The 57,671-nt window shown below is 34.0% G+C and carries 61 protein-coding genes (1 of these 61 running past the window's edge); 27 read left to right on the top strand and 34 right to left on the bottom strand.

From position 1 onward, the window contains the following. The 4 genes in view from ABZC13_RS08645 to ABZC13_RS08630 are tightly spaced (at most 14 nt apart) and all read left to right on the top strand, a layout consistent with a single transcriptional unit that may run on beyond the window. Positions 1–744, top strand: the 3' portion of a protein-coding gene (locus tag ABZC13_RS08645) for a thiamine-phosphate kinase (protein WP_373002469.1). The gene continues 75 nt to the left of window position 1, outside the view; the window shows 744 of its 819 coding nt (coding positions 76–819); its start codon lies off the left edge, out of view; the stop codon is at positions 742–744. Between the two features lie 14 nt (positions 745–758). Next, positions 759–1,835, top strand: coding sequence for a tRNA pseudouridine(13) synthase TruD (gene truD, locus ABZC13_RS08640; protein ID WP_373002467.1), 1,077 nt, complete (start codon positions 759–761; stop codon positions 1,833–1,835). Between the two features lie 13 nt (positions 1,836–1,848). Beyond that, the gene (locus ABZC13_RS08635; RefSeq protein ID WP_373002465.1) at positions 1,849–2,667 is read left to right on the top strand and encodes a phosphatidylserine decarboxylase; all 819 of its coding nucleotides are present in this window, start codon (positions 1,849–1,851) and stop codon (positions 2,665–2,667) included. Further along, positions 2,660–3,442, top strand: coding sequence for a hypothetical protein (locus ABZC13_RS08630; RefSeq protein WP_373002463.1), 783 nt, complete (start codon positions 2,660–2,662; stop codon positions 3,440–3,442). The genes ABZC13_RS08635 and ABZC13_RS08630 overlap by 8 nt, the downstream gene beginning before the upstream one ends. Here ABZC13_RS08630 and ABZC13_RS08625 read toward each other — a convergent pair. From ABZC13_RS08625 to ABZC13_RS08595, 7 genes are all read right to left on the bottom strand, one after another. Beyond that, complete coding sequence (locus ABZC13_RS08625) at positions 3,414–4,037, bottom strand: hypothetical protein (RefSeq protein WP_373002461.1); 624 nt, start codon at positions 4,035–4,037, stop codon at positions 3,414–3,416. The genes ABZC13_RS08630 and ABZC13_RS08625 overlap by 29 nt on opposite strands. A gap of 44 nt (positions 4,038–4,081) precedes the next feature. Next, a complete protein-coding gene (gene ychF, locus ABZC13_RS08620) occupies positions 4,082–5,182 on the bottom strand; it encodes a redox-regulated ATPase YchF (protein WP_373002459.1) in 1,101 nt (366 codons plus the stop codon). A gap of 80 nt (positions 5,183–5,262) precedes the next feature. Then, on the bottom strand, positions 5,263–7,197 hold the full coding sequence (locus ABZC13_RS08615) for an EAL domain-containing protein (protein ID WP_373002457.1): 1,935 nt from the start codon (positions 7,195–7,197) through the stop codon (positions 5,263–5,265). Between the two features lie 88 nt (positions 7,198–7,285). Beyond that, the gene (locus ABZC13_RS08610; protein ID WP_373002455.1) at positions 7,286–7,831 is read right to left on the bottom strand and encodes a hypothetical protein; all 546 of its coding nucleotides are present in this window, start codon (positions 7,829–7,831) and stop codon (positions 7,286–7,288) included. Then, positions 7,832–9,862, bottom strand: a complete 2,031-nt coding sequence (locus ABZC13_RS08605; protein WP_373002453.1) for a TonB-dependent receptor plug domain-containing protein — start codon at positions 9,860–9,862, stop codon at positions 7,832–7,834. A 41-nt stretch (positions 9,863–9,903) separates the two neighbouring features. After that, positions 9,904–10,491: a GNAT family N-acyltransferase gene (locus ABZC13_RS08600; protein WP_373002451.1), complete on the bottom strand. Its 588-nt coding sequence runs from the start codon at positions 10,489–10,491 to the stop codon at positions 9,904–9,906. 150 nt (positions 10,492–10,641) lie between these two features. Continuing rightward, the gene (locus ABZC13_RS08595) at positions 10,642–11,349 is read right to left on the bottom strand and encodes a tetratricopeptide repeat protein (protein WP_373002449.1); all 708 of its coding nucleotides are present in this window, start codon (positions 11,347–11,349) and stop codon (positions 10,642–10,644) included. A gap of 149 nt (positions 11,350–11,498) precedes the next feature. Between ABZC13_RS08595 and ABZC13_RS08590 the strand changes: the two genes are divergently transcribed. From ABZC13_RS08590 to ABZC13_RS08580, 3 genes are read left to right on the top strand one after another with little or no spacing between them, the layout of a single operon-like run. Then, a complete protein-coding gene (locus ABZC13_RS08590; RefSeq protein ID WP_373002447.1) occupies positions 11,499–13,013 on the top strand; it encodes an ABC transporter substrate-binding protein in 1,515 nt (504 codons plus the stop codon). Then, the gene (locus ABZC13_RS08585) at positions 13,003–13,593 is read left to right on the top strand and encodes an SCO family protein (protein WP_373002445.1); all 591 of its coding nucleotides are present in this window, start codon (positions 13,003–13,005) and stop codon (positions 13,591–13,593) included. Before ABZC13_RS08590 ends, ABZC13_RS08585 begins: the two co-directional genes overlap by 11 nt. After that, a complete protein-coding gene (locus ABZC13_RS08580; protein ID WP_373002443.1) occupies positions 13,593–15,521 on the top strand; it encodes a putative bifunctional diguanylate cyclase/phosphodiesterase in 1,929 nt (642 codons plus the stop codon). The genes ABZC13_RS08585 and ABZC13_RS08580 overlap by 1 nt, the downstream gene beginning before the upstream one ends. Here the strand turns inward: ABZC13_RS08580 and ABZC13_RS08575 are convergent. The 6 genes from ABZC13_RS08575 to ABZC13_RS08550 form a co-directional block, all read right to left on the bottom strand. Continuing rightward, entirely contained in the window at positions 15,490–15,978 is a 489-nt protein-coding gene (locus ABZC13_RS08575; protein WP_373002441.1) for a ribonuclease HI, read from the bottom strand. The genes ABZC13_RS08580 and ABZC13_RS08575 overlap by 32 nt on opposite strands. Further along, positions 15,979–16,860 carry a DMT family transporter gene (locus tag ABZC13_RS08570; protein ID WP_373002439.1) on the bottom strand — a complete coding sequence of 294 codons (882 nt, stop codon included), beginning with the start codon at positions 16,858–16,860 and terminating at the stop codon, positions 15,979–15,981. Beyond that, a complete protein-coding gene (locus tag ABZC13_RS08565; RefSeq protein ID WP_373002437.1) occupies positions 16,857–18,269 on the bottom strand; it encodes a leucyl aminopeptidase in 1,413 nt (470 codons plus the stop codon). Before ABZC13_RS08565 ends, ABZC13_RS08570 begins: the two co-directional genes overlap by 4 nt. Positions 18,270–18,334: 65 nt before the next feature. After that, on the bottom strand, positions 18,335–18,982 hold the full coding sequence (locus ABZC13_RS08560; protein WP_373002435.1) for a hemolysin III family protein: 648 nt from the start codon (positions 18,980–18,982) through the stop codon (positions 18,335–18,337). Then, complete coding sequence (locus tag ABZC13_RS08555; protein ID WP_373002433.1) at positions 18,957–19,553, bottom strand: STAS/SEC14 domain-containing protein; 597 nt, start codon at positions 19,551–19,553, stop codon at positions 18,957–18,959. Before ABZC13_RS08555 ends, ABZC13_RS08560 begins: the two co-directional genes overlap by 26 nt. 52 nt (positions 19,554–19,605) lie before the next feature. Continuing rightward, positions 19,606–19,968: a hypothetical protein gene (locus tag ABZC13_RS08550; RefSeq protein ID WP_373002431.1), complete on the bottom strand. Its 363-nt coding sequence runs from the start codon at positions 19,966–19,968 to the stop codon at positions 19,606–19,608. Positions 19,969–20,068: 100 nt separating this feature from the next. On the opposite strand from ABZC13_RS08550, the gene ABZC13_RS08545 reads away from it, so the two are divergent. After that, positions 20,069–20,638 carry a class I SAM-dependent methyltransferase gene (locus ABZC13_RS08545; RefSeq protein WP_373002429.1) on the top strand — a complete coding sequence of 190 codons (570 nt, stop codon included), beginning with the start codon at positions 20,069–20,071 and terminating at the stop codon, positions 20,636–20,638. Positions 20,639–20,663: 25 nt separating this feature from the next. Here ABZC13_RS08545 and trpB read toward each other — a convergent pair whose 3' ends face one another. The 11 genes from trpB to ABZC13_RS08490 all read right to left on the bottom strand — a co-directional run bounded on the left by trpB (position 20,664) and on the right by ABZC13_RS08490 (position 30,121). Then, positions 20,664–21,863, bottom strand: coding sequence for a tryptophan synthase subunit beta (trpB, locus tag ABZC13_RS08540; RefSeq protein WP_373002426.1), 1,200 nt, complete (start codon positions 21,861–21,863; stop codon positions 20,664–20,666). After that, complete coding sequence (locus tag ABZC13_RS08535; RefSeq protein WP_373002423.1) at positions 21,863–22,411, bottom strand: adenine phosphoribosyltransferase; 549 nt, start codon at positions 22,409–22,411, stop codon at positions 21,863–21,865. Before ABZC13_RS08535 ends, trpB begins: the two co-directional genes overlap by 1 nt. A gap of 17 nt (positions 22,412–22,428) precedes the next feature. Beyond that, positions 22,429–22,761 carry a hypothetical protein gene (locus ABZC13_RS08530; protein ID WP_373002420.1) on the bottom strand — a complete coding sequence of 111 codons (333 nt, stop codon included), beginning with the start codon at positions 22,759–22,761 and terminating at the stop codon, positions 22,429–22,431. A 139-nt stretch (positions 22,762–22,900) separates the two neighbouring features. Further along, positions 22,901–23,338, bottom strand: a complete 438-nt coding sequence (gene rpiB / locus ABZC13_RS08525) for a ribose 5-phosphate isomerase B (RefSeq protein ID WP_373002417.1) — start codon at positions 23,336–23,338, stop codon at positions 22,901–22,903. 10 nt (positions 23,339–23,348) lie between these two features. Further along, complete coding sequence (locus ABZC13_RS08520) at positions 23,349–24,023, bottom strand: site-2 protease family protein (RefSeq protein ID WP_373002414.1); 675 nt, start codon at positions 24,021–24,023, stop codon at positions 23,349–23,351. Beyond that, positions 24,010–24,819 (bottom strand): signal peptidase I, encoded by an 810-nt coding sequence (gene lepB, locus ABZC13_RS08515; RefSeq protein WP_373002411.1) that lies wholly within the window; start codon positions 24,817–24,819, stop codon positions 24,010–24,012. The genes ABZC13_RS08520 and lepB overlap by 14 nt, the downstream gene beginning before the upstream one ends. Further along, positions 24,819–25,691, bottom strand: a complete 873-nt coding sequence (folD, locus tag ABZC13_RS08510) for a bifunctional methylenetetrahydrofolate dehydrogenase/methenyltetrahydrofolate cyclohydrolase FolD (protein WP_373002408.1) — start codon at positions 25,689–25,691, stop codon at positions 24,819–24,821. The genes lepB and folD overlap by 1 nt, the downstream gene beginning before the upstream one ends. Before the next feature lie 68 nt (positions 25,692–25,759). Beyond that, positions 25,760–25,921 (bottom strand): hypothetical protein, encoded by a 162-nt coding sequence (locus ABZC13_RS08505; protein ID WP_373002405.1) that lies wholly within the window; start codon positions 25,919–25,921, stop codon positions 25,760–25,762. Between the two features lie 123 nt (positions 25,922–26,044). Continuing rightward, positions 26,045–26,200, bottom strand: a complete 156-nt coding sequence (locus tag ABZC13_RS08500) for a hypothetical protein (RefSeq protein ID WP_373002402.1) — start codon at positions 26,198–26,200, stop codon at positions 26,045–26,047. Between the two features lie 121 nt (positions 26,201–26,321). Beyond that, the gene (locus ABZC13_RS08495; RefSeq protein WP_373002400.1) at positions 26,322–26,669 is read right to left on the bottom strand and encodes a hypothetical protein; all 348 of its coding nucleotides are present in this window, start codon (positions 26,667–26,669) and stop codon (positions 26,322–26,324) included. An 80-nt stretch (positions 26,670–26,749) separates the two neighbouring features. Then, on the bottom strand, positions 26,750–30,121 hold the full coding sequence (locus ABZC13_RS08490; RefSeq protein WP_373002397.1) for a caspase family protein: 3,372 nt from the start codon (positions 30,119–30,121) through the stop codon (positions 26,750–26,752). 152 nt (positions 30,122–30,273) lie between these two features. Between ABZC13_RS08490 and ABZC13_RS08485 the strand changes: the two genes are divergently transcribed. From ABZC13_RS08485 to ABZC13_RS08475, 3 genes are read left to right on the top strand one after another with little or no spacing between them, the layout of a single operon-like run. Next, complete coding sequence (locus ABZC13_RS08485; RefSeq protein ID WP_373002394.1) at positions 30,274–30,618, top strand: cytochrome c; 345 nt, start codon at positions 30,274–30,276, stop codon at positions 30,616–30,618. After that, entirely contained in the window at positions 30,608–31,528 is a 921-nt protein-coding gene (locus tag ABZC13_RS08480; protein ID WP_373002390.1) for a CoA ester lyase, read from the top strand. The genes ABZC13_RS08485 and ABZC13_RS08480 overlap by 11 nt, the downstream gene beginning before the upstream one ends. A gap of 44 nt (positions 31,529–31,572) precedes the next feature. After that, a complete protein-coding gene (locus ABZC13_RS08475) occupies positions 31,573–32,190 on the top strand; it encodes a fumarylacetoacetate hydrolase family protein (RefSeq protein WP_373002387.1) in 618 nt (205 codons plus the stop codon). Here the strand turns inward: ABZC13_RS08475 and ABZC13_RS08470 are convergent. The 6 genes from ABZC13_RS08470 to ABZC13_RS08445 are packed head-to-tail and all read right to left on the bottom strand — an operon-like array spanning position 32,174 to position 41,361. Then, positions 32,174–33,367, bottom strand: coding sequence for an OprD family outer membrane porin (locus tag ABZC13_RS08470; protein WP_373002383.1), 1,194 nt, complete (start codon positions 33,365–33,367; stop codon positions 32,174–32,176). The genes ABZC13_RS08475 and ABZC13_RS08470 overlap by 17 nt on opposite strands. Positions 33,368–33,377: 10 nt before the next feature. Continuing rightward, a complete protein-coding gene (locus ABZC13_RS08465) occupies positions 33,378–34,793 on the bottom strand; it encodes a DASS family sodium-coupled anion symporter (RefSeq protein WP_373002380.1) in 1,416 nt (471 codons plus the stop codon). 44 nt (positions 34,794–34,837) lie between these two features. Then, positions 34,838–36,124 carry a TolC family protein gene (locus tag ABZC13_RS08460; protein WP_373002377.1) on the bottom strand — a complete coding sequence of 429 codons (1,287 nt, stop codon included), beginning with the start codon at positions 36,122–36,124 and terminating at the stop codon, positions 34,838–34,840. Beyond that, positions 36,124–39,270, bottom strand: a complete 3,147-nt coding sequence (locus ABZC13_RS08455; protein WP_373002374.1) for an efflux RND transporter permease subunit — start codon at positions 39,268–39,270, stop codon at positions 36,124–36,126. Before ABZC13_RS08455 ends, ABZC13_RS08460 begins: the two co-directional genes overlap by 1 nt. 2 nt (positions 39,271–39,272) lie before the next feature. Then, a complete protein-coding gene (locus ABZC13_RS08450) occupies positions 39,273–40,439 on the bottom strand; it encodes an efflux RND transporter periplasmic adaptor subunit (RefSeq protein ID WP_373002370.1) in 1,167 nt (388 codons plus the stop codon). Between the two features lie 28 nt (positions 40,440–40,467). Beyond that, positions 40,468–41,361 (bottom strand): hypothetical protein, encoded by an 894-nt coding sequence (locus ABZC13_RS08445; RefSeq protein ID WP_373002367.1) that lies wholly within the window; start codon positions 41,359–41,361, stop codon positions 40,468–40,470. 130 nt (positions 41,362–41,491) lie between these two features. Between ABZC13_RS08445 and hemL the strand changes: the two genes are divergently transcribed. The 3 genes from hemL to ABZC13_RS08430 are packed head-to-tail and all read left to right on the top strand — an operon-like array spanning position 41,492 to position 43,662. Then, a complete protein-coding gene (gene hemL, locus ABZC13_RS08440; RefSeq protein ID WP_373002364.1) occupies positions 41,492–42,784 on the top strand; it encodes a glutamate-1-semialdehyde 2,1-aminomutase in 1,293 nt (430 codons plus the stop codon). Next, the gene (locus ABZC13_RS08435; RefSeq protein WP_373002360.1) at positions 42,777–43,163 is read left to right on the top strand and encodes an AtpZ/AtpI family protein; all 387 of its coding nucleotides are present in this window, start codon (positions 42,777–42,779) and stop codon (positions 43,161–43,163) included. The genes hemL and ABZC13_RS08435 overlap by 8 nt, the downstream gene beginning before the upstream one ends. Further along, entirely contained in the window at positions 43,147–43,662 is a 516-nt protein-coding gene (locus tag ABZC13_RS08430; RefSeq protein WP_373002357.1) for a hypothetical protein, read from the top strand. Before ABZC13_RS08435 ends, ABZC13_RS08430 begins: the two co-directional genes overlap by 17 nt. Positions 43,663–43,665: 3 nt before the next feature. Here the strand turns inward: ABZC13_RS08430 and ABZC13_RS08425 are convergent, their stop codons facing one another. Next, a complete protein-coding gene (locus ABZC13_RS08425; RefSeq protein WP_373002354.1) occupies positions 43,666–44,349 on the bottom strand; it encodes a hypothetical protein in 684 nt (227 codons plus the stop codon). Between the two features lie 5 nt (positions 44,350–44,354). Next, complete coding sequence (gene rpoD / locus ABZC13_RS08420) at positions 44,355–46,214, bottom strand: RNA polymerase sigma factor RpoD (RefSeq protein WP_373002351.1); 1,860 nt, start codon at positions 46,212–46,214, stop codon at positions 44,355–44,357. A 142-nt stretch (positions 46,215–46,356) separates the two neighbouring features. On the opposite strand from rpoD, the gene ABZC13_RS08415 reads away from it, so the two are divergent. The 13 genes from ABZC13_RS08415 to ABZC13_RS08355 all read left to right on the top strand — a co-directional run bounded on the left by ABZC13_RS08415 (position 46,357) and on the right by ABZC13_RS08355 (position 56,812). After that, positions 46,357–47,178, top strand: coding sequence for a flagellar hook-basal body protein (locus ABZC13_RS08415; RefSeq protein ID WP_373002348.1), 822 nt, complete (start codon positions 46,357–46,359; stop codon positions 47,176–47,178). Between the two features lie 11 nt (positions 47,179–47,189). Further along, on the top strand, positions 47,190–47,978 hold the full coding sequence (gene flgG / locus ABZC13_RS08410; protein WP_373002345.1) for a flagellar basal-body rod protein FlgG: 789 nt from the start codon (positions 47,190–47,192) through the stop codon (positions 47,976–47,978). 136 nt (positions 47,979–48,114) lie between these two features. Beyond that, positions 48,115–50,235: a methyl-accepting chemotaxis protein gene (locus ABZC13_RS08405; protein WP_373002342.1), complete on the top strand. Its 2,121-nt coding sequence runs from the start codon at positions 48,115–48,117 to the stop codon at positions 50,233–50,235. Between the two features lie 16 nt (positions 50,236–50,251). After that, positions 50,252–50,836 (top strand): GGDEF domain-containing protein, encoded by a 585-nt coding sequence (locus ABZC13_RS08400; protein ID WP_373002339.1) that lies wholly within the window; start codon positions 50,252–50,254, stop codon positions 50,834–50,836. A 59-nt stretch (positions 50,837–50,895) separates the two neighbouring features. Continuing rightward, on the top strand, positions 50,896–51,399 hold the full coding sequence (locus tag ABZC13_RS08395; RefSeq protein ID WP_373002336.1) for a 3-isopropylmalate dehydratase small subunit: 504 nt from the start codon (positions 50,896–50,898) through the stop codon (positions 51,397–51,399). Further along, positions 51,399–52,466, top strand: a complete 1,068-nt coding sequence (leuB, locus tag ABZC13_RS08390; protein ID WP_373002333.1) for a 3-isopropylmalate dehydrogenase — start codon at positions 51,399–51,401, stop codon at positions 52,464–52,466. The genes ABZC13_RS08395 and leuB overlap by 1 nt, the downstream gene beginning before the upstream one ends. Before the next feature lie 15 nt (positions 52,467–52,481). Beyond that, positions 52,482–52,730 carry a tetratricopeptide repeat protein gene (locus ABZC13_RS08385; RefSeq protein ID WP_373002330.1) on the top strand — a complete coding sequence of 83 codons (249 nt, stop codon included), beginning with the start codon at positions 52,482–52,484 and terminating at the stop codon, positions 52,728–52,730. Next, positions 52,721–53,101, top strand: coding sequence for a hypothetical protein (locus ABZC13_RS08380; protein ID WP_373002327.1), 381 nt, complete (start codon positions 52,721–52,723; stop codon positions 53,099–53,101). Before ABZC13_RS08385 ends, ABZC13_RS08380 begins: the two co-directional genes overlap by 10 nt. Continuing rightward, the gene (purU, locus tag ABZC13_RS08375) at positions 53,098–53,934 is read left to right on the top strand and encodes a formyltetrahydrofolate deformylase (RefSeq protein WP_373002324.1); all 837 of its coding nucleotides are present in this window, start codon (positions 53,098–53,100) and stop codon (positions 53,932–53,934) included. Before ABZC13_RS08380 ends, purU begins: the two co-directional genes overlap by 4 nt. Then, positions 53,934–54,404, top strand: a complete 471-nt coding sequence (locus ABZC13_RS08370) for a tRNA (cytidine(34)-2'-O)-methyltransferase (protein ID WP_373002321.1) — start codon at positions 53,934–53,936, stop codon at positions 54,402–54,404. Before purU ends, ABZC13_RS08370 begins: the two co-directional genes overlap by 1 nt. Then, positions 54,401–54,559: a hypothetical protein gene (locus tag ABZC13_RS08365; protein ID WP_373002318.1), complete on the top strand. Its 159-nt coding sequence runs from the start codon at positions 54,401–54,403 to the stop codon at positions 54,557–54,559. The genes ABZC13_RS08370 and ABZC13_RS08365 overlap by 4 nt, the downstream gene beginning before the upstream one ends. A gap of 215 nt (positions 54,560–54,774) precedes the next feature. Beyond that, a complete protein-coding gene (locus tag ABZC13_RS08360) occupies positions 54,775–55,434 on the top strand; it encodes a S24 family peptidase (RefSeq protein WP_373002315.1) in 660 nt (219 codons plus the stop codon). A gap of 16 nt (positions 55,435–55,450) precedes the next feature. Next, positions 55,451–56,812, top strand: coding sequence for an SH3 domain-containing protein (locus ABZC13_RS08355; protein WP_373002312.1), 1,362 nt, complete (start codon positions 55,451–55,453; stop codon positions 56,810–56,812). 8 nt (positions 56,813–56,820) lie between these two features. Here the strand turns inward: ABZC13_RS08355 and ABZC13_RS08350 are convergent, their stop codons facing one another. Continuing rightward, positions 56,821–57,126 carry a flagellar basal body rod C-terminal domain-containing protein gene (locus ABZC13_RS08350; protein WP_373002309.1) on the bottom strand — a complete coding sequence of 102 codons (306 nt, stop codon included), beginning with the start codon at positions 57,124–57,126 and terminating at the stop codon, positions 56,821–56,823. Positions 57,127–57,305: 179 nt separating this feature from the next. Then, a partial coding sequence (locus ABZC13_RS08345) for a DapH/DapD/GlmU-related protein (protein WP_373002306.1) occupies positions 57,306–57,671 on the bottom strand: 366 nt, incomplete at its 5' end.

The raw sequence follows: 57,671 nt of genomic DNA, 5'->3' as shown, positions 1-57,671 counted from the left end.
CAAGTTTACTCTAAAGATGCATTCTTCGAGAATGTGCATTTTAAGACTAAATGGATGAGTCACTATCAAATAGCTGTAAAGTCTATGATGATTAATATATCAGATGCAGTCTCAATGAATGCAAAACCAATATATGCCCTTTTAAGTGTGGCTATGCCAAAAGATATTTCAAAGCAGCAGATGCGAGAGTTAGCATCTGGCTTCAAAGATACAGCGGCAAAGTATGGGATTGAGATTATTGGTGGAGACACTATTAGTAATATTAAATTAGACATAACCATAACTATAATTTCACATACAAAGAGACCATTACAGCGAAGTGGATTAAGGCATGGCTACATGGTGGCTTATACTGGTGAATTGGGCAGAAGTAAAAAAGATTTACAACGTCTTTTGAGTCTTGGTAAAATACATAGTAAGTCAAAATTTATTGATATAAAATTTAGAGATAAGTTTGTAGATAACTGTAGTAGATTTTTGAGTTCAGGTATGGATATTTCAGATGGTCTTTTTAGTGATTTAGATAAACTTGCATCTTTAAACAGAGTAGGCTTTAAATTTAGCAAGAAGATTTCAAAAACTATAGCCTGTAGTGGTGAAGAGTATGAGATGTTAGTAGCCTTTGACAAGAGAAATGCAAAAGCACTTATAAGAAGAGCTGCGCAAGCCAGAACACCGCTGAATATTTTTGCAACAAGTGCAAGAGTTAAATATACTTCCAGATGCAAAGCGCATCATTTTTAAAGGCATATAAACATATGGATAGATTCTATTCGCTAGATCATACTAGCATCGATTTTCATTTTAAACAGACTCCTAGAGACTTTGTTGTTGAAGAAATACCTCTTTATGAATTTTCAGGAGAAGGGGAACATCTAATTCTTTTTGTAAGAAAGAAGAATCTAACTACTTCTGAATTAGTGGGAATACTCGCTAGATATCTTGGCATTAAAAATAGAGATATAGGTTATGCTGGCTTAAAAGACAAGCATGCAATGACAAAGCAGTATATTTCTATTCATAAACAACATGAAGATATGTTGGAGAATTTTGAACATGAAAATGTAAAAATTATCTCAAAAACTTACCATAATAATAAGATACGAATAGGGCACTTGAAAGGTAATAGATTTTTTATTAAAGTTAAAAAAGTCAACCCTACAAGTGCTGTAAAAATAGATGAAGCTCTTAAAAATATCACTAAATTCGGTATGCCAAACTTTTTTGGATATCAAAGATTTGGAAATGACGGTGATAACCATATTTTAGGTGAAAAACTTGCTAAAGGTGAAGCTAGAGAGCGTAACCCAAGAGTAAAGAAATTACTTATAAATGCTTACCAGAGTCACCTTTTTAACTTATGGCTTAGTAGAAGATTAGAAATAAACAGATTGGTAAATAATTTTGAGCCCTCAGAGCTTGAATCAATTTTAAATATGCCAAATAATGAACTCACAAAACTAAAAGCTCAGAAGCATCCATTTAAGCTCATAGAAGGTGATGTAATGGAACATTACCCATACGGCAAGCTATTTGATTTTGAAGAAAGCCAGGAAGATTTAAATAGATTTAACGATAGAGGTATCTCTCCAACAGGTCTTTTGTGCGGTAAAAAAGTCAAAGTTGCTTCGGGAATAGCAAGAGATATAGAAAAAGATTTCGATGATGAGATAAATGCAGATGGTGCAAGAAGATACGCATGGGTTTTCCCAGAGGATATTGAGGGACGGTTTAAACCTGTTGAAGCACAGTATGAGATGAACTTTACACTTCCAAAAGGCTCATATGCAACGGTTCTTTTAGAAGAGATAGCAAAAAGAAAAATTAACGAATAGGATATAAGCATAAATGAGTAAACATATAACATCAGCGATTTCACAAAACTTTGGAAAATTTGCAAATAAAGAGTTCCCAAAATGGTTTCAAAAAATAGTTAATAGCTCTTATGTAGGTTTAATGGGTCTAGACATGAGTGAGTTTCACGCTCCTAGCACATACAGAAGTTTAAATGCTCTTTTTACAAGAAAGTTGAGAGAAGATAGAAAGTACTCTTTAGATGCTGAAGCATTTATTTCACCATGTGACTCTTTGATATCAGAGTGTGGTACATTGCAAGAAGACTACGCACTGCAAATCAAAGGTATGAGATACTCAAGTGATGAGCTTCTTGGTGAGTCATTTAGTTCTGATGAAAAGAAGATTATTCATGATGGAGAGTTTGTAAACTTTTACCTTTCTCCAAAAGATTATCACCGTTATCATATACCTACAAATCTAAAAGTTTTAAGAGCTGTACATATTCCTGGTAAACTCTACCCAGTAAATTTTCCATCATTAAGAAAGAGACTTAACCTTTTTATAGAAAATGAAAGAGTTGTTCTGCTGTGTGAAAATGCCTCTGGTAAGAAGTTTTATATGGTACTTGTCGGTGCTTTAAATGTTGGTGTGATGCAAGTTGCATTTGAACCAAAAATAAAAACAAATGCAGATGCACAAACATCAACTGTATATGAGTATAAAGATTTGTACTTAAATAAAGGTGATGATTTTGGATGTTTTGAGATGGGTTCTACAATAGTTATACTTGCTCAAAAAGGTATGTTGGAACTTGAAGACTTAGTTGGTAAAGATGTTAAGTATGGAGAAACTATAGCTAAAAATGTATAAAACACAAGAGGAAAAGCAAAAGTATATTGACAAGCTTTTTAAAGATAGAGCGCTGTTTGAGTGGGAAGTTCTTCATGTCTCTTCTCACTATGACAGGCTTGAGATTATGGAAATACTAGCGCAGACTCTTGTTCGGGGTAAACTAAAGTATGAAATCAACTTTTTATATTTAAAAAACTATAGTGATTTTAAATTTACACAGATAGTAAATATTATTTTTCATGAAATAGCAAATGAGTGGATTAGTTTTGCAACTGAAGTTTTGTACTATCCAAAAAAAGAAGCTGTAGCGGAGCTTCAGGATAAGGCAAGAGTAAAATTTATACATGCTATTGCTAAAGGTTACTATGAAAAATATAAACGACAGATCTTTGAGGAGATAGCTGATACATTTATCGAACTGGTCTCAAATGTTAAGCAAGATAAAGAAGTCGCTCATCTTATACAAGAAACCCTACAGAGTGATTTAATTAAAAATAGACAAATACTTGAGATGCATAATTTTTCTCAACTATATAGTCGCATTAAGGCTGCTCAAAATAATAAAAACTCTGATATAACTACTGCTAAGATGAAAGTTTTTGAGATAAGAGGAAAGTATACTAATCCTACAATAGATACAGATGAGAAGCAGAGGCTGCATAGTTTACTTGATAAAGCAGATAAAGAGCTGAGTAAGCTAAAGCATCTAGGACTAGATAAATTTGATCCTGGTGTTAAAAGATTAAAAGATACAATGGTTCAATCTATGATAGGAATGACCCACCTTTCTTAGTATTTACAACTTGTAACTTCACAAGTAGTTTTCCATCTTTTTCAAACACATCAAGAGCTGTATCAATTGGAGACTTCTGCTTTTTTAGGCTTCCTTGAACAGAATGAAGTACATGTGAAAATGTTTGAAACATAGGTGTTATGATATGGTCTATATGATCTTTTTTAAGTAGCTCGGCTAATGCATCTATAGCACAATAATATACACTTTTATTGATAGAACGTTGAACTAAATAGTCATGCATTATATTTATATTATTTTGTAGTATCTTTTTATTTTCTTCGTTTAAAATACTGTTTTCTTCTGCTCTTTGAAGGTTATGCTCAATCTCTTCTTCTATATTGTGATTTTCTTGTTCCATCAGTGCTTTGATATTTGGACACTGCTTTTTTAATTCATTATATAGTTCTTCTGAAGATAGACGCTGAGTGTGAGCCTGATAGTTATATGTTTTATCTTCAAAATAATCGTGATCTAGTGCTTTTAAGAGCTGAACAACAATATTTAGATATACATACTTATCTTCTTTGTTATTGTCAAACTCTATGCCTGTATGTGAGATTATCGGTTTTGGGCCAACATATTTCAACTCCATAATATTTCCCTCATTATTAGTTTATATTACATCGGCTTTTGTATCTAAACGTTAAATCTAAAGTGCATTACATCGCCGTCTTGTACGATGTACTCTTTACCTTCTAGTCTCATTTTACCTGCTTCTTTAGCTTTGCCTTCTCCACCACACTCTATGTAGTCGTTGTAAGATATAACTTCTGCGCGGATGAAACCCTTTTCAAAGTCGTTGTGAATAGCTGCTGCAGCTCTTGGAGCAGTTGAATTTTTTCTGATAGTCCAAGCACGAACCTCTTTAACACCAGCAGTAAAGTAGCTCATAAGTCCAAGTTTATCAAAACCTTTGTGTATGATCTGCTCCAGTCCTGATTCTTCAACACCAAGGTCTGTTAAAAATTCTTGTGCTTCATCATCCTCAAGACCAATCAGCTCTTCTTCAACTTTTGCACAAAGCTTGATAAGTTCACAGTTGTTTTTATCTGCATGTTCTTTTAGAGCTATTACGTATTCATTGTCCTCTAAAAGACCATCTTCATCAGTGTTGGCACCATACATAATCTCTTTTTGAGTTAAAAACCTAACTTCATTGTTTAGTTGTTGGTACGTATCGCTATCTACATCTTTGAAGTTTCTAGCTAAGTTGCCATCACCTAAAAACTCCATAAGCTCTTCTGCCATATCTAAAGCAGCTTTAGCGCTTTTATCTGCCTTAGCTTGTTTCTTAAGTCTATCAATACGATTAGAAAGTACTTCAATGTCAGCAAGGATAAGTTCACCTTCGATGATTTCAACATCACGAAGTGGGTCGATACTTCCTTCGTTGTGAACAATGTTTTCATCATCAAAACACCTAACGATTTGTAGAATAACTTCTGTCTCGCGTATATTAGATAAAAACTTATTTCCAAGACCTTCGCCTTTAGAAGCACCCTTAACCAGACCTGCAATATCAACAAAGTCTAATGTTGAGTATTGGATTCTTTCAGGGTTAACAATTTTAGCTAGCTCTGCCAGTCTTTTATCTGGAACTGGAACCACTGCTTTATTTGGTTCAATAGTACAAAACGGGTAGTTTGCAGCTTCTGCGTTTTGTGCTTTTGTTAATGCATTGAATGTTGTTGATTTACCTACGTTTGGAAGTCCTACTAGACCTATACTTAATCCCATTTGTACCCTTTATAATGCTTATAAAATAATTGTGTAATATTATCTAAATTATACTTGGTTTATTTGTAAAGAGTAAATTATTATATTTGATTTTGAGGCTGGGCTAAGTAAAATCCTTGAGTACGATCAATACTTAAATCTTTTATCTTTTTGTAAACTGCTTCATTGTGTACAAACTCTGCTACAGTTAATATATTTAGTCTCTGTGCAAAATCAACTATAGTCTCAACAACTATTTGAGCATTTATGTCATGGTCAATATTTTTTATGAGAGTACCATCTATTTTTATGTAGTCAATTTTTAATTGAAGAAGATGCTCAAAGTTAGAGTAGCCAGAGCCAAAATCGTCTATAGCTATTCTACAACCAAGCGCTTTCATCTCATTTGTGAAAATTGCCACATCTTCGTAGTTCTCAATACCTTCAGATTCTAGAATCTCAAATATGATTTTTTTAGAAACATTATGCTCTTTTATCTTTTGCTTAATATACTCAACAGTACTTTTATTTAAAATATCTTCAACTGATAGGTTCACAGAAAAATCACAATTAATATTTTCAAAATATTTACAACTTTTCTCAATCATAATTTTTGTCAATTCACCATATAGTCTACTTTTTTTAGCAATTGTTAAAAATTTATATGGACTAATTATATTTTCATTCTCATCAATCAGACGTATTAAGCACTCGTAACTTGCAATTTTATCTGACTTATTGTCATATATAGCCTGAAAGTGTGGAACTATCTTATCATTAGCTATAGCTATTTTAAGATTTTTTACCCACTCAATATTATCTTTATATTGCTCTTCTATATTTAACTTTTCATCATAAAGTAAAAAAGACTCCTGTCGTTTCTTTGCTGATTTTAGAGCTATATCTGCTTTTTCTAAGACATTTTCTATTTGATAAGAGCCACCTACGGTAACTCTAATGGACAGCTCATTGTTTTCATAGAAAAATATCATTTTTTCAACATCTGAAACCAATTTTTTAGCTATTTCAATAAACTCTTCTGCAGATGGTTTTTTTGTAAAAAAAAGAGCAAATTCATCACCTGAGAGTCTACTTATAGTCAAATCTTGTTGCTTATTAAACATGCTGTTAAGTTTATATGCAAAACTTTTCAATATATCATCGCCTGCCATTTGTCCAAAAAAGTCATTTATTTCTTTGAAATCATCTATGTTAATAATAAGAAGTGCTCCATCATTACTGCTGATGATATCATTAAGCAGACTATGTCTGTTTGGTAATTTTGTAAGTGTATCAGTATATAGTTGTTTACGTAGCTCTAATGTTTTTTCATTTACTTTTTCTTCAAGATATTGGTTTATATTTTTTTGCTTATCTGAGTATTGAGATATTTTTTTCTGCATATCATTTAGAGCTTTTGAAATAAGTCCAATCTCATTATTTTGAGATACATATGGAATTTCTATCTCTTGATCTGGAGAATATTTTTTTAATGATTTTACAATCTTTCTAAGCGGTAATAAAAGTTTTTTTACATATAAACTAAAAAGTGTAAAAATAATACTAAAAACAATGAACATTATTAGTAGTATTTTGGAATATTGAGCTATTAGTTCTTTGTAGTTTTTATTTGAATAAGTTATAATTAAGGAACCGAGTACATTTCTAGAGTTTGGTTGATGTATAACTTGCTCTATGATAAAGGATTCCTCCGTATTGCTAGCATACTCTGATGATATAATCTCATTAATAACTTTGTTATTTTTTAAAACTTTAACGGCTAGTATATTTGGATTTTCTAGAAGTTGACTTAATACTTGATCATTTCGATCCTTCATATCAAGGTAGATATTTATGGCGATTAAAGGTTCTATAGTCCTAGCAACAAGATTTGCTTTTTCCATCTCTATGCTATAAAAGGCTTTTTTATTTACTCTTTCAAACACAGTGAAGATAATTAAAACACTAAGAATGGAGATAATCATGATAAGTAGTACGATTTTGCTGGAGAGAGATTTCGTTTTTTTTATTTTCATAGCAAAAAAACCTCCATCAAATTTCAAGTTGCAGAACTATATTTTCTAGAAGCTATTTTAACATATAAATATCAAAGTTGAGAGACAATTATAAATTATTTTTGTCTATAAACCTCACCATTTGCAGTAAAGAATCAACAAAGTCTATTTTTGTTTTATTCAAGTCTTCTTTATTTAAATAAAGAACCGTTGTTTTTTCTAGCATTAGAGAAAAAAGTAATCCTTTTTTTAGATTTTGTATGTCGTATGAAAAAGATATTACACCATTTTCTTTCGCAATTCTGGCAACTTTATTTATGTGTGTATCTGAGTTTAGAGTGTAAATAGCAGATGATTTTGTATCATTTGATAAATCAGAAAATTCAACTAGGTTTATTTTATATGGATATTTATCAAAATATCCATCATAATTTTTGTCTATAAATTTACTTATTTCTTGCGCTGTATGAAGATCACTTTTATCATAAGTTATAGTATAAACTATTTTTCCATCAATGAGTTTATTCTTCAGTTTTTTGTCAAGGAGCATAATCTTTGGAAAAATAGAGGCTTGCGCTTTTAGCAGGATGTCATTATAACTATATCCATAAGCTATATTAACTAAGATTAGGAATAAGAAGATTGTTTTTTTCATTTAGAATTTCTTCGTTAGAGCGATAAGGAAGTTTCTACCCTCTTGCTCATAATCTTCCGAGTATGTTTTTGGAGGAGATGGATATTTAACTGTCGCATCAAATATATTTTTTAGACTAAGTGCTATTGTATAGTTATACTTTTTATTTTTGTAGTTAAGAGAAGTGTCTAGAGTAGAATATGCTTCTAATGTGTCTCTTGTATCACCAGATACTCTCTCTTTTGAACCAATATACTTTGCAAGACCGCTAAGTGATAATGAATTGCTTATATTGTATATATAGTAACCTTTAGCTAAATGGTTTGCAACATTAGGTAGAGACTCACTCTTATCTTCATCTTTTATATAAGAAGTTCCTCTAACATAGGCATAATTAAAGTAGAGTTGATCTGAAGATGTCAGATTGCCTTTATATTCAAATTCAAAACCATAGATATCTGTGTCTACAACATTCCTATATGTAGGATCTGCTGCAGTATTATATATTTGGTCTTTATTCATTAGGTAAAAAACATTTGTTTGCAGGTATGCATCGCTAGAGAATTTTTTAATATATGCGACTTCAAAAGCATCTACTTTCTCAGAATCTAATTCAGTATTGCCAACTCTGGCCAAGTTGTTCATTGTATACATCTCTTGCCACGAAGCATCCCTGTGAGAACGGCTATATATAGCTTTAAAAATGTTATCAGTGCTATGTTGATATACCATGGAGATTCTAGGTTCAATACCTGCTGTTTTATATGTGTTTTCCTCATAGTTAAAGCCATAAATAAAACTAAAACTATTACTGTATTGAAACTCATCTTGTAGAGATAAAACTATAGTATTGCGCTTAGCATTTTTATCAAAAAATGGCAATGTGTTTGTATAGTCTACAAGAACTGCATCTCCAGTTGCTCTGTTTGAGAGTTTAGAAGTCATATCAATTGTTTCTTCATTTGTGAAACGATATCCTGCAGTAATAAGATGCTTTTTAATACCCTTATACTTAATATATGAAGATTGATATAATTCTCTTTGCGCAGCGAAGTGCTCACTATATACACCGTTAGGAAAAAGGGTAGGACCGGATAGTATTGTGTTGTCAGGAGCCAGCTTAGATTTAGAGTCAAAAGCATTATATTTAATGCCTGCTTTTATATCAACAGTAAAGTTGTTAATATCTTTGTTATATCCAAGTTCAAGATAATAATTTGGAAGTTTTACTCTATCATCATCTTGTGGTAAAGCAAGGTTTACACCATATGCACTACCTTGAGTGCGATCATGCAGTCTCGCTTTAACAGATATATCTTTATATTTTATGTTTAAACCAAGAGAATATTCTTTGAGCCACACTGGAGCATCGCCTGTTTGAGAACGTGGTATATTTACAGCACCTAGTGCTCCTTGTGAAAGACCATCTGGACCGGCATACAGCTTTTTGTCATCCTGCTGGTAGTAAAAGTCTGTAAACACTTTTAAGTCTTCACTTTTGAAGTTTTTTATAAATCCACCCATCATATAGTCATATGAACCATATTTAAAAACTAGCTTATCATTGTTTTCAAAGTCTTTAAAGTCTTCGGCATACGTTACAACATGGATAGAACCTGCATAAGCATTTACACCATCAGTTTTACTTCCAGGTCCTCTTGTGACTTCGATACGCTTGATCATCTCTATAGGAAATGATAGATATTCAAAATAAGCATCAAAAAATACACTATTTACCAGTACATCATCAATAAAAAGTTTTGATTGACCATAGGCAAGAGGATTTGATCCTCTAAAAACAGGTGTCTGATTGTTGAAGTTATCTGTAGCCATATCAACACCTGGCACCAAGACTAGAGCTTCTTTTAGGTTGGAAACTCCTAATTTTTCTAACTCTTCACCTTGAAATACGGAGACTATATATGGCTGGTAATGCTCATTTTGTTTAGTAACGGTTGCAACCTTACTAAAATGTGCCATTTCACTAGAGATAGAATCGAGTAAAGCATCTGTTTGAGCATTTAAGCCAGTTAAGCTAATAAGTGGAAACAAAAGAAAGCTAATCTTAGGTAGCTTATTTAAAATACTATTTTTTATGACGGTTCTCCTATCGTTTTATCAAGTTCTGGATTATCAGCAGCAAGCTGTTTTGTATATAATATACATGGATGACGTAGGCCAAAATATTTATGTTTCTGTTCTTCGCCAATTGTGACGTAATTCAATTTATAAATTTTTAGTAATCTTAAAAAGTTTGATTCTAGTGAGCCATAGGTATACTCAATATCCAATTGGATCATTTTGATATAAATTAATTTGATTAGACTATGTATTATGCATTTTGTTGTTTTTAATTTTCTATGTTTAGAATCTATGAATATTCTAGACATCTCGCCAAGTTTTTCTCTTTGAAAGGAACTGTTGTCTGTTTTCATATAGTTTTCTGTAGGATATCCAAGTGGCGAGCTATGTATTAATCTAACGGTTGCACAAATATGACCATGTTTGTCTAAGGCAACAAAATGGACTGAATATTGGTCATATTTGTCTTGTTCTTTCTCTTCTTTTAAATTTAGATTTTGTAAATACTCAGGATATATGTCAAGAAGAATTTTGTATCTGAATTCAAATACTTTTTCCAATAAGTCATCGTCTTTCACTTCTAAAAATTTAAAATCCAAGCTGCCCCTTTACGATAATCTATAAATCAATTATGACAATATTACTATATATACTAACTAAAAGAGTTTAGAATGGCTCCTAAAAGTATCTAAGAAAATTAATTAGTATCAAAATAACCCAGTTATAATGTAAATAGAGTTATATTGAATTTATTTAAGTTCTTTATAGTGTTTACAAGCAGTGGATATACCACCATCGCAAGCTTTTTTAAACAGTATCTTAGCTGTGGCTTTATTTTCTTTAACGCCGTGACCTTCAAGATATAATACTCCTAGATTAAAACAGCCATAGTTTAGTCCACCATCACAAGCTTTGCTGAATAAGTTCTTAGCTTGTATGTATTCTTTTTTACCTCTTACATGTATATTCCCAAGTTCATAACACGCAGACAAATTATCAGCTTTACAGGATTTTGTAAAATATTCTTTAGATTTTTCAAAATGTTGAGTTACAATCTGTCCATCTTTATATATATTTCCCAAGTTGTAACAGGCTTTACTATTTCCGGCGCTACAAGCTTTATCATAGAAGTTGATTCCTTCTTTATAATCCCGTTTAACTCCATAGCCACGTAGATGCATTATTGCTATATTATAACAACTGCTATCCACTCCAGCATCACATGATTTTGAAAAGGATTTCATAGCTTTAGGATAGTCTTGTTTGACTTTTTTCCCACTATACAACATAAGTCCTAAGTTGTGACAAGATTTAATATCACCATCAATACATGCTTTATCCCATAGAACCATTGCATCTTCGAAGTTGCCTTCATTGTATTCATAGATTCCATCAGCAAAATCAGCCTGAAGATTTAAACTAAGTAAAAATATTAGCCCTAGCAGTAACTTTTTCATAACATTCTCCTCTTCATATTAAATATAACAACACATACGAAATATTATAACAAAAAAAAACTTCAAAGAAAAATGTGATATAAACGTGATTTTATTATAGATATAGTAAAATAAATGATTATAATAAAACTATACAAGGCAACTATATATTGAGATTATTTACCAAGTTATTATTAATTCTAAGTGTTACTTTCTCACTAAATGCGTCAGATAAGAGTTCTATACTTATTCTGCATTCATATTCACAAGAGTATGAATGGACCAAAAAACAGCATGATTCATTTGTGAAGACTTTAAAAGATTCTAATCAAGAGTTTGAATTCTTTACTGAATATTTAGATACAAAAAGATTAAAGTTCACGAAAACATATCAAGAATCTTTTCTTGAGTATTTAAAAATGAAATATTCTGAACTAAGCCCTGATTTAATATACGTTACAGACGATAATGCTCTTACTTTTATCTTTTCTAACTACAAAAAAATATTTAAAACTAATACAAAGATACCGGTGTTTTTTTCTGGAATTAATAACTTTGATATGCAAAAGGAATTGCCAAAAGATACTTTTGTCGGTATTTATGAATTGAAAGAAATAAAGCCTAATATAGAGCTAATAAAGCAGTTTTCTCCTCAAACAAGGGAGATATATTTGATTGGAGATGATTCAAATACTTATAATTCAATAAAAAAAGAATTTGAATCCCATCTTAGTGAATTTACAAATCTTAATTTTCACTATTTAAGTGATGAATATATTACTAATGTCAAAGATAAACTTCCAACGAAACCAAGAAGTTTTGTTATTTTAACTACTATTGGAAACTTTAAAGATGCTAAAGATAATACACTTTTACCAAAAGAGTCTATTGACGTTATAAGACAAAATCGAAACTTGATAATACTAAGCATGGAAGATGCATATATGCATAGAGGCGTTGTTGGCGGATATATGACAAGTGGGGCTTCTCAAGGTGGTGGAGCGGCTAATCTAGTCTTAGAATATTTACAAAAAAGGTCTTTAGAAAATATCAGCTCTATTGAAAAAGGTTCTAACGAATATTTTTTTAATGCAAAAGAGTTAATTGACTCAAGAATAATACTCTCTGAGTATATTGCAAGAGATTCTACTTTAGTTGACCATAACGGTGATTCAATAGATAGTAAAAAATCAATGTTTTTAAATATCTTTACAGTCGTATTTATAGTATTGTTTTTTGGTGTAGTAGCCTTGTTTGCAATAGAGAGAAAAAAGTATAAACGACAAGCTAAAAAGATGTCAAGACTGGAAAATCTAAAATCAAAACTATATGCAAAAGATCAATTTATAAATAATCTTCTATCTTTTGATGATATGGCTTACTGGAGGTTAGATACTATTAAAGATGAGCTCTATGTTTCAAAAGAGTTACTCTCATTTTTAGGTATTGATAACAACATATATAAAGATGACCCCAATGTACTTACCTACTTTATCCATTCAAATGATAAAAAACTTTTTGGTGAGAATATGTCTGAAGTAAAAAAATCAAAAAAATCAATAACATTTAGTCATCGTTTTGTTACTTCAAATAAGGCTGTTTTAAATGTCACGCATAAGATTTATACTGAGTATATTAATCATACAGCATCTCTTATATTGGGAATAGTTAAAATTGAAAAATAAAACATACAAAACACTGACTATTATTGCGCTCTTTGTATTTTTCTTGAGTGTTCCATTTTTGCAGTCTTTTATCTTTGTATCTAATACTAAGGGAAAGATAGATATCAGTAAGAAGATAGAAGCCAGTTATATAAAAAGTGATAAAAAATTTGTTCTTCTTTTCTTTGGCTATGTCGGGTGCACAGATGTCTGTACGCCACTGCTTGAGAGATTAAACTCTCTATATGAGTCTGAGGTATTTAAAACTGTGAGAGAAGATGTGGATGTTGTGTTTGTAAATCTTACATCAGAAGTGGAAGAGCATCAGCCTGACCTGTTTGCAAAGTTTTTCAATCCTGCGTTTAAAGGTGTCTATCTTTCAAGAAGAGAGACTCTTGATATAGATAGAACTTTTGGACTGTTTTTTTCAAGAAGTATAGCTGATAAAACAAAAGTAGATCATACTGATTTTTTATATCTTGTCCAAAATACATCGGATTTACAAATTTTAAAAAGCATGTATTCCATACATCCGTTAAATAAAGAAAAAATCATTGAAGATATAAAACAACTAGAAGCAAAAAAAGATGAGGATCTATGATGAATACTATACTTAATTATGTTTTTACGTACCCGAGGATACCTGTCTTTGCAAATGGGAGTTTTAAACTTCTCAATATTCAAGCAGATAAAGTAATGATAGGTCTTTTACTTCTTCAGTGGTTTATTGCTACTTTTATAACATCTATTCTTTATGACACATACTACTATGGCTTCTTTGGTGGAGGACTTATTGTTGTACCTATTATGATTCTTTACCCGTTTTTGAAGGGTGACAATTTTTATAGATATTTCATAGCTATCGCCATGATGCTATTTTCAGTCATATTTATTCAACAGTATTTAGGTCGAATAGAGATGCACTTTCATGTATTTATAACTATGGCTATATTAACTCTTTATAAAGACATATTTCCTCTTCTTGCTGCTGCATTGACAACGACTTTTCATCATATAGTATTTAACTACCTTCAACTTTATGAAGTCTCTCTCTTTGATATGCCTGTGATGGTTTTTAACTATGGTTGTGGCTTTGATATAGTTTTACTTCATGCTATCTTTGTTGTAAGTGAATTTCTTGTTTTAGGTTATCTTATAAGGCTTCAAAGAGAACATAATGTTGATCTTAATATTGCTAGAAACAAAGTATCTGAGTTGAACAAAGAGTTGAGACACACCTCCCTTCACGATTCTCTTACAGGTCTGCCAAATAGACTATACTTAAACCAGCAGATAGAAAAAGTTAAGCAGTATGCGGATGAACACTCTAAAAAATTTGCAATTATCTTTTTAGATCTAGATCACTTTAAAAATATCAATGATACGCTTGGTCATGATGTTGGAGATGCTCTACTGCAAACAGTGGCAAACATTTTAAGAAATAATGTCAACAAGAATGATTTGATTACTAGAATCGGTGGTGATGAGTTTATTATTGTAGTCTCTGATTTTGAGCATGATGATGAACTCTTACCGATTATCATTAACCTACTTACTGAGTTCAGGAAAGAGCTTCTGATAAAAGGTTATTCATTGAGACTATCATCAAGTATTGGTGTTTCTATCTTTCCTGATGATTCTTCTAGCATTAGAGAACTTATGAAGTACGCGGATATTGCAATGTACAATGCTAAAGCAGATGGACGAGATAACTTTAGCTTTTTTACTCAATCTCTAAACAAAAAAATTCATAACGAAGTCGACATCATCAATGATATGCAAAGAGCATTTTATGATAATGAGTTTAAACTGTACTATCAACCAAAAGTGGATGTAAAGAGTAAAAAGATTATCGGTGCAGAAGCATTGCTCAGATGGATTCATCATGAAAAAGGACTCATCGGACCAGATGTTTTTATTCCTATTGCTGAAAATACAGGTTTTATGTTGAGCCTTGGTAAGTTTGTTATACAAGAGAGCAGCATGGCTATAAGACGCTTTAGCGATTTAGGTCATAACGATTTAAAAGTATCTATAAACATATCGACTAGGCAGTTTCAAAATACTGATTTGTATCATGATTTAAAAGATGAACTCTCTAAAAACGGTGTAAACCCAAAACAACTTGGAATAGAGATAACAGAAAGTATAATGATCCAGCATATAAAAAAGACTTTATCAACACTTCAAGAGATAAAAAATCTAGGTGTTTCTATCTATATAGATGATTTTGGCACAGGTTACTCATCGCTTTCATATCTTAAAAAGTTTCCTATTGACACTCTAAAAATAGATAAGAGTTTTGTTGATGACATAAATGAAGATGGTAAAAATGATGAAATACTATTAAGCACAATCTTGGCTATGGGGAAAAGTCTGGGATTAGATGTTGTAGCGGAGGGCGTAGAGAATGAGTTCCAATACGACTATCTAAGAGAGCAGGGCTGTGATATTATTCAAGGGTACTACTTTGCAAAACCAATGCCTGAGGAAGAGTTTATAAAGCTGCTTCGCGAAGAGAATCTCTAGCCGCTTTGTCTACTAGAGTGAAGATATTATCTATCATATTTTTTTCTTCACTCTTTTTGTGTCCTTTGACTTTTATAAATTCACACTCTATAGCATCCGTAAGTATATAAAACTCCTTGTATAATGCATGGTTGCTTATTAGAGCTTTTTTCTTGCTTCTATAGTTATTTTTCTCAAATCTCTCTCGTCTATCTTTTAGTCCTATAATATTTTGACAATCTGTAAAAACAACAAGCTTACTGTTTTCAAGTCTTATTTCACCTAGTGCCCAAAGCATAGCTTCTAATTCAAGTTTAGAAGAGCTAGTATCCTCAAACCTTTTAGTTATGACATCGCCTTTATGTAATGTCGTAGAGAGTAATTCAGCTTCATCTAGAAGTAAGTAAGCGCCAAAGCCAAGCTTTTTCTGAGGATTGACACTACCATCTGTAAATAAGTAAAGAGTTGTTTTTTGCATCTACATAGAAACTTTTGTGTTTTTGATTGGTTTTGTTAGCAGATATCCACCAATAAGTACAGGAATTATTCCTAGCATTTGACGAAGCTCTGGTACTTCATCTAAATACATAAAAGCAAATAAGAGCGTCATAGGCGGTACTAAAGCAATCATTGCACTGATCTTTGTGATAGAGATGCGATGAAGTGCTTCCATCCATAAAATCTTTGAGATGCCAAATATAACTAATCCTATGAGTAGCACATAGGGTAGAGCTTTCTCTAAACCTTCTAGGCTTATTCCTGGTTCTATTATCCAAGCTAGAAGAGCTATAACTGGGAGTGCAGTAATTGTCCTGAAGCCTAGTATTGTCTCAGACGAACAATGCACTCTCGCACGTTTAGAGTAGAGATTTGCAATTGGCGCTAAGACCGCAGCTACAAGGATTATAAGATCACCTTTGTTAAAAGTTAAATCATCCGGAATAAGTATAATTATCGCCCCTATGCCCATAATAAAAGCTCCAATACTATGAATGAAGTCCATTTTTTCTTTTCCAAATACATTGAAGTAAAGGTATGAGAAGAAGAGTTGTGTAAATATGATAACTGACATGTTTCCGGCTGTTGTGAACTGCATACCTATAAAAACTAAGGCAAAGAGTGTTGTGATCCAAAAACTCGTAAGAAGCAGGTCTTTGTAAGCATTTCTATTCTTTAGTTCTGAAAAAAGATTTTTCTTGACCATCAAGACTAGAAAAAAGAACAATGATATAAACAGAGAAAAAGCGTAAGTATGTAGCGCACCTATATGTGAGATGGCTACTATGGAAAGTATGGGAAACCAACTCTCCAAAATGGAGAGTCCTATCATTAAAAGTTCGCCTTCGCGCTCTTTTGTCATATATTTTTTAAGTACTCACTCATAAAGCGCACACCAGCTCCAGTTCCTCCATAAACATTACAGTCCCATGCTGATTCAGTATAAGCTGAACCGGCTATATCAAAGTGCATCCATTTGTTTTTGTTCTCATCTTTAATGAACTTATCTAAAAACATACCGGCTGTAATAGCACCGCCAAAAGGTTTCGAAGCTACGTTAGATATATCTGCTATTTCACTCTTTAGAAGTTTTTTAAGATGTCTGTTAAATGGCAGTGAGCCGATTAATTCTCCAGAAGAACTGCCAACTTTAGAGAAGTCATGTTTAAGCTTATGAGAGTGTCCCATCATTCCTGTAGTGTACTGACCAAGAGCAATCATACAAGCACCCGTAAGAGTAGCAAAGTCAAAGATTCCATCAGCTTTTACAGTCTCTTGAGCATAAGTCAGAACATCTGCTAAAACTAAACGACCCTCAGCATCTGTGTTTCTAACTTCAATAGTAGTTCCACTTCTTGATATTAGTACATCATCAGGTTTATAAGCATTTCCACCGACCATATTCTCAACTGCACCGATAAATGCATGAATCTCAACATCTAGTTTTAATTCACTAGCTGCTTTTATTATCCCAAGAACTGCACAGGCACCAGCTTTATCCATTTTCATTGTTACCATATTTGCTGCAGGTTTAAGACTAAGACCACCACTATCATAAGTAAGTCCTTTTCCTACAAGAGAGATGACTTTTTTAGGGTTTTTAGGTTTGTACGCTAGGTGTATGAGTTGACTCTCGTGGATAGAAGCACGACCAACAGCAAGCATAGCTCCCATATTTTCTTTTTTAAGCTCTTCTTCTGCAAGTATATTACACTCTAGTGAGTTTGTATCAGCTAGTTTCTTTGCTAAGATAGCAAAAGTCTCAGGGTTTAATTCTTGAGGAGCTTTGTTAACTATGTCACGAGTGTAACATGTAGCATTAGCAATGATAATTGCTTCATTAAAAGTTGTTTTTAGTTCATCATAATCAAGCTCATTAGATGCAAGAGAGATATCTTTTAGCGTTATCTCTTTTGGCTTTGATTTATACTCGTTGAACTCATATCCGCCCAGAACTACACCCTCGACCATGGCAGTAAGAGAGTTGTTTTTAATAACGCTAAATGCCGCACTCTCATAGTTTGAAGATTTGAGTGCTTTAACCATACTTACGGTAGCACTTCTAATGTCGTCACTTTTTTTACTATCTGTTCCACAAAACAGTAGGCCTTTCTCATGTAAAAAACAAGTAGAGTCTTGCTCTGCTTTGAAGCCAGCTTGGTTTAGCATTCTAAGCTCTGTATGCTCTGCTAAAGCGTCTGGAGTTAAAAACTCTACTGTTATATCTGCTTTGATATCAGAAATATTTTTGTTTAATAGTTGAATGTTCATAAAGTATCCATGTTGTTAAGTTATTTTGAGAGATGGTATCTAAAAGAGTATAAAATAGAGTTTATTTATATGATGTAAAACAATGTCATAAAGAAATGAAAAATACTTCCTCCAAGCACAAATAGATGCCAGATGGCGTGATAAAAATTCTTGTGATCATTTATGTAGAAAAATACTCCCAATGTATAAGACAAACCGCCTGCAACGAGAAGATATATGCCTCCACTTTCCATAGACTCGCTAAGAGGACCTATTGCAACTATAATACTCCAACCCATGATTAGATATAAAAAAAGAGATAGCTTTTCAAAACGGTTTGGATAGATAAACTTCATATAGATGCCAAAAAAAGCAGTCGCCCAAATAGCAGATGCAATGGAATAGCCCCACGGTCCGGCAAGGGAAACAAGAGTGATAGGAGTGTAGCTTCCTGCTATCAGGATACATATAGATGCATGATCAAATTTTTGAAATAACTCTTTTGCTTCTTTATGCGTAATAGCATGGTATAGGGTAGATGAACCATACATCAAGATAAGTGTCGTTCCAAATATTGCACTGCTTGTTATAGCTACGGACGAACCTCCTATAGTCGCAAATGAGACCAATATGGCAAGTCCTGCTACGCTTAACGCTAAGCCAAATCCGTGAGAGATAGCGTGCCATATTTCCTCAATAAGTGAAAAGTTATTTATATTTTCCGTCCTTGACATCAGCTTTTATCTCTTGGAGTTTTTCTTCTAAAATACTTACTATGATCTCAGACGCATCTTGGTCATCAGGTTCCGGTACATTCCAGTCAACTATCTTCAGATTAGATTTGAAAAGTGATTCAAGCTCATCTCTTATATCTTCTTTTCTAGCGTGCAGATCTTTTTGCACAGCAGTTGTTGGTATAACTTCTTCTTTGTTTAACCATTCATAGGCATTGTCAAGAGATTCGAAAAACTTCATATCTCCATTCATAAACCAGCTTCCAATTTTTGCAGCGTATTTTTCTATACTGCTTGTTCCAACTATAGCTATTTTACTGAAAATCTGCCTAAATTCCATGCCAAATTTAAAGTCATCCCAAGCAGCTCTTAGCTCCCAACCATTAAACTCGGTTGCATCTATAAGAATTCTGACATCAGGCTCTCTTGCCCCTTCTATGGAGCTTTTAAGCATAGGAATCATTCTCTCGTAATCTTCATGTGTCAGAGTTCCATTTATCTTTATCTTCATGAAAAAAAAGTCATTTACTCTGTTTATACCTATTGAAATACCGTGCTCTACAATACCCATAATATACTCCTATGTAAATTATTTATGTTTATATTGTACCTAAACAGTGTATTTAAATTGTGAAGTCAAATATTTCCTCTAAAGCTCCACTTCCTCTTATTATTTTGTCTATGCTTAGTGTTTGACCTAAGTACTCTAAGTTGTGCAAGTCTTTTATCATATACTTAAACATTGGCCATATAGACCAAAACTGCCAAGATGCAGCCCCAATAACATAGGCTAAGACCTTTTTGTCCTTTATAGCGATAAACAGACCCTGATCTTTACTTATTAAGTCGGTAAGTTGCTCTTTTGTAAAAGGAGTCGTTACAAAACCGTCTTTTTTATCTTCCTCATCTATGGAATCTACTTGGTACTTGTAGTGTAGTTCTAGTACTTGGTCTATATCTGAGAGTTCTGCGATTTTTAGTTTCACAGATGCTAGATGTTTATATAGTGAATTATATAGTTGCTAAACTTTAAACTAACAAAATATATCTTGGTTATAATATTAACAATCTAAAGGAAAATATAGCATGATACCTTTTAACTATTTAGGATACTTTTTTAAACACTTTGGTTCTGTTATATATCCAAAAGAAGTACTTGATGAACTATGCATATTTTTGGAACCACTCCATAACGAGGCATCTGTACTTGATGTCGGTGCAGGGACAGGTGTGATGAGTGAGTTCGCTCATAGACGCAACTCTAAGCTTAAATATGTAGCGATTGACCCGGCAGAGGGAATGTTGAAGTATGCACCAAACTACGCAGAAGTACATGTAGGAACTGCAGAAGCACTTCCATTTGAAGATGATAGTTTTGAAGCCATACTCATGGGAGAATCACTGCATCACTTTTATGATCCAGATGCAGCTATGAAAGAAGTTGTACGAGTTTTAAAGAAAGATGGAAAACTTTTTATCTATGATTTTGATTTAGGTACATTTAGAGGAAAAGCAATATGCACTATGGAAAAACTACTTGGTGAACCGGGACATTTTTATGAAGTAGATGCACTGAAAAAGATGTTGGAAGGTTATGGTTTTAGAGTAGAGGTAAGCAAGCATAAGTGGCGTTATACTGTGAGTGCTAATTTATAAGTACCACCCTGAAAAAGGATGGATTTTAATCGAAGTGAAGTATATCTTTAGCTTGAATCATATCTTTGTCACCGCGACCTGATAGATTTACGATGATTATTTTATCTTTTATGTTTTTCATCTTTTTAAGATGTGCTACTGCGTGAGCACTTTCAAATGCCGGGATGATACCCTCTTTTTGTGATAGCCATACAAATGCATCTAGAGCTTCTTGGTCTGTTGCATTGTCGTATGTCACAGATTTATTGTCATTGTGAAAAGAGTGTTCAGGTCCTATTCCAGGGTAGTCTAGCCCGGCTGATATAGAGTGAGCTTCTATTATCTGTCCATCTTCATCTTGAAGTGTGTAGCTCATCTGACCATGTAAAACACCAGGACGACCCTTTTCTAAAGAACATCCATGTTTGTCTGTCTCTACGCCAAGTCCACCGGCTTCTATACCGATACACTCAACCTCTGCATCTTCCAAAAAGTGTTGAAACATTCCGATAGCATTAGAACCACCACCGATACATGCTATAACATGATCAGGAAGTCTTCCTTCTTTCTCTAGTATCTGCGCTCTTGCTTCCCAACCGATAATAGCTTGAAAGTCTCTAACCATCATTGGGTATGGATGCGGACCAGCAACAGTTCCGATGATGTAGAAAGTATCTCTAGCATTTGTTACCCAGTGACGGATAGCTTCATTCATAGCATCTTTTAAAGTTCTGGAACCACTCTCAACAGCATTTACTTTAGCACCAAGAAGTTTCATGCGAAAAACATTAAGCTCTTGACGTTCAGCATCTTTAGCACCCATAAACACTTCACACTCTAAACCTAGAAGAGCACATATTGTTGCAGTAGCAACGCCGTGTTGTCCCGCACCAGTCTCAGCTATGATTTTTGAGTAACCTAGTCTTTTGGCCATAAGACCTTGAGCAATAACATTGTTTACCTTGTGCGCACCTGTATGGTTAAGGTCTTCACGTTTCAGGTAGACTTTAGCACCAAGCTCTTTAGAAATATTTTCAGCATAGTAGAGTGGAGAAGGGCGACCAACATAGTCGGTCAGATAGTAGTGAACTTCTTTCCAGAAATCTTTGTCAAAACGAATTTCTTCATACTCTTCTTTTAGCTGTAGAAGTGCAGGCATAAGTGTTTCAGGAACATAACGCCCACCAAAAATGCCGAAGTGTCCATTTTCATCTGGATCGAATTTTGAAGCCGAAGGAATATACATTATTTAACCTCTATAAGAGAGTAAACATCAGTTTTCTCTTCTAGTACTTTTATACCGTCTAAGAAACTGAGACCGATAATAAAACAAGCTTCAATACATTGAGCACCAGTTTGGTTTACAAGTGTAGCAGCAGCGTTTGCAGTCCCGCCTGTAGCTATAAGATCATCAATAATTAGAACTCTTGCATTAGGGATTGCACTAAATGCATCTATATGAACTTCAACTTCATCTACACCATACTCTAGTGAGTATTTTTCACTTATAGTCGTATATGGAAGTTTCCCTTTTTTACGAATAGGAACAAAACCAAGACCTAGCATCTGAGCAAGAGCTGCACCGAAGATAAAACCTCTAGCATCTATACCAGCGATATAGTCTAAGTTATACTCTTTATACCTTTGGTATAGGTGGTTCATTAGTACGCCATAAGCTTCTTGGTCGTTTAAAAGCGTAGTAATATCTTTAAAAACTATTCCAGGTTTGGGGAAATCTTTGATGTCCCTAATTGATTCTTCGATTATTCTTCTTTCTGTTTTACTAAGTGTCATAATATATTTCCCCTTTTTTATAGTAGAGCGTCTATACGACCCTCAAGTGCTTTGATTTTACCATTTAGACGATCAGTCTCTTGTCTGTGTTTAGTGTTTCTCTGTTTTAAGACTTTTAACTCATTTCTAAGTTTAGTAAGCTCTTCACTTAGGATATCAACATTACCAAGTGCGCGTTGTAGTTGTATCTGATACTTTCTTATTAGTATCTCTGCCTCTTGAAGCGTTAGCTTCATCAGGTCATTACCTCTTTGCTCTTTGTTTGTAATACTTTTGAAGTAGTACATCTTGACAAAAAGATAAACAGATAAAATTGATAATATTGTTAAAAGTGACCATTCCCAAAACATGAGCTTTTCCTTTAATTTATTTCATAAATTTAAGGGAACCTTTTCATTCCCTTTTGTACGGCTTTGGAAGTAATTCCAAAGCCTACGCTAACGCTGAATTTCCTTCAGCAGGAAGCTCTCAGAACTAGTGATTCTAAATTTACGCATTAATCGCTTCGATCTTATCAACACGACCACAGTGTCTTCCACCATCAAAACTAGATGCAATCCAAGAATCAAGTATAGACTCAGCTACACCTTTTCCAACGATTCTCTCACCAAAACATAAAATGTTCGCATCGTTGTGACCTCTTGCTACCATCGCAGTGTAAGCATCGTGACAAAGAGCAGCTCTGATCCCTGTGTGACGGTTTGCTGCCATACTCATACCAATACCTGAACCACAAATAAGTATTCCCTGCGCAGATGCATCACCTAGCACAGCTTTTGAAACTTTTACTGCGTAATCAGGATAATCAACTCTATCCTTTGAAAAAGGACCTAGGTCGATGACTTCGTGACCTTTTTCTTTTAGTAATTCAACCGTATAGTCCTTTAAATCGATTCCCGCATGGTCTGTAGCAATATAAAACTTCAATATTTGTCCTTTATGTTAATAGTTGTAAAATAGCTTGTACCGGCATAAATAGCAGGTAGTCTTTAAGTGGTGTCATAAGAATGATTAAAACAACGATAATTCCGTATCTTTCATTTTTGTAAAAGAACTCTGCAACTGCATTTACTCTGTACTTTAGAGCTAGATGCATCAAAAAGTGTGCTCCATCAAACTGAGGAATAGGAAGTAAGTTGAATACTCCTAAAACAACATTTATGATTAAAAGCTGAAACACAAACATATATGCAAAGACATAAACTAAACTGTCAGCAGTTGTAGGCTGAGCCATTGCGACTACAGCTACAGATGCTAAAGTAGCCATGGTAAAGTTGTAAACGATTCCTGCAAGGTCAACTTGCATAGCCGCGTTGTACCCACCGCTTCTAATAACTGTAGCAGTATTTATAGGCACAGGCTTAGCCCAACCAAATAAAAATCCGCTGTCTCCACCTAAAAGAATAGGAAGAAAGTACATAGTTGCAGGAACTATAATAGTACCTACTAAGTCAACATGTATAAGTGGGTTTACAGATAATCTTCCAGCATTTTTAGCAGTTGTGTCACCATACATATATGCAACCCATCCATGCATGATCTCATGCCCTATGATAGCTACTGCAAGCGCAAGTACTGCTGCTAATATTTTTAGTAAATCAATAGATTCCATGGTCATCTTTGTCTATTTTAAGTCTCTCTTTTCTTGCTAAGTCAAGATGTGGAGCTGATTCTAGATCTGTAGGAGTTTTACCCATTCTATCCCATCTTATCTCCCAGTCATCAGTTACTGAGAAGTATACAAACCAAGGAGTTCCTTCGATATTGTCATAAGGGACAGCGCCCCAAAAACGACTGTCGTTTGAGTGGTCTCTGTTGTCCCCCATCATAAAGTAGTTGCCTTCGTCTACTTTTATAGGAGCAAAGTAGAACAGTGCCATTGGATATCTGCCATTGTTTGTTATCTTCTCATCGTGGTGGATGCCAGGATGAGCTTTCATATAAGGGTTTTTAACCCATAGTTTTCCAGCGAAGACTATGATCTCAAAACCTTTGAAGTTCTCTTTTATCCACTCGTCACCTTCATTATGATGAACAAATAAGTTCTTCTCTGATACAAATAACTCATCACCTGGAAGTGCAACACATCTTTTTACGAAGTGCTGTTTAGGGTTACCGGGGTATCTAAATATAACAATGTCTCCACGCTCTGGAGTGTCTCCATCAAGCAAACGAAGTTTGTCACTCCACGGCATGATAGACATCTCAATAAAAGGGATGTGAGGCATAGAGATACCGTAAGCAAACTTTTTAGCAAATAAATGGTCACCTATAAGAAGTGTGTCTTTCATCGAGCCTGACGGGATTCTAAATGCTTGAGCGATAAAAAATATAACAAAAAGAACTATGATGATAGTTCCCGTCCAAGAGTTTGAAAATCTATAAGCTTTGTGTATAACTTCTTTCATTAAGATTCACTTTGCTGAGAAAGTTTTGCTGCGTTTATTTTTGCAGCCTTAAGAGTGTTACTAAGAAGCATAGCAATTGTCATTGGACCAACACCACCTGGGCTTGGAGTGATGTATGAGCTTTTTTTACTTACGTTTTGGAAGTCTACATCACCTACAAGTTTACCTTCTTTGGTTCTGCTTACTCCAATGTCGATAACTACAACATCATCTTTAACCATATCTTCTGTTATTAGGTTGATAACACCAACACCTACTAGAACAACATCTGCATTTAAAGTGTGTTTTTTCAAATCATCTGTAAATATATGACATATCTCAACCGTAGCGTCTGCATTTAGAAGTAGGGCAGCCATAGGTTTTCCAACTATATTTGAAGCACCGACAACTACACAGTTTTTACCTTTTACATCTATGTCATACTCACGTAAAAGTTCCATAACTCCAAGTGGAGTACAAGGAACAAAACCATCAAGATTAGTAACTAAGCGACCAACATTATATGGATGAAAACCGTCAACATCTTTTTCTGGAGCTACAAGTTCTAAGAGTTTAGTCGTGTCAATATGTGCCGGCAGGGGAAGTTGAATTAATATACCGTCGATATTTGAGTCATTATTCATCATCACAATTGTTTTTTCAATAGCTTCTTGTGAGATACTTTCAGGCATATCGTGAGTAATAGAGTAAAAACCAACTCTATCACAAGCTTTTTTCTTCATATTTACATATGCAGAACTTGCTGGGTCTTGACCAACCAAAACAACAGCTAAACCAGGTGTGCACCCGCATGTTAACTTTAAATCTTTAACTTCTTGTGTGACTTTTTCTTCTATTTTTTTTGAGAGTGCCCTACCATCTAGTATTTGCATTTAAACCTCATAAATAATTTTTTTATTATTATACCCATCAAATTATAATAAGGTGCTTTAGGCGCTATCTATCTGTTATTATCGTACTCATCAAAGGAGATTTTTTCTTTCCGGTTGATATGATGTTTTCCAATCTGACAACCTATATTGTAGAGTTGTGTCATATTTTTTGAGTTAAATTCAGTAGGATCAATTACTACATTTTCCATCTTCTCATGGATGGTCGCCATTTTGAATTCAAAACCTTTTTTTTGCAACTACTGTAGAGTCTGTAAACGCTTCTGTCAAAGAGTAAGTCCATTTCTGTTAATACATAAGCTTCTATAATGCTAAAAGGAGCTTGTTCAGCAGGTTTATATATATCTTTGTCTGTACTTTCTGTTTGCTACTGTATGAAGAGTTACGTCAAAGTTCTTGTTATCTGTATTTTTAAAGTTTAATACATCTCCCCAGTTAACCAGTAGGTCAATCGTAAAAACTTGTGAGTAGATGCCACAGTCTATGTGCATCTGGTAGTAGTTTTTTTCATCAGCTTAAACTTTCATGTATTGGGGTGGGAGATAGATAGGCGTCTTTCTTTTTTTATGTTCCTGTGCTACTTTGTTTAAAAATGCTTTGTCAAAAGTCTTTTTAATTTGTGTAGAAATACTCTACTTTTTTTAGATCATCTTCACCTAAAAATATAAAGGGAGCCATTACTGCACAAGTAGAGATTCCAGTAACTATGTCAAAGTTTGGAATATCGCCTTTTTTTGTCCAGCCAACAAGAAGACCTGTTTTAAATGTACCACGTGAGCCACCACCTGAAGGAGTTAAAATATCAAAAGGAACTTTGCCGTTACTTTCGTTGTATCTATTAGCTTTTTGAATTAAAATAGTTCCAAGAGAGTTTTTTATGGAGCATTTATTTTTAGAATCTATGTCTAAATCTATAGCATCCCAAGGAAGTATTTGAGCGTGAGCTTCTGGAAGAGCCACTGGTCTTGTTGTACAGCCTAAAAATAGTAAAGGATGTAGTATGGATAAAAGTATTTTTTCATATTAAGATTATAATTAATTTATTTTATTTTTACTAATGGAAAGCCTTGACCAAGAGGTGATATGTACGGGTATTGAGCACGTTTAAACACTTTTTCTGCTATCTCAGGGACTCTGTCTTCTATGAAGTTTGCAATCTCTAATGTTTTTATATATCCATCGTTGTCGGCATCTGCCTTGCCGTTTAGTCCATCAGCGAGCACATACGTTAGTAAACCATGTCCATTGTAGCCCTCTAGTGCCTCTTGAGAAGACGATGAAGCGGAAATAATAGTAGAACCTACTGCACGACTTAAAACTTTCATGGCAGTTGTCTCTGTAAGTCCACGTGTAAGAAATGCCACCTCAAGAGTTTTCCCTAATTTTCCTGAGTTGCAAGTATCTAAAATGATAAACTTTTTAGTTGTCGGTATATTTGCTATTAGGTCACGAAGTGTCTCTTGATTGATAGCCTCTTTCTTTATTCCACGACTAGATAATGCCCCTACATTTGACGTTATCATATGATATCTTGCCTCTTCAATCATCCCATGACTAGCGACAAAAAAGATAAATAAATCATTTGGAGATATGTTTTGCATATCTTTAAGTGCTTTGGTTATATTTTCTTTTGAGGTTGCATCTCTTGAAGTGAGTAGCCTTATATCAACTTCACCATATAGATGCTTAGTCCTTTGTTTAATAGTTTTTGCGAAAAGTTTTGCGTCATCTACTGCGTATTTTAGAGCTATAGATGGATTCTTATATTCATTTATACCAACTACAACTGCATATATATTTGGCTTTATTATAGGGTCATAAGTAGATATTACAGCCAAGCTTTCTTCACTAGATGCCATAGTGTTTTGTTCATTATAGACTATGGCTTTTATACTATGTTTTCCCTTTGTTAGTTTTATAGTATAAGTTTTAAGCACGATGTTTTTGTCTTGTGTTTTTTTAAGTCCACGATCACCATCTGTTTTAATCAGTACATCGTCTAGATAAAGTCTTATCTGACCTATACCCCCGGAGTTTGGAGTTATTTTAAGAGTTACTTTTAGCTCTTCTTTGTCTATATTCTCTTTGGTATTTATGATTGCTACTTTTGGTGCTGGCTTAATTTCACTTATTTTTAATCTAGGCACTTGTTCTGATTTAGCTTTTACAGTTTTTATGATTGGTTTGGCTTTTAACTCTAAAGATGATTCTTTATATGCATAGTTAAAATTTTCATTTATGCCACTTATACTTTCGCTAACTATATCAGGTCTATAAAATATTTCGTAGTACTGGTCTATTGTGGAGATTTCCATCGTGTTTGTTAGTATATTTAAATGCTTAGTTCCACCAGCAGTTGTATCAAAGTAACCTTCAGGAGTTATGCTTACAGAACTACCATCTTCAAAAGAGATTATGGACAACAGCTCTTTAGCTTCTTTTATACTCCAGTATTTTATAACACCACCTTTGTCATATGAGACAAGGTACTCTCCATTACCACTTAAGTCAAAACCTTTAACTCCAGAAGGGTGACCTTTGAATGTTTTAATTAATTCACCTGATTGAATATCCCACTGCTTGATTGTTCTGTCATCGCTTGCTGAAAAAAGATACTTATGATCACTAGATATTTGTATATGATATAGATAGTTTGTATGACCTTTGAATGATTTGATAAATTTAAATGTTTTCAAATCTAGAATATCTATATTATTGTTCCAACCTGCAACTATTACATATTTGTTATCTGTTGTAATATCTATGGACCTTATGTTGTGCCCATAGATGCGAGTGTTTATTTCTTTAGCTGCTTTAATATCCCATAGCTTTATATTTTTGTCCGAACTTACAGATACTAAATATTTATCATCAGAAGAGATTTTAAGTGTATCTATGGAAGATGAATCTTTTTTAGTATCTACAATAAAACTATCAATAAGCTTACCAGACTTAATATCCCACAGTTTTATAGTCATATCATCACTCGCTGAAATAAGATATCTTCCATCTGAGTTAGTGGTGATTGAGGTAATACTATTTGTATGACCTATGAATTCTTTTATTTTTTTTCCTGATTTTATATCTGATAGAAGTATTTTGTACAGAGAAGTTGATAGAATATACTTCATGTCTTTTGTTATTAAGACTTCACCCTGTAAATCTTTATATTTTTTTATATTCCCAAAAAGACCAGGATTCATAGTGTAAACTAATCCAGCATATTTTTGTTTATGATCCCTGCCAAAAACAGATCTATTGCTGACAATAACAGATCTATTATCTGGGCTAAATGCCACTGAACGAACTATAACTGGGTTAACCATAGCTATATTGAGTTCTTTTCCATAGTTTGTATCATTATTTATATCTAGCTTATATAGTTTTTCATTTACTCCCAAAAGGGCATAGTTTTCATTTGGGTATAAAGCTAAACAATGTCCATATTCCCCACTATCTCGTTTAAACTCTTTTATTTGTTTACCACTTTCTAAATCCCATAATATAATACCATCAATAGATAGTGATAGAAGCTCTTCATTGTCTTTTAGTAAAACCATATCAGTAATTCTACTTTTATGACCTTCTAGTGTCTGCACTGCTTCAGCATTATCTATATCCCATATTTTTATACTACCGTCAGAGCTTCCTGTTAGGAGTTGTTTGTTGTCATTAAATATTTTAATATAGCCTATATGGTTTGTATGACCACTAAAAATTTTGCTTTCTTCACCTGTTTCAATATTAACCATCTTTATTTTATGACCTGGAGCATTTACAAAAAAGTATTTGTCATTTGCATCTATCTGAACGTTGTTTAAACCCTCTAGACTTATATTGTATTTCCTTAGTTCTTTACCTGTTTTTAGGTTCCAATATATAACTTCACCTTGAAGTTTTTTATTAATATATGAAGCACCTACTGAGAAAGCATATGTATCATCTTTCATAACTGATATTCCTGTTAAGACTCTACTGTGCCCATTAAATGTTTTGATAAGCTTTCCAGTTCTAATATCCCACAGTTTCATCGTACTATCGTAGCTACCTGAGAGTATATGTCTACCATTTGATATAATCTGGATAGATATAATAGACCTAGTATGGCCAACGAATGTGCGAATGTTTTTACCAGTTTTTATATCCCATAATTTTATATCATTATCACCGCCAGCTGATAAGGCATATTTGCCATCAGGAGTAATAATTACTTTTTCTATATTAAAACTATGATTGATTGATACGTAGGGCTTAGTTACTTTAAAGTCTGGATCACTATAGTCAATCACTTTTGTAGTATCTGTACTACCAAATATATTAGATATACTAAAAGCTACAGCTTCTGTTTGGATTTGATTAAAATAAGAAATAAAGATAATTGAAAAGGCTAAACTAACTAGTTTTTTAAACATACTGCTTCCTCTATTAGTGCAATCTATACATATTATCTAAATAGAATAAAAAAAATTCTTATTAGCGGTCTATACATATAGTAAATTAATGATTTAAAGCTCATAAATTATTTTTTTGTTATTATATCATCATATATCTAGAAGGTCATTTTATGAGATTTTTTTTGCTTTTTGCTTTTCCTTATTTCCTCTTTGGAGCTACATCGTTTATAACTCCGCTTGAATACGCATCTCAACTCTATAAAAACCCTAGAGGAATAGGTTGTCATCATTGTCACGGTGAAAAAGGTGAGGGTAAACTTGTTGCAAGCTATATTCATAAAAAAAAGAAAAAAACATTTGAAGGACCGGCTATAAATAGGCTGGACTTTAACACTTTTTATAAAGCACTTGATAAAAGAAAAAATGGGATGCCTAGATACTTCTTAACAAAAAAAGAGGTTCAGGCACTTTATCTTTATCTTCAAGAAAATAAAGGCTCTTTGGATGATGAATAAAATAGAAAAAGCATATGCCGATAGAGATCTTGTTACTCTGGATGCATTGGCTGAGCCGACTTTTAGAGTTCTTAACAAACGAAATGATTTTCGATCTGTTTTAATGCTCTCATGTAACAATATAAAGCACTTAACCAAGATAGAACAGCTAGATGCTGACTGTATTATGTTAAATCTTGAAGATGGTGTTAGTAAAGAAGATAAGCATTTCGCACTTGTTTTGTGTGCTATATTCTTAACTAAACACACAGAGTGCAGTAAAAAGCTTGTTGTTCGTGTAAATGCTCTCGATGATGGTGGATATGAAGAAATAACATATCTAAACCAGTTTATGCCGGACGCTATAAGAGTTCCAAAGATTAAAAACAAAAAAGAAGTTGATAATGTGCTAGCGTTATTAAATGAAGAGATAGAGCTGCATCTCTCTATTGAAACATCGGAAGCTTGGCATAACTTAGCAACGCTAAAAGGTAATCTTAGAGTTACTACTTTTTATCTTGGTATCTTGGATCTTTTTGCAGATATGAAACTATCCCAAAGCCTTATAAACCTAAACAATCCTACTATGCTTTATATGCTTTCTCATTTCTTGATTACATCAAAAGCAATGAGAGTAAAACCTGTATCTTTTGTTTACCAAGAGTTTAAAAACTTAGATGAGTTCTCTCTTTGGATAGATCTTGAAAAGAGTATGGGTTATGATGCAAAAGGGTGTATTTCTCCAGATCAAGTGCGACTTACAAATGAAAAGTTTGTTGATGAAGAAGATCAAATAAAAAGAGCACAAGTCATAGTGAAACTCTTTGAGATGCACAGAGAAACCGGAGTGACAGGTTTTGTGGATGAAGAGTATGGATTTATTGATGAACCCATATATAAGGGCGCTTTAGCACTTTTGAATATTAACTAATATCAAAATTATTTAACTAGAATTTTATAAAAAAAGGACTAGTCATGAAAACTGTAACGTACAACAATCAAAACGTTTTTACATCCAAAGTAGTCTGTGTAGGTCGAAACTATGTTGAGCATATAAAAGAGCTTGGAAATGAAACACCAGAGAGCATAGTCCTTTTTAATAAGCCAAATTCTGCCATAAGTGATGAGCTATATTATTTTAGTGAATACACAAGATTTGAAGCTGAAATATGCTTTTTAATCAAAGATAAAAAAATAGCAGGTGTCGGTTTTGGACTTGATCTTACAAAGGCAAATATCCAATCATACTTAAAGTCAAAAAGTCTTCCTTGGGAGAGAGCAAAAGCTTTTGACAGCTCTGCTGTTTTTAGTGAGTTTGTAGCTTTTAGGGGGGATATTAAAAAGCTCAGTCTATTGCTTTATATAAATGAGAGAGTTACTCAAGAAGCGACTTACGACCTTATGATACACAAACCTCTAGATATTTTAAATGAGATTGAATCTTTTATGTCGCTTGAAGACAATGACATCATAATGAGTGGTACTCCAAAGGGTGTTAGTAACTACAGAGTAGGTGATGTCTTTGTCGGAAAAGTGTTTTACGGTGATGAACTACTTGTTGAGCGGGAGTGGGTTGTTAAAACTTATAACTAGCGATGGCACGAAAATAAGCGACGTCACTCTTGGTGCTTGTGTAGGTAAGATTTTCATATCTTAGATATATAGAAGCTTCTTTAGTGAAGAAATGTTTAAAGTGAAAGTAATAAGCATTAAACCCATCACCTCTTGGATCGTTTACCTGAGTGTTTGTGAGCCTAAATCCAAGTTCACTTTCATGTGAACCTAGAGGAAGATTATAAGTGCTTTTTAGCATCCAAGTCTCAGGTTTATAATTTCCTCGACCATTGGCTATCATGGAAGTTGTATAGACCTTAGCAAGACCGCCATAACCTTTAACTATTCCACTAACACCGAAGTTCTGAGAGTAGTTGATAGATATCATCCAGTTCTCTGTATCGACTGAAGTCCTTATTGCTAAAAGATTTATATCGTCTCCACCGTTTTTATTCTGTGTAACTGCAAATTCTCCGCCATCACCACTATTGAAGTATTGAGTACCTATACAAAATAGGGCATTATTGTCAACAGATATCTCATAGTCGGCTTGTGCAACAAAGGTTGAGTAGAGTTCAGGTGCATAGTAGTAAAATACCTGAGTTTTAAGTCCATTAATACCTGTGTAATGAAGTGACAACATACTGATTCCGCTATCTCCAAACTCACCACTGGCACTTTCTTTTTTGTATGAGTCCGATGTAAATGAGCGAATAGCATTAATATGGTAGAGTTGAACTTTCATATCTTTTATACTCTCACCCGTATATGTAAAACCTTGGTAACTCCATGGAACTATCCTTGTTGTATCATCATTCATCATCGGGGTTTTAAGCATGAAATTACCCAGTTTCATAATTCTGCTCTTTGTTTTATATGCAAGAAATGACTCACTGATGGTTGTAAGAGATTCACCATTTTTATCGTTGTTAAAAAGAGCAGTGGTGACCTTGTTTAGACTATCTCCAACAGGATTTGACGTGTGAAACCTTACAGATGCAAAGAGTGGATTTTTAGTATCGGTAGTATATTTTAGATATCCGCCGAGAGCCGTAGCATAGGCATCAGGAGCTGTTTTACTGGTAATATCGTAGTAAAACAGTTTTATTTCGGCATCAATATTGCCTTTGGAGAAAGCTTCTTCTGCTTTTGAGTCCGCTCCGAGAGTAAGAGTTATAAATATTGAGAGTAAGAGACTGAGCTTATATTTTGGCATAATCAAATCCCTATAGAATCAACAATAACCAAGCCGTTCCAACGGTTAAAAAAACGAGAGTGTTAATAAGAGTGATGATACCGCCGACTTTATAGATCTCTCCAGGTTCCAAGTAACCGCTACCAGCATATATAACGTTTGCAGAAGATCCTTGAGGAGTTATTATAGCATTGAAATTTGTCGCAAAAAGCAGCATTAGAGCCATCAGCTCAGGTGGTACGCCCGCTGTTATGGCAACACTTAAAAATACAGAAAAGAGTGCCAGCATCTGAGCCGTCTGAGATACAAAGAAATAGTGAATCAGAACATAACTAATAGTAAGACCTACATACACAACAGGCCAGCTAAATCCAACAACTATGTCAGATATATGCATACCAACCCATCCCATAAATCCTAGCTTATCAAGGTATACACTCATTGAAAAAAGAATAGAGAACCAAACCAGGGTTGAGAGTGCATTGCCTTCGCTCCTCATATCATCAAGTGTAAATATATTTGTTACCATCAAAACACCGAGTCCTAAAAATGCAACAGCGGTTTTGTCAAGTCCCCAACTGCCTGACATTACCCATAAGAAGACCATTCCAAAAAAAGTAGCGGCCATAATAAACTCATTTTTATGAACAGGACCCATATGGTCTAACGCTTCTTGAGCTATCGCAGGAGCTTCCGGTGTCTCTTTTATCTCTGGTGGGTAGATTTTAAAAATAACCCATGGAACAAGAAAGAAAAGAATCAATACGGGTAGTGAAGCTCCAAGAGCCCAAGAGGCATAAGTGATTTCTACGCCAAAGTCTCCGGCCATCTTGGCACCTGCAGGATTTGCAGCCATAGCCGTTAGCCAAAGGGTCGAAGATAGTGTAAGTCCCGCCATCGAGGACATCATAAGGAATGAACCAAGCTTTTTGCGGGTTCCATCTGCTATCTTTGAACCGCTATCAACCGCAAGAGCATTTACTATAGGGTAGAGGACACCGGAGCGAGCTGTATTACTTGGAAAAGCAGGCGATATGAACATATCTGCCGCTATGATTGAGTAGGCAAGACCGAGACTTGATTTACCAAATCTCTTGATAATCAAAAAAGCGATTCTTTTACCGAGACCAGATTTAATAACTCCTCTGGCAATTAAGAAAGCAACAATGATAAGAAGTATAAACTCTTCTGAAAAACCGCTGTAAGCTTGGTCGGTTGTGAGTGTACCTGTTAAGACAGAGACAGATAAGGCTAAAATAGATGAAGTGAATATCGGCATTGCTTTTATTATTACGGCCAGTATAGAACTGATGAAGATTGCAAACAGATGCCATGCTTGTGGTTCAAGACCACTTGGAACAGGCGAGAACCATATTAGTGTCCCAAAAGCAAAAATAAACAGTTGAAGATAGTGTTGCTTTATCGTTTGTGAAGGATGATGTGACATAATTAACCTTTAGTTTTTTCAATTAGAGCTATAAGATTACTCATCTATTTACCAATAGCATTGTCTAATACAGCGATAGCGTTGTAATAGTTATAGTAGTCAATCACTAGAGCTGATTTTGCATCTATATATCCTTGTCTAGCTTGTTGCAGTTCTATGTAGTCTGATAAACCGTGTTCGTATCGTTTTTGAGCTTGGTCAAATTTCTCTTTGGAGACCTCTAAAAGACTTTGAGATAATTCTACAGAGTCTTTTATCTTATATACGTTTATAAAAGCTTGCGTAGTCTCTTTTTTAATTGAGAGTTTAGAGTTTTGAAGTTGTGTTTGAGATATCTCTATCTGGATTTTTTTCTCTTGTGTAGATGCAGAAGTAGCTCCACCCTGATAGATGTTCCAGTCAAGGTTTACAGCAGCCTTCCATTGATCTTTTGGAGTAGTGCTTTTAAACTTATCAGCTTTTTGCTTAGTATAGTTTGCGGCAAAATATAGCTGAGGGTAATAGTCAGCTAAAGCTGATTCACTTGAAGACTCTGCTGATTTAATATATGAAATAAATTGCTTTATTTCATATCTGTTTTCATATGCAAAATCTATAGATTGATTAAGATTTAAATCATAGTCGCTTAAAGATGAGTATATGTTTTCTAAAACCAACTCTTGTACATATACTTTATACTCTTTATTTGTTTGCATAAAGCCAATAACTTGATCTAGTGAAGCATATGAGAGTTTGAGATTGTATAGACTTTTTTTCAGGTCTAGTCTTGATTTTATCAACTCAACTTTAGCATCTGAGACATCTATTTTTGTTCTTATTCCAGCTTCAAAATACTTTTGTGAGCGGTATAGTTGAATCTCATTTAATTTTACATTTTCTCTATTAACATTTATTAGTGCTATAGACTGTAGCACTTCATAATATGCTTGTTTAACATCTCTTTTTTTGTTTGATATCTTTTGCTCATTAGAGTTTAAATAAGAGTTTGAATCGTATTTAAACTTATCAACACTACCGCCAGTTTTGCCAAAATCATATATGATCTGTTTGAGAGACAGTTGCCCAAGTAAAAGAGAATCACTAACCATATCATCAGGATTTGTAGGTATGTCACTCATACCTAATTGTCCAGCAGCAACGCTCAGATCAACTTTTGGAAGGTAACCTGAAAATGCTTCGTCATAACGACTTTGAGATGCTTTATACTCGGATGCACTTATCTTTAAATCAGGAGAGTTCTTAAGTGCTTCTAGGATTAAATCATCTACTGTGTATACATCCTCTGCATGTAGACTTAAAACTAGTAAAAGTGTAGTTAATATCTTTAACATTATATTGACTCCCTTCTTATTATTTCATCTTCAACACTAACGAATTTCTCTCTCATAGTCTCTAAAAGTACATAAAGTACAGGAACAAAAAGAGTAGATATAAAAGTCGCAGCAATCATACCAAACATCAATACAATACCTATAGACATCTGCGTAATAGCACCTGCACCTGTTGCAAAAGCAAGAGGGATAATACCAAACATAAAAGAAAGGATTGTCATCATAATCGCACGAAAACGCAGTGTGCCTGCATTTATAGCAGACTCAATTATACCGATACCACTCTCTCTTTGCTCTTTTGCAAACTCTACGATGAGGATAGCATTTTTGGCGGCAAGTGCTACGAGCAAGACCAGTCCGACTTGTGCAAATGTGTTAAGAGGAAGACCCACAGTGTGAAGTCCTGCAACCGCACCGGCTATAACCATAGGAACAGATAGCAAGATCATAAGTGGCAGTATCCAACTCTCATATTGGGCTGATAAAACTAAGAATACAACAAGAAGTACAAAAATAACTACATATATTTGAGCATTTCCCGCTAATGTTTCTTGGTAACTCATTCCAGACCACTCATAGCCGTAGCTTGGAGGAAGAACTTTTTTAGCAATATCATCCATTGCCTGCATTGCATCCCCTGAACTATATCCTGGAGCTGCAGCTCCATTTATCTGGATGCTTCTATACATGTTATAGTGAGTAAGGTTTTGAGGACCTATTATCTCTTTTACATTAAGGACTGCATTGAGTGGAATCATCTTATCAAATGCATTTTTAACAAAGAGTTTGTCAATATCTTCTTTAGAACTTCTATACTCTTTGTCTGCTTGAACAAATACTCTAAAAACCTTACCAAATTTTGTAAAATCATTGACATATATAGAACCTAGATAAGCTTGCATTGTAGTAAATAAATCAGACATATTTATACCAAGAGCATTCGCTTTTGCTCTATCTATCTCTATATCATACATAGGATAGTTTGTCGCAAATGTCGTAAAAGCATAAGCAATTCTTGGATCTGCAAATGCACCTTTTATCATCTCACCTGCAAAGTGCTCAAAAGTCTCTAAGTCACCTGACAGGTAGTCTTGAAGTCTAAAGTCAAATCCACCTACATTACCGACACCTGGAATACCCGGCATATTAAATGCAGCAATGTTTGCTTCACTTATACCTGCTGTTTTTTGTTTTATCTGTTGTATGATTCCAAAAACACTGGTTTCCTTAGTTGTTCTCTCACTCCAGTCTTTAAAAGATACGAACATAGCTAGAGCAGAACCGTCTAAAGATGATGTGATGATGTTGTAGCCCTCTATGGCTACAATATTTTCTACGCCTTCAATATCGTAGATAATAGCTTCAACTTCTTTTCTTACCTTTATCGTTTGAGATATTGACGTACCTGGTTTTAGATTTACAGAAACCATACAGACACCTTTGTCCTCTGATGGAACAAAGCCTGTAGGAGTTATGGCAAATAGATAGTATGTAAGATAAAAAATACCACCCATAACTAAAATCATAAAGTATCTCAATTTTACAAGAAGTGTAATAAGGGCTTTGTATTTTGAAGTTAAAAAATCAAAAAAGAGATCGAACTTTTGAAAAAGAATAAACTTCTCTTCGCCTTCTTTTCTTCTTTTTATGATAATTGCACTAATAGCAGGAGATAGTGTAAGAGCATTTAGAGATGATACTAAAACAGCAAATGCAATAGTAAGCGCAAATTGCTGATAGAGAGCTCCGGTTATACCTGGCAGAAGAGATACTGGGATAAATACAGCAACTAAAACAAGAGTAGTTGAGATAATCGGTCCTATAAGTTCTATCATTGATTTTTTAACAACCTGAGGCATCGTTAGTTCAGGTTCTCTATACATAATTACCTCAACATTCTCAACAACGAGTATGGCATCATCAACAACAATACCAATAGCGAGAATAAGTCCAAAGAGCGTTAAGAAGTTTATACTAAATCCACCTGCAAGCTCCATCGCTGCAAATGCACCTATAAGTGAAACTGGAATAGTTACAGATGCTATGACAGTTGGTCTCCATGATCCTAAAAATACGAATATAATAAGAATAACAAGTCCTATAGCCATAAACAGGTTTGTTACAACGTTATCTATTGCTACCTCAACATATTTAGTAGTGTCATAAGGGACTGTATATGTTACACCGTCTGGAAAACGACTCTCAAGTCTTTTAAGTGTTTCTTCTACTTTTTTACGAATATCAAGAGCGTTTGCTTCACCAAGTTGATACACACCGATAAGCCCAGTCGGTTTTTTAGCACTAATGGCATTCCAATCATAGCTTTCACTGCCAAGTTCTATTTTAGACACATCACTGAGATGTATCAGTGAGCCATCTTCTTTATATTTTAAAACGATGTTTTCAAATTCATGAACTTCACTTAGACGTCCTTTAGTTGTCAGCGTGAACTCCTGTTTTTGATCATCAAAGGTAGGGTTTCCACCTACTTTACCTATCGAAGCTTGTTTGTTTTGTGACTGAACAGCTTGTACAACTTCCATAGGAGTCATATTTAAAGATTTTAGCTTGTCAGGATTTAACCAGATACGGATCGAATATTTTTTCTCACCCATATTTTCAGCTTTACCAACACCCTTAATCCTTTTTACCTCATCTAAAACATTTATGTTTACAAAGTTAGATAAAAAACTACCGTCATATCTTTCATCACCGTTAATAGCAATAATACAGACTAAGGATGGACTTCTTTTATCAACTATTACGCCTTGTTGAGTAACTTCAGAAGGCAGAGAAGCACTCGCAGTAGAAACCTTGTTTTGAACATCGACGGCACCGATATCTATGTCGTAACCAGGTTCAAAATATACGTTTATGCTTGAACTTCCACTTGATGCAGAAGACGAATCCATGTATATAACACCCTTGATACCATTTAGTTTATCTTCTAGTACACGAGTAACAGTTTCTTCAACAACAAATGCATTTGCACCAGTATAAGTAGCAGATACATTTACTGTCGGTGGTGCTACATCTGGATACTCTGATATAGGAAGGACAGCCATTGATACCAGACCCGCAACAATAATTATTAACGATATAACTATCGATAAAATAGGTCTTTTAATGAATGTTACTGAAAACATTTTTATTTACTCTTTGGAATAAGCTTGTTTTTTTCTAAAACAGCTTTAATCCCCTGCGTAGACGATACATCTGTCGCTTTAATAGCACGACCTGGCTTTAATTTAACTAGAGCAGATACTATAACTCTATCCCCGTCCTGTAGACCAGTTTTAACGCTTACATAATACTTTGTAGAGTAGTCAGTCTCAATATCAGCTCTTTTAACTTTATTATCTTTATCTACAACATATACATAAGTTCCGAGTTGATCTGAAAATATCACTTCAGGTGGAATCATTAAAAAGCTGTACTTATCGTTTATAAATAGGTTCACATATACAAAAGTGCCGGGTAAGACTTTTCCATCTGGATTAGATATGGTAGCTCTCATACTAATTGTTGAAGTAAGAGAATCGACTACATTATTTGAAAAGTCTACATATCCATCAAGTCTTATAGTTTCTCTTTGACCATTTATTTCTATGAAGGCATCTGGTTTTTCTTTATTTCTATATTTTTCAAATAATCTTACATCATTTTGTGAAGGAGAAAAATAAGTGTAAATAGGATCAACGCTCATAATAGTTGTAAGAAGTGTAGACTCTCCTTGTCCTACAAGGTTTCCAATATCAACTCTTCTTGCACTTGTTTTACCACTAATTGGAGCACGAACCATTGTGTAGCTAAGGGAGAGTTGTGCTTTTTTAATTTCTGCTATATCACCAGCAATAGCAGCTTTTAATCTTGCTTGTTGTGCCTGGTATTGTTCAAGTGTCGCGCGAGGAGCTAAACCCTCTTTGACAAGTGGCTCATATCTTGAAACATCAGCATTCGCCAGTTTTAATGAAGCCTCATCTTGAGCTTTTTTAGCCTTTGCTGCATCACGAGCTGCTATATACTCATCTTGCTCTATCATAAAGAGTTTTTGACCCTTTATGACTGTATCACCATCTTTAAAGTATATTTTTTTAAGTATGCCTGGAACTCTTGCACGAACTTCTTGGTCAGAACTTGCTTTTGTAGTACCGGTGTACTGCTTCCATATAGGAATAGGTTCTTTTTTTACTGTAATTGTATTAACACTAAGTGGTGGCATCTCTTTTTGAACTTGCTTAGGTTTATCGTTTGAACATGAGCTAAAGAGAAAGAGGGAGGAGAGTACTATTGTACTTATAAGTTTCGTTTTCATTTGTTGCCTTTAATTATAAGTAATTGTATCAGTATCTAGCTAAATTGTAAAATACATTGTATCTGACTAGAGTTTTTTCTGTAGGTCTTGGGTATCTACTATAAGCATATTCTATTGTCTCCTTTGTAGTGTCATCAAGAACATAATAACCACTTTTTTCTAAAAACTTAAAATCGCTCATATCTCCATTAGGGTGCAGGTAAAATTCTATAACATTACTTCTATTTACGTTTAAATCTCTTGGAAGATTTACTCTTGCCACACGAGTAAGAACTTGCTGAGTTATTCTTCTCATTATCTCTTGATTGTCTAAGATGTATTTTTGTTGCCCTGGACTTAGTTTTCCGAACTCATCACCATAAAGCTCTTTGATGTTTTGATTTATACTACTTTCACTATGTGTCTTTTTTTCTTGCTTCTCTTCCTCTTTAGAAGACTTGTCTTGAGATAGCATAGCGTATAGTGGATCTACAGGTTTTTTAAGCTCTTTTTTTGGTTCTTCTTTAGTAATATTTATATCTTTTTCTGGAGCCAGTGCTATATATGGCTTTTGTGGTAATGGTTTTGTTTTTGGCTCTGGTTTAGATGCTGGCTCTGGCTCAGTTACTTTTGGCTTTGGATTTAGCTTTGGTTTTTTAACAGCTTTTTTTGGCTCATATTTAACTGGTGGCTTAACGATTTTTTTAAGCTGTGAGCCCTTTGGCATTGGTGGAGCTATAGTAGAAGGTTCTATTTTCTTTTTAATATCTCCAGATTTTTTCTCTTTTTTAGGCATCTCTTTCAGTGATACTTTAATCTTTTGTTCTTGTGGTTTAACCGGTTTTTTTATCTCCGAAACAATTGTGCCAAGTAGCCAAAAAATCAATATAAGCAAAAGGTGTATGAGAAGTGCCACAAATAAAGCAAAAGAGGATCTATTCAAATTGTTCCGTTCATTTTAATTTTAAATAATTTCAACGATTATAACTAATATATATTAATGAGCTATAGGTTAGTCAAACTAATACATTTCTTTAGATATAATAACAAAAAAATTATTTTAAGGTCTTTAAATGAGTACAGAAGCATCGTCAAAAGCATTTGAACAAGCACAAAGTTTAATCCCAGGTGGAGTTAACTCTCCAGTTAGAGCATTCTCAAGCGTTGGTGGAACACCACTGTTTATTACTGAGGGGAATGGCGCTTATTTAACTGATATTGATGGCAACAAATATGTTGATTATGTACAGAGTTGGGGACCACTTATTTTTGGTCATAGAGATGAAGCTATTGAAGCAGCAGTTATAGAAGCTGTTAAGCACGGGCTTAGTTTTGGTGCTCCTACGCAGGCTGAGACAGATTTAGCTCAGCTTGTTGTATCTATGTTTGACTCTGTTGATAAAATCAGGTTTGTAAGCAGTGGAACAGAAGCAGTTATGAGTGCTATTCGTCTAGCTCGTGGTTTTACTGGACGTGATGATATCGTTAAGTTTACTGGTTGTTATCATGGTCACAGTGATGCACTTTTAGTTGAAGCAGGAAGCGGTGCAGTGACTTTTGGAAACCCAAGTTCACCAGGTGTACCAGCTGATTTCACTAAGCATACTCTTTTAGCTACATACAATGACATAGAAAGTGTAAAAAAATGTTTTGCTGATTCTAGAGATATCGCTTGTGTTATCATCGAGCCAATCGCTGGAAATATGGGTCTTGTTCCTGCAGATAAAGAGTTCTTAGCAGAGCTTAGAAAGATCTGTGATGAAAATGGAACTCTACTTATCTTTGATGAAGTTATGAGTGGCTTTCGTGCATCTATAAACGGTGCTGAGTCTATCACTGGTACAACTCCGGATATTATCACTCTTGGTAAAGTTATCGGTGGCGGTATGCCTGTTGGTGCATTTGGTGGGCGAGCTGAAATAATGGCAATGCTTTCTCCAGAGGGACCAGTATATCAAGCAGGTACACTTAGTGGAAATCCAGTTGCAATGGCAGCAGGGCTTGCAGCACTTAGTAAACTAAAGAAAAATGCACCTGTAATGAATGTTTTAAATACTCGTGCTAAAAGACTTGTAGAAGGTATGAAAGAAGCCGCAACAGAGTGTGGAGTTACTATGCAGATAGATACAAGAGGAAGTATGTTCGGTTTCTTCTTTAATGAAGCACCTGTTAAGAACTTCGCAGATGCTTGTAACTCAGATGCTGAATTATTTGCTAAGTTCCATGCCGGAATGATTAAAGAAGGTTTCTACTTTGCTTGTTCACTTTATGAGACAGGTTTTATATCAACAGCCACTACTGATGAGATGATTGAAGATACGATTAAAGCTAGCGCGAAAGTGCTTAAGGCAATTACAAATGGCTAACAATGTGAATGGTGAAGTCGTCGTAGATGACTCTCTTGAAAAAATAAAAAATAGATTAGATGAAAAAGAAAATCATAAACCCAGAGTGAAGCCTATTATTGAAGCTGCTGACAGTCTCTCTCTTGGAATCTCTATGGTTGTTGCTGTTGCTATGGGTGTAGGTATTGGTTACCTTCTTCGTAGTATGACAGGGATAGGGTGGTTGTTTTGGGTTGGTATTGCTATAGGTATCGCAGCGGCAATTTTAAATGTTTATAAAGCATACTCAAAACAATACAAAGCATATGAAGAACTGGCTAAAGAACCAAGGTATGCTATTAAGAAGAAATTACAAGAAGATTCCGAAGATGATGAGGATTATGGTGAAACAAAGTATTAAACTTATTGCTATATCAGAGCTTCTGATTGTAGCAACTTCACTTTTTTCATTTAGCTTTTTCATCAATCTGCAGATTGCTTTTTTAAGCAGTCTGTTTATTATTTTAGGTTCTTCATACGCATATAGAAAAATGGTTGATACCCAAGTCGCATCTGATATGGTTGATGAGAAGAGAGATATTTTAGATGAGATAGAAGATCCGCATGAACTCTATGAGGAAGATTCTATAAACTACGCTCCCGTAGAAGAGCTAGACCTAAGAGCTATTGTAAAAGAAGAGAAGAAAAAAATAAAAACTTTTAGTCTTGAAAGTATGAAGCATGGGGCTAAAGGTAGTTCTTCACTATTTAGACTCGTACCATATCTATTTTTGGTTTTAGGTTTTATCGCACTTAAAAACAATCAACTTCTAGATATAGCTATATACTTGCCGTCTTTGCTTGTTGGAATAGTAATTGGTTCTATGAGCGGTAAAGAGCTTTTCTCTATTGAGAAATAGCTCTTAAGAAGTAATCATTGGTATATTAATAGTTATTTTCTTTTGTATATCTATGTAGAAGTTAGTACTTGATGCAAAAACTTCTAGTTCATCAGCTTTTTGCTGATTAAGATTTTCTGCCTTTATTTCAATAGAAAAGATACTATATTTTTTACTTTCAAACTTTATATGTTCCCCAACTCTATAAAATATCTTAGTATTTATTGTATCGTTGTTTTCAAAACAAGAATAGATCTTATTTAGAAGTTTTATGAACTTATTTGTGTTTATAATAATCTCTGGAATAGTTGGATCAAACTCTTTTGTATATTTTATACTAGAACTAATAGAGTTTGTTGATATACATAGATCTACCAGTGTATAGATATTTGTCATTTCACCAACAGGTTTTGGGTTGTTTAGTTTAAATGACGGAGATTGATAGAGCTTAACCCCTATCTCATCTTCGTTTTCATAACCAACAGTAAGAGCAAAAAACTTATATCTACCAAATTCAAGCTCAAGAAAAGTTGTTTTAAAACCAAAAGATACATTTGCGTAAGTTGTAGTGAGCTCAAAAAGCTCATTTGTTGAAGCAGCACCTAAAAGAAACTGTGCTTCAGCGTTTAGTGATAAAATCTTTCCATTGGAACTAAAGATTATGAAAGGATTGTAATCATATTCTAGCCATTGCTGCTCAAAAGTCATTAGTATTATTCTTCTATATAACTTTTAAGTTTTCTACCCACTTTAGGATGCTTAAGTTTCTTAATAGCACTTGATTCGATTTGACGAACACGCTCACGAGTAACGCTAAGTTCTTTTCCGATTTCTTCTAAAGTTCTATCACTCTCATCATCCATGATTCCAAAACGAAGTTTTATAACAGCTTTCTCTCTTTCGTTTAGTTGTTCTAATACGCCTTCGATTTGAACTCTAAGATCATCTTTTAATATAGCATCTGAAGGAGATATAGATGATTTATCTTCGATGAAGTCTCCAAATCTACCATCATCTTCATTACCAATCGGCGCCTCAAGAGAGATTGGTTCTTTTGTGATTTTAATAACGTTCTTAACTTTCTCAACAGATAACCCAACTTCTAGTGCAATCATTTCTACATCCGGCTCTTTACCATGTTCTTGAAGATGTTTACGCATGATTTTGTTAATACGGTTAATAGTCTCAATCATGTGAATTGGGATACGGATAGTTCTAGCCTGATCAGCAATAGCACGAGATATAGCTTGACGAATCCACCAAGTAGCATAAGTTGAGAATTTATAACCTTTTTGGTACTCAAATTTATCAACAGCTTTCATTAGACCGATATTACCTTCTTGGATAAGGTCAAGGAACGGTAACCCACGATTTGTATATCTCTTAGCAATAGAAACAACAAGTCTAAGGTTTGACTTTGCCATTTTTGTTTTAGATATCTCAGAAATATTTTTACCACGCTTGATTTGCTCTAAAATATCAAGTAGCTTTTCTGGTTCCATATCAAAACTGTTTTTTGAAGCTTCTTTTGTTTGAACAAGTTTTTTGATTTCCATATATGTACTAACCATTGTAGCTTCTGGAACCATACCCGAGATGTCTTCTTTTGTTAATTCACAAATTTTCTCTACTAGAACTTTGTGATTAGCTTTTAGTGTTGCATTGAAAAGTGGTAATTTATACTCTAATCTTTTAAGCTCTTTGTCGTAACCATCATCAGTCTTAAGTGCAGTTTCCATTGCTTTAACAAGTTCATTGATAAGTTTAGAAGTTGGGCCTAGTTCTAAAAGTTTCTCTTTTAAAACTGATTTCTTGAAAGTCACACTAAGAAAGTATTGAACTATGTCTTCTGTAATATCACCATCTAAATCTTCTGGTGCTTTTTCAGCAAGTTTTATCCACTCTTTTTTAGCTTTTTCGAGTGCTTTAAAGCTAAGTGTTACTTTTTCAACTCTGCTTTTATCTTTAGCAGTCAGTGTCTTGCTTTCATCTTCAACTTCAACGTCAACATCAGTAGTTTCCGCATCATCAGCATCTTCTTTTTCGTCCTCAAAGCTTTTAAAAAGCTCTTTAACTCTTCTTTCACGGTTGATGAGAGGTTCTTTATAGTCAAGAATAAATCTAATTAAATAAGGCACAGAACATATAGCATCAATTATTATACTTTCTCCGCCTTCTATCTTTTTAGAAATCTCAATCTCTTCTTCTTTAGTCAGAAGAGGGATTTGTCCCATTTCACGAAGGTACATACGAACTGGAGAGTCTGAACGAGACCACTCAAGAAGTTCATGCTCTTTTAAGATATCAAATTTATCTGATTCATTATTAGCAAGCATTTTTCTTTGTGCGTCTTTTCTGGCTTCAGCTTCTCTGTCATTTAGCTTTTTAGCATGTTCACTGGCTGTATAAAGACATGTTTTATGCTTTAGCATAAGCTTATGAATGTTTTTAGCTTGAGCCGTTGTCGGCTGTTTATCAAAAAGGTCAATTAGAGATTCATAAGTTCCACAATCTTTAGATTTGTGATCTGCAAAATATGAATCTATAGCTTTGTTGAGTTCTTTTGCTGTCATATTAAAATATGCCTTGATATTTAAGATTTTTTAAAGATTGGATTATACCGAGATTATTTTACATGAAGCTTAAACTTTAATAATTTATTTTTGGAACACACTTTGCTTTTGCTAAAACAGATATGCGAAATAAAGGGATTTTATGCAAAGCGGATATTATAGTTCAGCAGCTGGTATGGTTACTCAGTTTAACCGTTTAGATACCATAGCTAATAATCTTGCAAATGTTAATACTGTAGGATTTAAAGAAGATAACCTGATAGTAGGTGATTTCCAGCGTCTTTATAAAGAAGCAAGAGATGAGCTGCCTAATGTAAATCATTCAGAGGATGGAGCGCAGTTCTTAAACAGAGCAATGACTAAAGCTCCTCAGGTTGTAGACTCCTATACAGATTTCAGTGTAGGAAATACTCAGCAAACTAATAATGATATGGATTTTGCACTCTCTAGGGAAGGTTTGTTCTTCTTGGTTAAGACACCCCAAGGTGTCAGGCTGACTAGAGATGGTTCTTTTACAAAAGATGATGAGGGAAAACTTATTACAAAGAGTGGCTACGAAGTTTTACCAAATGATTATTTTGAAGCTGGTGGAAATATAACATTTAACGAAGATGAAAATATCATAAAAGTAGATAAGCATGGTCAAATGTATAAGAATATTCCAAACAGTGTTAATCTAGTACAAGGCTCACACCTGTTTATTGCTCAGCCTGATAATGTCGCTTTTCTTAAAAAAGAGGGTGATAATCTCTATAGATATGATGGAATGACAGATCTTAAATCTCTTGATCAGACTGAAGCTGTTATGCAGGGTTTTGTAGAAAAGAGTAATGTTAATGCTGTAAAGATGATGACTCAGATGATAGAAACAAATCGTCTGGTTGGTATGTATCAAAAAGCTATGGATACGCAGATGAACGACATGAACCGTGACGCAATAGAAAAATTAGCTAAAAAAGCTTAAGGAGTTAGATTATGATGCAATCACTTTATACTGCCTCTACAGGAATGTTAGGGATGCAGACACAGATAGATACAACAGCAAATAATATTGCCAATGTTAATACAATAGGCTTTAAGAAATCTCGTGCAGAATTTGCAGACCTAATGTATCAAGTTACAAAATATGCCGGGACTGCTACTAGTGATGTAACAAAGAGTCCAACAGGTATAGAAGTGGGTCTTGGTGTAAGACCAACGGCAATAAATAAGATTTTTTCAGAAGGAAGTCTTAAACAAACAGATAATCAACTAGATATTGCTATCACAGGTAGAGGTTTCTTTAAGCTTGAGCTTCCTGATGGGACTGAAGTATACAGTAGAAATGGTGCTTTTAAAGTAGATGACAATGGAAGTATGGTTAACAGTGACGGCTACAAATTGATTCCTGAAATAGTTATTCCACCAGATGCGACAGATATCAGTATCGGTACAGATGGTACTGTTACAGTTGTTCAGCCTGGGCAAACTCAAGCAACTCAAGTTGGTCAAATAACATTGACAAACTATATTAATCCGGCAGGACTTCACTCCCTTGGTGACAATCTCTTTATTGAAACAGATTCTTCTGGTCAACCAGTTGAAGGTACCCCAGGTGTTGATGGTCTAGGGATTCTTAGACAAGGCTTTGTTGAACTTAGTAATGTTGAGCTTGTAGTTGAGCTAACAGACCTTATTACGGGGCAACGTGCATATGATTCTAACTCAAAAGTAATCACTACAAGTGATGAAATGCTACAAACTACGAATAACCTGAAACGATAGTAGATACTCCCCATTAAGTATTGGTTTTCCAATACTTAAGTCTTGCTTTTTATTTGATTTTATTATAACAATATTGCTATATTTTTAGATATAATAAATTAAGATATTCATATAATCATTGTTAAAAGGGGCATTTATGAAATCAATATCAATTAAAATGAAGATGATAATACTTATCATCTCAACCGTTATAGCAGTTTCCATAGCAATAATTTTGCAGTCCATATATGGTATTAATGAAATGACTGAAAATAGCGTTTCAAAATATAAGCAAGAAGCTTATCAAAATAAAGAACTAGAGCTTAAAAACTACGTTAGTGTAGCGATGAAGTCTATTGAATCTTTTTATACCAGAACTTCTAAAGAAAAAATAAAAAAAGAAGTTGAATCTGAATTAAAAGAGCAGACGGACTTTTTATTTAGCATTATTCAAAAAGCTTACGAAAAAAATAAAAATACAATGCCTAAATCAGAGTTGCAAAAGCACTTAATGCATGTTGTTGCATCTGCTAGATATGGTGATAGCGGTTATTTTTGGATAAATGATAAGTCTCCAAAGATGATAATGCATCCAATTAAACCATCTCTTGATGGTAATGACCTGTCAACATTTAAAGATCCAAACGGGGTGTATCTTTTTAATGAAATGGCTAAAGCTGTCGAGTCAAACAGTGAAGGCGTTGTTAACTATCATTGGGCTAAACCTGGCTTTGAAAAGCCACAGCCAAAAGTTTCTTACGTTAAGAGATTTGAGCCTTATGGTTGGATAATCGGTACTGGTGCTTATGTGTCGGATGTTACAGTAAAAATGAAACAAGAGGCATTGAAGACAATTGCAGAGATGCGTTTTGGAAAAAGTGGATACTTCTGGATAAATGACACTACACCGAAGATGATTATGCACCCGATAAAACCAGATCTTGATGGTAAAGATTTATCAAATGTAAAAGATCCAAACGGTATTTTTCTTTTCAACGAAATGGCAAAAGTTGCAAAAGCACAAGGAATGGGTAAAGTTGAGTACAGTTGGTCAAAACCTGGTTCAGATAAACCGGTGCCTAAAATGTCATACGTGATGCTTTTTAAAGAATGGGGTTGGGTAGTCGGTACAGGAGAGTATGTAGATAATATAGAAGCAAAGATTCAACAGATGCGTGATGATTCAAATGAGCAAATTATTGCATCAACTACTCAAATTGTATTAACGTCTATGCTTTTAGTATTTATTATTACTTTGATAGTTAGTTTTGCTGCAGATAGAGCAATTGTTAAACCTATTAGAAATATTCTTGAAGTTACAGAAGATTTAGCAGTAGGAGATGGAGACTTAACAAAAAGAGTTATAGTTGAGAGCAACGATGAGATACGGGATGTTGCAAATAATATAAATAAGTTTATTCAAAAGGTTCACGAGAGTGTAGATGGAGCTAAGAAATCAAGTTTTGAGAATTCATCTGTTTCAAATGAGCTATCATCTACTGCATTGCAAGTTGGAACTAATGTTGAAAAATCAGTACAAATTGTAAATGAAACTACCGAACATGCAACCAAAACACATGCACAAATACAGATAGCGATAGAAGATGCAAACAAGTCTAAGCATGAGATGCTTGAAGCAAACGAGATGCTAAATGGTGCCAGAGATGAAATTGTAATGTTGACATCAAAGGTTCAAAGCAGTGTTGAATCTGAAGTTGAATTAGCGCTTAAAATAGAAGAACTGTCCAAAGATACGGAGCAAGTAAAAGATGTGTTAATTGTTATCTCTGATATCGCTGAACAAACAAATCTGCTAGCTTTAAATGCTGCGATAGAAGCTGCACGTGCAGGAGAACATGGTCGTGGGTTTGCTGTTGTTGCTGATGAAGTTAGAAAACTTGCAGAGAGAACACAAAAATCATTATCAGAAATTAATGCAACTATCAATATAATCGTTCAAGCTACAAATTCTGCAAGTGACGAAATGGGTAAAAGTTCTAAGCAGATGGAAGAACTTTCACATATTGCTTCAGAAGTTGAGAGTAAAATAGAGCTAACTACTGATATTGTAAACAAAGCTACAGAGGCAAGTGACAAATCTGTACAAGATTTTGAGCATACCGGCAAGCAGATTGATTCTATTGTTAGAGGTGTTGAAGAGATAAACACAATATCATTAGAAAATGCAAGAAGCGTAGAAGAGATTGCTAGTGCTGCTGAGCATCTAAATAATATGACAGATGATCTGTCTACTAAGCTAGAGCAGTTTAAAACATAAGAATAGAAGGATTAACATGGCAGAATTTAACGGGTTACAGTACTCTTTATTTATTTTAATAGTTTTGCTTTTGATTAGCGTTTACTTTAATATTAAGCAGAGGCAATTGGCTAAGCAGCGTGGGGAGAATGACCTCATGCTTATAAAGAAAGCCTACTTTGATCCTGTTACTAATTTGCCAAATAGAAATAATGTTGATATCATCATAAGTGAGCAGATAGCAAGAGCTGCCAGACACAAAAAAACTTTTATAGTAGCTGCAGTTAAAATTATAAACTATCATGAAGTCAACCTAAGATCAAAAACACGTGCCAAGGAACTAATTATTGAGTCTGGCGATAGACTTCTGAGTTCTATCCGTAATGAGGATATGCTATCTAGAATCTCTGATAATGGTTTTGTAATAGTGTTTAACGAGTATCTTGAAGAAGAAAATTCAAATATAATTTTTGAAAGAATAAACACTCTTTTTAATCAAAAATTTGAGGACGATAAAGGATCTTTAGATATTAAAATCAGTATTGGAATAAGTATATATCCGGATCATGCAGCAGATTCAAACGCTTTAATCAATGATGCTATACGTAAAGCTTTAAACTAATACCAATCTCATTTTGGATATAATCGCAAAAATATTTTAAAATATATCTAGGATTTTATATGCAAAAAGCAAATATTGATGGAAAAGTTTGGACTTTTGGGAAAGACATTGACACAGATTTAATTATCGCTGCTCGTTACCTTAACACATCTGTGCCAGAGGAACTGGCAAAACATGTAATGGAAGATGCTGATCCAGAATTCGTAAATAATATGAGCAAAGGTGATGTTATAGTAGCCGGTGAAAACTTTGGTTGCGGTAGTTCAAGAGAACACGCACCAATAGCACTTAAAGCTGCTGGTGTTGCTGCAGTCATCGCACCAACATTTGCAAGAATCTTTTACAGAAATGCATTTAACATGGGTCTTCCTATATTTGAACTGCCAGAGAGTGCAGAGATCAGTGAGGGTGACGAGGTTAGTGTTGATATGAATGCAGGTACTATCACAAATAAAACTACAAATAAATCATACAACTTCATTCCAATTCCAGAATTTATGCAAGAACTTATAGATGCTGGCGGATTAATGAATTTTGCACAGAATGAGATTAAAGGTAAATAATGAAAAATTACAAAATAGCACTTATTAAAGGTGATGGAATAGGTCCAGAAATTATTGATGAAGCAGTTAAGGTTTTAGACGCTGTATCTTCATGTTGTGGTTTTCACTTTGAATACGAAGAAGCTTTAATGGGTGGTTGTGCCTATGATATTACAGGCGATCCACTTCCTCAAGAGACAATTACTACTTCATTGAACTCTGATGCTGTACTTTTTGGAGCTATCGGTGGAGAAAAATGGGATTCTTTACCTCGTGAAAAAAGACCGGAGAGCGGACTTTTAAGATTTCGTAAAGAGCTGGGTGTTTATGCAAACTTACGTCCTGCTGTAGTATATAATGAACTTATTAATGCATCATCACTTAAGCCGGAGATTATCAAAGGCGTTGATATAATGGTAGTTCGCGAGCTTATCGGTGGCATATACTTTGGGGAGCCTAAAGGCAGAACAGAAGATAAAGGCTGGAATACTATGGTTTATACACGTAGTGAAATAGTTAGAATCGCTCATCATGCTTTTAAAATCGCACAAAAAAGAGATAAAAGAGTTTGCTCTATTGATAAAGCAAATGTTTTAGATGTTTCTCAACTTTGGAGAGATGTTGTTACTGAAGTATCTGCAGAGTATCCAGATGTAGAACTTTCTCACATGTATGTTGATAATGCTGCCATGCAACTTGTTTTAAATCCAAAACAGTTCGATGTAATGCTTACAGGAAATATATTTGGTGATATATTAAGTGATGAAGCTTCTATGCTTTGTGGTTCTATCGGTCTTTTACCATCTGCATCAGTAGGTGATAAAATAGGTGTTTATGAGCCTATTCATGGTTCAGCTCCAGATATTGCAGGTCAAGGTATCGCAAACCCGATTGCTACAATTGCTTCTGCTTCTATGATGCTTAGATATGCTCTTGGTGAAAAAGAAGCTGCTGATAAAATTGACAACGCAATTAAAAAAGCACTTAGTGAAGGATATAGAACGCAAGATCTGGCACAGTTTGATGCTAAAGAAGTTTGTTCAACTAGCGAAATGGGTTCTATTATCGCTAACTATATTGCAAGATAGAAATAAAAAGTTTATATGCAAACTCTTACATTAGCTAATATTTATGAGCTACAAGGTCTCAAAGAGGAGGCCTTGGAAATTTACAAAGAAATTTTAAAAAAAGATCCTTCAAACGGTGATGCTAAAATTGCCGTTAGAAGACTTTCAGGCATGAGAAAAAAGTTTTTAAATGTAAATACTCAGATGAAAGATTTTTTCATAAAAATGGAAGCAGATGTCGAGTTTAACGAGTTTGAAAGGTGGTTATTAAAGTCATGGAACTAAAAGATGTAATACTATCAACTTTGGCAGAGATGGAAGATAATGAAACGACAAAAAAAGTTTTAAATAGTTCTATTAAGCCTAAAAAAATAGAAAAAACAGAAATCTCTGAATCAAAAACAGAATCTTCGATACCAACACCTTTAATGAAAGAAGATAGAGTTGCAAAAGAAAATAACTCCTCTTCAGTTGATGGTGAGATTTTATTTTTAAAGTCTTTAAGAGAGAGACTTCTTGTGCTTTTTGAAGGCTTTCAAGCACCAAATAACACAAACATAGAAGCTAAGGTAGATATGACTCTAAACTTTTTAGAGTATGCATTAGCTACAATAGATTTAAGAGCAGAGCAGTTAGAAAAAGGAAAACTAAAGTGAGTCAATACAGAGTTCTTATAGATGCAAATGACGAAAAAGGTCTGGTTCATAAAGTATCAACAGTTTTTTTCAACAATGATTTAAATATATTATCAAATAGTGAGTTTGTTGATAAAGAAAATAACAAGTTCTTTATGAGAAGCGTTGTAGATGGAAATATAGATTTAGATAACTTAGAAGAAGCTCTCAAGGAAGTTTTGCCTGACACAGCAGGAATAAAACTAATAGAGCCCAAAAAGAAAAATATTATTATAATGGCTACTAAAGAGCTTCATGCACTTGGCGATATACTTATCCGTCATGAAGCTGGTGAACTGGATGCAAATATTTTAGCCGTAATATCTAACTATGCGGACCTTGAATCTTTAGTTACTAAATTTGACATTCCATATATTACTGTTTCTCATGAGGGATGTGAGCGTTTAGAACATGAACAAAAGATTATAGAGTGTATAGACAGTTTTAAAGATGTTGATTACATCGTATTAGCTAAGTATATGCGTATTCTAACTCCTAGATTTGTAGAGACTTATGAAGATAAAATTATAAATATACATCACTCTTTTTTACCTGCATTTATTGGTGCTAATCCTTACAAGCAAGCTTATAACAGAGGTGTTAAGATTATTGGTGCAACGGCACACTTTGTAAATAATAACCTTGATGAAGGTCCAATAATAGCTCAAGAAGTTATACATGTTGATCACGCTTACAGCTGGAGAGATATGCAACGTTCAGGTAAAGATGTAGAAAAAGTTGTTTTATCACGTGCTTTGAAACTTGCTCTTGAAGATAGAATTTTTGTTTATGCAAATAAAACAGTGATATTCTAGTGTTCAATCTAGTTTTGGTAAATCCACAAATCCCCAATAATACAGGTGCTATAGGACGTTTATGCGTAAACGCAGGTGCATCTTTGCATATAATAAAACCCATAGCTTTTGACATAGATGAAAAAGCAGTTCGCAGAGCAGGGCTTGACTATTGGGAAAAGTTGGATTTACATGTATGGGAAAGCATTGAAGAGTTCTTTCAGATGAATGAAATTACTGATAATGCTCATTTTGCAACAACAAAAACAGATAGACCATATTTTGATGCTGAGTTTAAAGAGGGTGATTTTATCTTCTTTGGAAGTGAGACAGCGGGTATTCCTGAAGATATTTTAAATGCGCATAAAGAGAAAAATATAACAATACCGATGACAAAGGATGGCAGAAGCCTGAATTTGGCTATAAGCACAGGAATAGTTTTATACGATGCAATAAGACAAAACCATACTCGTTTTAAGGAGATTTCATGAGTGTTCTAGTTGATGGGATGATGGTTGTTCTTTTTATTATATTCATGGTCTTTGTTTTTGGCGGCTACCATAAAAACAAATCTGCACAAAGAGAAGCAGGCTTCAAAAGAGACGAAGAAAAACAAAACAAAAACAATAAAGAGAGTGAGTCTTAAAAAACTTTACTCGCCCACATTTCAATAGAATTTTCAAATCTTTCAAATAGACTTTCTGCATTTTTAATAATCATTGACATTTCATATCCTTTATTTAATATGACATATACTACTCATTTTAGAAGATAAATATAAAAAGTATGGCATTTTGTCATAAATATTTTGACTTTATTGCAAAATTCTATTATAATCTATAAAAATGTGGGAGAGATGTCATGAAAAATTTTTTGGAAATTGTTGAAGAAATTAAAAGTATAGTATCTTCTGAGTTTAACTCTAAAAAAATATTTGATAAAGATGTAGCTGATGTATTAGGTATATCTCAAATGAATTTTGCAACTATGAAGAAGAGAAATAAGGTTCCATTTGGAGAACTTATGGATTTTTGTGCAGCAAGAAGCATATCAATTAACTGGATGCTATATGGTCAATCACCGGAAAGTCTCGTAGAAGCTACAAATAAATTTTATATGGTTAAATACTTTAGTGATGTAAATGCTTCAGCAGGTGGTGGAGCAGATGAGCAATGTGAAGAGATAGAAGAACTTGAGCTTCCTGAGCAGTTTGTATTTATGCTTGGCGGTGAGAGTGAAATGAAAAATATAGAAGCTATCAATGTTTCAGGTGATTCTATGGAACCGACTTTTAGTTATAATGATATAGTATTTATAAATCGAGCTAAGACTGACCTCCAAAGAGGTGGTGTTTTTACTATTAGAACAGAAGCGGGACTCTTTATTAAACGTGTTCAAAAAAGAATAGATGGAAAAATAGATATAATATCTGATAATCAAGTGTATTCTACGCAAACTCTCGAACCTAATGAAATAGAAGTAATAGGTAGAGTAGTTAGTAGATTTGGTGATGTAGATTAAGATATGGAAAGATAATTTGAGATATGTTTTTTTAGTATTATTTGCTTTAGTCTTTGCATCGTGTTCTTCAAAAGAACCTGTTGCAGTAAAGCAAAAGCAAGAAGTTGATAAAGAAGTAAAGCCTAAAAAAGAGCCCGATAAAATTATAGAGATTAGTGATTTAGTAAACATCCCTCAAAATGTTGAGTTTTTTACGCGATCTCTAGATATAAAAACAAAAACTTACAATATTCAAAACAAATATGAAAAGTACTATTTTAATGTCTGGAATGATATAGAGCCTAGAGAGAGCTTGGAAGATGTTAAATGGCCATTTAATGCATATAAGGCTGGTGATAGTTATGGTGAGAACTTTCAACTTTTAAAGCAAGAGTTTTTTGATGAGATGTTTGATAATGCTAACTTCGATAAGTATTCGACACTAAATGCTAAAGCTATAACCCTAAGGCATGTAAATATAAGAGCTTTTCCCACAATAAAACCACTTATAAGGGATCCAAAAAAAGCTGGAGAAGGCTTTCCTTTTGATTATCTTCAAAATAGCACACTGCATGCAAATAAGCCACTCTTTGTATCTCACTACTCAAAAGATAAGGAGTGGGTTTATGCTTTTAGCAGTTTTACTTCCGGTTGGATAAGAGCCAGTGAGATAGTTTTTTTAAAAAAAGAGCATACAGACTCGTGGCAAAAAGCGCAACAAATATTTTTTGTAAAAGAAAACACACCTGTCTATAGTGAAAATGGAAACTTCCTTTTCTCATCTAAAATAGGGATGATGCTGGCATTAATATCTGAAGATGATAAAAATTTTACGGCCTTAGCTGTTTCTTCTTATAAAAATTCTACTCCAATGTTCGAAAAAGTAAAGATATCTAAAGATATAGCAAGAAAAGATATTTTAAATCTAGACAGAGAATCTCTTACGAGTGTAATGGGTGAAGTATTTAAGAGTAAATATGGCTGGGGTGGCATGTATGGTCAAAGAGACTGCTCTTCGATGCTTCGTGATATGTATGCACCATTTGGTATATGGCTTCCTAGAAACTCATCTCAGCAAGCTAAAGTAGGAAAAATAATTAACTTAGAAAATTTGTCAGATAAAGAGAAGCTATCTATTATTAAAACTCTAGCTATTCCTTTTCAAACTCTACTGTATAAAAAAGGACATATAGTCCTTTATGTGGGTACTTTTAATAATGAAATAGTTGTTTTTCATAACACATGGGGAATTAAAACTAAAAAAGATGATATGGAGGGCAGGTTTGTAGTTGGTAAAACTGTTTTTAGTACTTTAAGACTTGGTGAAAATTTAGAAGATTACGATAAAGATGGTGAAATACTTGGAAATTTAAAAAGTATGAATATTTTAACTAAGTAGTTAAGGATTTATGCTTTGATATCCAAGAGTGAACCTAGCATCTGATCTTGAGTTTTTATTGCAGTTACATTTACTGCGGTAGCATCTTGAGCGATAATTTGATTTGGAATTTCTTTAGCTAAATCCGTTTGACTTGTCTTTGAGCCTGTATTATCAGCTTTTCTTGTATTTGCACTCACAGAACTTTCGTTGCTTGACATTCTAGTATCTGATGGAATAAAAGCACCGGTGTTAACATTCGCCACATTATTAGCACTTGTGTTCATCATTGTCTGATGGGCTTGTATAGATGATACATTGCTTGATATATTCATAATTGGTTCCTGTTTGAAATAATAAAAAGTCTCCAAGGCCAAGAAAATGACTTAGGAGACATTTAGGCTACTATTCCTAACACTCATTATAATACTATGTTTCTGAAAGTTTGTTTATATATTAAAAGTAGATGTAATAGCATCTGGTACATTTGACCAAGATGCTATTGGTTATATATTTAGTGTAGATCAGCGTTAAGTTTGATCTCTCTTGTTGAGCGAGAAGCTGTAGTCTCTCCAGTTAAAGAGTTTTGTCTAAAGTGAAGACCATTTAGACCTGCAAGACTCTTACCTTTGAAAATTTCACCTTCAATATTTAGGTTTTCATTTACTTCTTTGATTTTTATAAGTTCTTTAGGATTGATTCCTACTTTTGTACCTTCTAAAATTGCTAAACCAGCATCTATAATACAACCGTCGCCTAAAGGAATACCACAAGTAGAGTTTGCTCCTAAGAGTGTATTTTTACCAATAGAGATAGGGTTGCCGTCAGTTCCACTTAGAACACCAAGGATAGAAGCACCACCACCTACATCAGAGCCTGC

This window comes from Sulfurimonas sp. (assembly GCF_041563035.1).
Taxonomy (GTDB): domain Bacteria; phylum Campylobacterota; class Campylobacteria; order Campylobacterales; family Sulfurimonadaceae; genus Sulfurimonas.
The sequence above is the reverse complement of the archived record's forward strand: the minus strand, read 5'-3'. Positions and strand labels throughout refer to the sequence as shown.

What these genes read in the sequence shown, in the direction of transcription:
- ABZC13_RS08565 (WP_373002437.1), bottom strand. Translation starts at nt 18,269, where the DNA reads ATGAACATTCAACTATTAAACAAAAATATTTCTGATATCAAAGCAGAT.
- ABZC13_RS08465 (WP_373002380.1), bottom strand. Translation starts at nt 34,793, where the DNA reads ATGTCACATCATCCTTCACAAACGATAAAGCAACACTATCTTCAACTG.
- ABZC13_RS08570 (WP_373002439.1), bottom strand. Translation starts at nt 16,860, where the DNA reads ATGACAAAAGAGCGCGAAGGCGAACTTTTAATGATAGGACTCTCCATT.
- ABZC13_RS08615 (WP_373002457.1), bottom strand. Translation starts at nt 7,197, where the DNA reads ATGAAAATAAAAAAAACGAAATCTCTCTCCAGCAAAATCGTACTACTT.
- ABZC13_RS08575 (WP_373002441.1), bottom strand. Translation starts at nt 15,978, where the DNA reads ATGCAAAAAACAACTCTTTACTTATTTACAGATGGTAGTGTCAATCCT.
- ABZC13_RS08520 (WP_373002414.1), bottom strand. Translation starts at nt 24,023, where the DNA reads ATGGAATCTATTGATTTACTAAAAATATTAGCAGCAGTACTTGCGCTT.
- ABZC13_RS08625 (WP_373002461.1), bottom strand. Translation starts at nt 4,037, where the DNA reads ATGGAGTTGAAATATGTTGGCCCAAAACCGATAATCTCACATACAGGC.
- ABZC13_RS08500 (WP_373002402.1), bottom strand. Translation starts at nt 26,200, where the DNA reads ATGCACATAGACTGTGGCATCTACTCACAAGTTTTTACGATTGACCTA.
- flgG (WP_373002345.1), top strand. Translation starts at nt 47,190, where the DNA reads ATGATGCAATCACTTTATACTGCCTCTACAGGAATGTTAGGGATGCAG.
- ABZC13_RS08385 (WP_373002330.1), top strand. Translation starts at nt 52,482, where the DNA reads ATGCAAACTCTTACATTAGCTAATATTTATGAGCTACAAGGTCTCAAA.
- ABZC13_RS08455 (WP_373002374.1), bottom strand. Translation starts at nt 39,270, where the DNA reads ATGTTTTCAGTAACATTCATTAAAAGACCTATTTTATCGATAGTTATA.
- ABZC13_RS08480 (WP_373002390.1), top strand. Translation starts at nt 30,608, where the DNA reads ATGATGAATAAAATAGAAAAAGCATATGCCGATAGAGATCTTGTTACT.
- ABZC13_RS08490 (WP_373002397.1), bottom strand. Translation starts at nt 30,121, where the DNA reads ATGTTTAAAAAACTAGTTAGTTTAGCCTTTTCAATTATCTTTATTTCT.
- ABZC13_RS08415 (WP_373002348.1), top strand. Translation starts at nt 46,357, where the DNA reads ATGCAAAGCGGATATTATAGTTCAGCAGCTGGTATGGTTACTCAGTTT.
- ABZC13_RS08535 (WP_373002423.1), bottom strand. Translation starts at nt 22,411, where the DNA reads ATGACACTTAGTAAAACAGAAAGAAGAATAATCGAAGAATCAATTAGG.
- ABZC13_RS08360 (WP_373002315.1), top strand. Translation starts at nt 54,775, where the DNA reads ATGAAAAATTTTTTGGAAATTGTTGAAGAAATTAAAAGTATAGTATCT.
- ABZC13_RS08425 (WP_373002354.1), bottom strand. Translation starts at nt 44,349, where the DNA reads ATGACTTTTGAGCAGCAATGGCTAGAATATGATTACAATCCTTTCATA.
- trpB (WP_373002426.1), bottom strand. Translation starts at nt 21,863, where the DNA reads ATGTATATTCCTTCGGCTTCAAAATTCGATCCAGATGAAAATGGACAC.
- ABZC13_RS08555 (WP_373002433.1), bottom strand. Translation starts at nt 19,553, where the DNA reads ATGGGTATTGTAGAGCACGGTATTTCAATAGGTATAAACAGAGTAAAT.
- ABZC13_RS08380 (WP_373002327.1), top strand. Translation starts at nt 52,721, where the DNA reads ATGGAACTAAAAGATGTAATACTATCAACTTTGGCAGAGATGGAAGAT.
- leuB (WP_373002333.1), top strand. Translation starts at nt 51,399, where the DNA reads ATGAAAAATTACAAAATAGCACTTATTAAAGGTGATGGAATAGGTCCA.
- lepB (WP_373002411.1), bottom strand. Translation starts at nt 24,819, where the DNA reads ATGAAAGAAGTTATACACAAAGCTTATAGATTTTCAAACTCTTGGACG.
- ABZC13_RS08395 (WP_373002336.1), top strand. Translation starts at nt 50,896, where the DNA reads ATGCAAAAAGCAAATATTGATGGAAAAGTTTGGACTTTTGGGAAAGAC.
- ABZC13_RS08635 (WP_373002465.1), top strand. Translation starts at nt 1,849, where the DNA reads ATGAGTAAACATATAACATCAGCGATTTCACAAAACTTTGGAAAATTT.
- ABZC13_RS08435 (WP_373002360.1), top strand. Translation starts at nt 42,777, where the DNA reads ATGGCTAACAATGTGAATGGTGAAGTCGTCGTAGATGACTCTCTTGAA.
- ABZC13_RS08595 (WP_373002449.1), bottom strand. Translation starts at nt 11,349, where the DNA reads ATGAAAAAGTTACTGCTAGGGCTAATATTTTTACTTAGTTTAAATCTT.
- ABZC13_RS08365 (WP_373002318.1), top strand. Translation starts at nt 54,401, where the DNA reads ATGAGTGTTCTAGTTGATGGGATGATGGTTGTTCTTTTTATTATATTC.
- truD (WP_373002467.1), top strand. Translation starts at nt 759, where the DNA reads ATGGATAGATTCTATTCGCTAGATCATACTAGCATCGATTTTCATTTT.
- ABZC13_RS08460 (WP_373002377.1), bottom strand. Translation starts at nt 36,124, where the DNA reads ATGTTAAAGATATTAACTACACTTTTACTAGTTTTAAGTCTACATGCA.
- ABZC13_RS08545 (WP_373002429.1), top strand. Translation starts at nt 20,069, where the DNA reads ATGATACCTTTTAACTATTTAGGATACTTTTTTAAACACTTTGGTTCT.
- ABZC13_RS08610 (WP_373002455.1), bottom strand. Translation starts at nt 7,831, where the DNA reads ATGAAAAAAACAATCTTCTTATTCCTAATCTTAGTTAATATAGCTTAT.
- ABZC13_RS08580 (WP_373002443.1), top strand. Translation starts at nt 13,593, where the DNA reads ATGAATACTATACTTAATTATGTTTTTACGTACCCGAGGATACCTGTC.
- ABZC13_RS08400 (WP_373002339.1), top strand. Translation starts at nt 50,252, where the DNA reads ATGGCAGAATTTAACGGGTTACAGTACTCTTTATTTATTTTAATAGTT.
- folD (WP_373002408.1), bottom strand. Translation starts at nt 25,691, where the DNA reads ATGCAAATACTAGATGGTAGGGCACTCTCAAAAAAAATAGAAGAAAAA.
- rpoD (WP_373002351.1), bottom strand. Translation starts at nt 46,214, where the DNA reads ATGACAGCAAAAGAACTCAACAAAGCTATAGATTCATATTTTGCAGAT.
- ABZC13_RS08505 (WP_373002405.1), bottom strand. Translation starts at nt 25,921, where the DNA reads ATGGCGACCATCCATGAGAAGATGGAAAATGTAGTAATTGATCCTACT.
- ABZC13_RS08530 (WP_373002420.1), bottom strand. Translation starts at nt 22,761, where the DNA reads ATGTTTTGGGAATGGTCACTTTTAACAATATTATCAATTTTATCTGTT.
- ABZC13_RS08485 (WP_373002394.1), top strand. Translation starts at nt 30,274, where the DNA reads ATGAGATTTTTTTTGCTTTTTGCTTTTCCTTATTTCCTCTTTGGAGCT.
- ABZC13_RS08560 (WP_373002435.1), bottom strand. Translation starts at nt 18,982, where the DNA reads ATGTCAAGGACGGAAAATATAAATAACTTTTCACTTATTGAGGAAATA.
- ABZC13_RS08630 (WP_373002463.1), top strand. Translation starts at nt 2,660, where the DNA reads ATGTATAAAACACAAGAGGAAAAGCAAAAGTATATTGACAAGCTTTTT.
- ABZC13_RS08450 (WP_373002370.1), bottom strand. Translation starts at nt 40,439, where the DNA reads ATGAAAACGAAACTTATAAGTACAATAGTACTCTCCTCCCTCTTTCTC.
- ychF (WP_373002459.1), bottom strand. Translation starts at nt 5,182, where the DNA reads ATGGGATTAAGTATAGGTCTAGTAGGACTTCCAAACGTAGGTAAATCA.
- ABZC13_RS08475 (WP_373002387.1), top strand. Translation starts at nt 31,573, where the DNA reads ATGAAAACTGTAACGTACAACAATCAAAACGTTTTTACATCCAAAGTA.
- hemL (WP_373002364.1), top strand. Translation starts at nt 41,492, where the DNA reads ATGAGTACAGAAGCATCGTCAAAAGCATTTGAACAAGCACAAAGTTTA.
- ABZC13_RS08470 (WP_373002383.1), bottom strand. Translation starts at nt 33,367, where the DNA reads ATGCCAAAATATAAGCTCAGTCTCTTACTCTCAATATTTATAACTCTT.
- ABZC13_RS08405 (WP_373002342.1), top strand. Translation starts at nt 48,115, where the DNA reads ATGAAATCAATATCAATTAAAATGAAGATGATAATACTTATCATCTCA.
- ABZC13_RS08350 (WP_373002309.1), bottom strand. Translation starts at nt 57,126, where the DNA reads ATGAATATATCAAGCAATGTATCATCTATACAAGCCCATCAGACAATG.